We start from the raw sequence: 55,822 nt of genomic DNA, 5'->3' as shown, positions 1-55,822 counted from the left end.
CGAGGAATTGCTGTTCGGCCGCCTGGCCAAGGGCGGCATCGTCCGCATCCGGGTGGGCGAGGACAACAAGCTGGCCTTCGAGTTCCTGGCCGCCGCCCCCAAGGCGGACAAGATCCCCGAACTGGTGGAATAACCGCGACACCCGTCGCCGCAACCGGGGCGCTCCCAAGGGAGCGCCCTTTTGCTTGCCTTGGATGAGGGGCAATTTCTTGACAATTGGCCTCGGGTTGGCGATAATTAACCTGTAACAGAGAAGGAGGCGCACCGGGATTGGAAGGTTGTCACGACAATATCCGATGTACTCGCCGCCTCCATCGAGGCAGAGACAACACCGGGCAGGAGGATGTTGACAGCATGACACCACCGGGTCGAGTTTGAGGTGCCGATATAGTGGCATCAGGTACTATGACAATACAGACTGCTCTCTTATCGGCCGCTGCGCCGAATATATAGGACCTGTAGGTCCCAAAACCACAAGCCCCGCGCGGAGCACGATGTCTCCGGCGGGGCTTCGGTTTGTCTGGACGGATATTCCGACAGCGCCGTAACGCCATCCCGAGCGAAGCCGAACCCCGTCCCAGGGCGTCCCAATGACGGACCGGCTACAGCATCCGCACGGCCATCATCTTGGCTTCGGTGGCGGCCTGGGCGTCGCCGGCGATGGTGGCGTCGGCGATGGCGCCCTCCTTGAGCAGGACCAGGCGCCGGGCCAGACGCTCGGGCTCGGGCAGTTCGGCCTTGTGACACATCTCGCCCAGGGTCTCGACGATGCGGCGCTTGTGGTCGCCGGCCACCCGGTGGATGGGATCGCCCGGCTCGGCGTATTCCGCCGCCGCCTTGACGAAGGGACAGCCGCGGAAGACCTCCGGGCCGTCGCCGCCGATCACCGCCTCGCCCCGGAACCACTCGCCCAGGACCTCGAACATATTCAGCACCTGGGATCGCGGCGTGCCGCCCATGGCCAGCATGCGGCCGAACAGCCAGTCGCGGAACCGCCGGTCGCGCAGCTCCAGCGCGGCGACGATCAGCTCCTCCTTGGACTTGAAGTGATGATAGAGGGTCATCTTGGTCAGACCCGCCGCGTCCAGGATGGCGGCGATGCCGGTGGCGTGGAAGCCGTCCCGCAGGAACAGGCGGAGTGCCGCCTCGACCAGATCATCACGGCGTGAGGGAGGAGCCATGGGTGTTCCCTTGTTAGACCAACCGGTTGGGCAAGCATGATGACAGCCCGACCACCCGCTCCACAACACTCCTTTGCGTACGCCGCCATTGCGTAACCGCTCCGTCATCCTTATGTGTTGCCTCCATGAACGACACCACCGCCAAAACCAACCTGATCGGCCTGTCACGCGACCAGCTGATCGCCGAAATGGCCACCATCGGCGAGAAGCCATTCCGCGCCAAGCAGCTGTGGCACTGGATGTACAATCGCGGCGAAACCGATTTCGCCAAGATGACCTCCATCTCCAAGGCCATGCACGGCGCCCTGGCCGAGCGCTATGTGGTGCGTCGCCCCGTGGTGACCAAGGAGCTGACCTCCAGCGACACCACCCGCAAGTGGCTGCTGAAGTTCGACGACGGCAACGAGGCGGAAACCGTCTACATCCCCGACGCCGACGAGGAACGCGGCGCGGTGTGCATCTCCACTCAGGTGGGCTGCACCCTGACCTGCCGCTTCTGCCATACCGGCACCCAGTTGCTGGTGCGCAACCTGGGGGCGGCCGAGATCGTCGGCCAGTTCATGGTGGCCCGTGATTCCTATGGTGAGTGGCCCACCCCCGACGACGGCGGCCGCCTGCTGTCCAACATCGTGGTGATGGGCATGGGCGAGCCCCTCTACAATTTCGAGAACGTCGCCACCGCCCTGGAAATCGCCATGGACGGCGAGGGAATCGGCATTTCCAAGCGCCGCATCACCCTGTCCACCTCGGGCGTGGTGCCCATGATGAAGGAATGCGGCGAGCGGCTGGGGGTCAACCTGGCCATCTCGCTGCACGCGGTGACCGACGAGATCCGCGACCGCATCATGCCCATCAACAAGAAGTATCCCCTGGCCGAGCTGATGCGGGCCTGCCGCGAGTATCCCGGCGCGTCCAACGCCAGACGCATCACCTTCGAGTACATCATGCTGAAGGGCGTCAACGATTCCCCGGCCGACGCCCGCGCGCTGCTGAAGCTGGTCAAGGGCCTGCCGGCCAAGTTCAACCTGATCCCGTTCAATCCCTGGCCGGGCTCGGAATTCGAGACGCCGGACATCCGGACCACCAAGGCGTTCTCGGACATCTTGCAAGATGCCGGCTATTCCGCCCCCATCCGCATGCCCCGGGGCCGCGACATCCTGGCCGCCTGCGGCCAGTTGCGCTCGGAAAGCCAGCGGGAGCGGGCGTCGCTGGCCAAGGCCCGCGCCGCCCAGGGCATCGAGGACGAGCATCACAAGGCCGAAGCCTGAGCGTCCCCGCCCCGCCGCGAGGCGGGACGGAAACGCCCGGTTCGTCGCTAGGCCTGCTCGCCCTTCACCGCCTTGACGTCGGTGGTGAAGTGGATGACCCCCCGCTCGGTATCGGTGAACAGGGTGACGTTGGCGGTACCGGTCTGCCAGTCGTCGGTGGTCACCAGCCGCACCTCGATATGACGGCCCAGCAGCTTGTCCGAGCTCTGCAGCACGACCAGATGGTGGGTGTTCTTCGGCATCACCGTCATGTCGGTCACCGAGCCGTTCACCGGCAGCTTCACGTCCAGCGGCGGATTGGTCGCCTGGAAGACGCCGGCCAGGCCGGCGGCCTTGGCATGGGCCACGTCGACGACCAGATTGAGGTTCAAGGCGTAACCGCCGGCCGGAGCGCTGGCGCCTTCATAGGTGACGATAAAAGTTCCAACGGGCATGTCTTCCCCCTGTTGCATTGGTGGGTGACGATAGGCAATCAGACTCTCATTGATTGCAAACATGACCATACACCACCATCCCATGATCAGTAATTTATATTTTGTTACGGACTGTAAGATGCAGCACGCCGGAATGCGCATCATGCATCACGTGCTGCACGCCTATCCAAGACCATTGGCAGAGAAATATCTTGTGCCCGCAGGACTATCGCCATATCCCGCATTAAGATGCAGCAACGCATGAAGTGTTTCGTTTACGTTGTTTATACAAAAGAATCACATCCTAAAGATTGCGATTCTTACGTAAGCCGGGGCCGCCAAGGCCGCGCAGCACCATGGCATTCAGGGCCGATGAACTTCCCGTTCGATTCGGGCCAGCGCGCCAAGCAGGATGGCATTCTCGTCGTCGCTCAGACGCCCATGCCCGGGAAGGTAGTCGGCCATGCGACGCTGCGAATAGCGTCCATACAGCTCGCCATCCCGGCTGACGACCTGCTCACGGACCAGTTGGGCGGCGGTCGCGTGGCAATCTCCGCACTTCCGCTTGAAAAGGTCTGGGGTCTGGGTCTGGGCCAGCAGCATTGAATAGATGGCGGCGATATCCTCCGAGGAGTACCCGCCGTTATGGGTGGTAAGCAGCACCTTCACATCCCGGCCATCGCTGCGGCCGCGCAGCATTCCGTCGGTCACCGTCAGGAATTTGCGGGCGAACGAACCGGCATGGTCGTGGCAGCCGCCGCATCGCTGATCCCACAATTGATGGATATCCGCCGCCTTCGCCGCCCCCGTGAGGGCGAGAGATGCCCAGAGCAGCAAAAAGCGCATGACGGCGTTCATTGCCGCCCCATCCCGCCGCCCCCCGGAGGCAGGCGAACCGAAGCATGGGCATCGAACATCCACGCGGCAACGGCCACCAGATCCTTATCCGTCAATTGGGGGAAGGTGTCGCCGATGGCCGGCATCAGGCCAAACCGCTGGATGGCGTTGGGGTCCGCCGACTTATCCGCCGACGGTGCCTTCACATAATCGACCACCCGGGCCAGAAAGGCGTCCCGGTCATTGCCGCTGAGTTGGCGAATGCGGGCGGACATCATATCGATCGGCGGCGCCACCATCTCGTCGCGTCGCGCGGGGTCGCGGCGGGCGAAATGGCAGCTTGCGCACGCGCCGTCGAATATCGCCTTACCCTCGCCGGCCTCGGCTCCCCAGGGAAACAGGATCACCACGGCGGCCACCCATGCCACTCGGTGTAAAATCATGGCTCACCTCCCACTTCAAGACCACAGCTTGCCCCTTCTTGCCGTGCGGCCGCCATGACATTGATCAGTCCCTTCCGGGGCATCCGGCCCGTTGCGGGATCGGGGGTATGCTTCACGAAACGAATCTCCGACTCTCCTTGCCTCGGGCGCCCCAATGCCTATACTGCGCCGCCAAATCCCTCCCCATCACGGAAAGGCGTTTGCCATGAAGGGCGAAGTCAAGAAGGTCGTTCTGGCCTATTCCGGCGGTCTCGATACCTCCATCATCCTGCGCTGGCTGCAGGACCAGTATCAGTGCGAGGTGGTGACCTTCACCGCCGATCTCGGCCAGGGCGAGGAGCTGGAGCCGGCCCGCGCCAAGGCCCGCCTGATGGGCATCAAGGAAGAGAACATCTTCATCGACGACCTGCGCGAGGAATTCGTCCGCGACTTCGTCTTCCCGATGTTCCGCGCCAACGCGCTGTATGAAGGCGTCTACCTGCTGGGCACCTCCATCGCCCGGCCGCTGATCTCCAAGCGTCAGATCGAGATCGCCAACATGGTGGGCGCCGACGCCGTGTCGCACGGGGCCACCGGCAAGGGCAACGATCAGGTGCGCTTCGAGATGGGCTATTACGCCCTGAAGCCCGACATCAAGGTCATCGCGCCGTGGCGCCTGTGGGACCTGACCAGCCGTACCAAGCTGCTGGACTTCGCCGAAAAGCACCAGATTCCCATCGCCAAGGACAAGCGCGGCGAGGCGCCCTATTCCACCGACGCCAACCTGCTGCACATCTCCTACGAGGGCAAGGCGCTGGAGGACCCGTGGGTCGAGCCCTTCGAGGACATGTACACCCGCTCGGTCGCCCCGGAAAACGCCCCCGACAAGCCCACCTATATCGAGATCGAGTTCGAGAAGGGTGACGCGGTGGCCATCGACGGCGTGCGCATGAGCCCCGCCACCCTGCTGACCAAGCTGAACGAACTGGGCGGCGCCAACGGCATCGGCCGCCTGGACCTGGTCGAGAATCGCTTTGTCGGCATGAAGAGCCGCGGCGTCTACGAGACTCCCGGCGGCTCGGTGCTGATCGTGGCCCACCGCGCCATGGAGAGCCTGACGCTGGATCGCGGCGAGTCCCACTTGAAGGACGAGCTGATGCCCCGCTACGCCGAACTGATCTACAACGGCTTCTGGTTCGCGCCCGAGCGCATCGCCATCCAGACCATGATCGACAAGGTCAGCGAGAACGTCACCGGCACCGTACGGCTCAAGCTCTATAAGGGCGTCGCCTCGGTGGTCGGCCGCAAGTCGCCCAAGTCGCTCTACCGCATGGACTACGTCACCTTCGAGGAAGACTCGGTCTACGATCAGCGCGACGCCCAGGGCTTCATCAAGCTCAACGCCCTGCGCATGCGCCTGGCGAAGATGGCTCGCGGATAAGTATTTACCCTCGGGTCGATTGAAGTGAGCAGGACCCCGCCCTCGCGGGGTCCTTTTTCTTTGAAGCGCGACCCAATCTAATTGCGTTTCGCTCCAAGAAATTCCATCTATCCGCTTTACGCACTCCGGCGCCTTTTATACCATCGTTTAGGATAAGCATCCCGATGGTCATGACAGTGCCACCAGCCGTCAGCAGCAATAATCACGCCGTCGCCACGACCTCGAAATGGTGGCCGCTGGTTCTATGGGGCGTGTCCATGATCGTGGTCATCGCCTGGACGGCCTCCATCGTCCTGCATGACCGCGACGCCTTCATGGCGCAGGCAGAATTCCGCACCCAGTCCATGGCCGACCTGGCCGCCGAGCAGGTGCTGCGCACCATCGAGGGGGCCGATACCGCGCTGCAGGCGGCACGCACCCAGTACCGCAACATCGGCGACTGGGACGCCATATCCAACGATCGCAGGGTCTGGCAGACCCTTTACGATTACGCCGAGGCGCTGTCGGCGGTCCCTATCCTGTATATGGTCGATCAGAAGGGCATCGTCCGCCTGCACGGCATCAGCTTTCCGTTCCGGCCGCTCTCCATCGCCGAACGCGACTATTTCAAGTTCCATCGGGATAATGCCAGCGACGAGCCCCAGATCAGCGCCCCCCTTATCGGCGCCGTCAGCGGCAATCAGGTGATCATCATCAGCCGCCGCCTGTCCACCCCCGACGGCGGCTTCGCCGGAGTGGTCGGCGCCACCCTCAAGGCCGACGCCTTCCAGCGCTTCTTCCTGACCCTGGGCCTGGGCGACGGAGCGGTGGTCAACCTTCAGCGCGGCGACGGCGTCATCCTGGCCCGCCAGCCCCACCGCGACGGCGCGGTCGGTTCCAGGGTGGACAATGCCAAGGCCTTTCCCGCCATCGCCGAGGGCCTGCCCAAGGCCACCGCCATCACCACCTCGCCCCTGGACGGAATCGCCCGCGTCACCGCCTTCCGGCGGCTGGACCGCTTCGGGCTGGTGCTGATCGCCGCCATTCCGGTGGAAACGGTCCTGGGCGACTGGCGCCGCCAGACCATCCGCATGGCCGCCATGGTCGGGGTGGGCATCCTTTCGCTGTCCGGCCTGTTCGTCATGCTGCTGCGCCGCTACCACACAGAGGTGGCCGCCCGCGCCGAGCTGAAGAGCAGCGAGGCCACCCTCAGCCGCGCCCAGAGCGTCGCCCATATCGGCTCGTGGCAGGTGGAGATTCCCACCGACGCGGTCCGTTGGTCCGAGGAGACCTACCGCATCTTCGGCCTCGCCCCCTCTTTCCCCGTCACCTCGTCCGCGGTGATGAACATGATCCATCCCGACGACCGCATCCGGGTCCGCGACGCGCTGTCCGCCCTGTTGAAGGGGGAGGATTTCGAGGTCGAGCATCGCATCATCGCCGGCAGCGGCGAGATCAAGTGGGTGACCGCCCGCGCCCAGGTCACCGACTCGACCACCGGGGAAGCGCAGGAGATTCTGGGAACCGTCCAGGACATCACCGAGAAGAAGCTGGCCGAGACCGCCATCCGCGAGCATCAGGCCCTGCTGCTCGAGGTCCAGAGCGTCGCCAATCTCGGCTATTACGACTACGATATGCGGGTGGACCGCTGGCGCTCCTCGCCCATCCTCGACGAAATCTTCGGCATCGGCCCCGACTACCCGCGCAGCGGCCAGGGCTGGCTTGATCTGATCGCCCCCGCCATGAGGGCGGAAATGGCCGCCTATCTGGCCGAAATCCAGTCCGGCGCCCATGATTTCGACAAGTCCTACGCCATCGTCCGCCACGGCGACGGCGCCCAGCGCTGGGTCGCCGGCCTGGGCAAGATCGAGCACGACGCCGGCGGCCGCCCCATCCGCATGGTCGGCACCATCAGGGATATCACCGACCAGCGCCGCGCCGAGCAGGCCCTGCTCGACAAGGCGGAGGAGTTGGAACGCTCCAACACCGAACTGGAACAGTTCGCCTATGTGGCCAGCCACGATCTGCGCGAGCCATTGCGCATGGTCTCGTCCTACGTGGACCTGCTGGCCCGGCGCTACAACGACAGGCTGGACGACGACGCCCGCGAGTTCATCGCCTTCGCCAAGGACGGGGCGGCGCGCATGGACCGCCTGATCCTCGACCTGCTGGAATATTCCCGCATCGGCCGCATCACCCGGCCCATGCTGCCGGTGGCCCTCGGCCCCGTGGTGGAGCGGGCGTTGGCGGCCCTCTCGCTGAAGATCGAGGAAAGCGGCGCCGAGATGTCCACGCCGCCCTCCATCCTGCCCACCGTGCTGGGCGACGGCGAGGAACTGATGCGGCTGTTCCAGAATCTGATCGGCAACGCCATCAAATACCGCGATCCCGAGCGCAAGCCGGTGATCACCATCGAGGCCGAGAACGCCGGCAAGGAATGGATCATCACCGTCGCCGACAACGGCATCGGCATCGACCCCAAGTACTACGAGCGCGTCTTCCTGATCTTCCAGCGCCTGCACCGGCGCGGCGAGTTCGAAGGCACCGGCATCGGCCTCGCCATCTGCAAGAAGATCGTCGAGCACCACGGCGGCCGTATCTGGGTCCAGTCCACCCCCGGCGAAGGCTCGCGCTTCTCCATCACCCTGCCGCCCATCGGGCAGGTGTAGGAGGACGAGTTGGAGGTGAATAGGCGAAGGGATTCGTCCCTTCACGCATCCCTATTCCTGGTCGAGTCCATCCGGCAGAAGGCGACGGGGATGGCGGCCCTCAGCAAGTTCTGAGAGAGCGTATACTGTCCCAGCAATCAAACAGTGTTTAGCAACAGGAACATATATCACCTTAACGCTAGACGTTTCAAAAGCGCCTGTCAGCGACCGCGATGTCATCATAACCCTAGCAATTGAGTGCTTTTTGGCAAAAGATATAAGATGCCGAGCCCCAGAATGGTCACGCTCAATTCTGTCACTCCATTTCACCTCAGCCGCCAGAAATACATCGCCGCTTCCATGAACGGCAACGAGATCAACCTCCCTTTTATCCCATTTCGCAAAAAAGAATTTATCTATCACGGAGGAGTGAACCACCTGCGCCACCAGGGCCGTCTCGGCCATGGCCCCCATGATCTCATCGTCCGGCCCCACTGGCCCGTACATGGCTGTGCGCAGGCAAGGATTGGTGATATAGGCTTTGAATCCCGTATCCCGCTTGGGTCGCCGGCCGAATTCGTCCACCCGGTAAAGCCGATGGATCAGGAAGGCCGCCTCCAGAAAGGTAAAAAATTTGTACAGTGTGTTCTTGGGGATATTGGTTTCCTTGGAAAGCTCCCCAATGCTCAGTTCCTGGCCGGTGTTGTAGACCAGGGCAGCAAAGAAACGGGACAGTTCGTTAGGATTGTCGATACCGTACAGACTGGGCAGATCGCGCTGCAGTGCCTTTTCAAGAATGTCCGAAGCAATGAAGCGTGGCAGGTCGGCACGAATATCCGGGTCGAGAATGGCTTCGGGAAAACCGCCAAAATTGAGATAGTCGATAAAATGCCGGTTGAGGAGATTGATCTCGGCATTGGCGTCAGCTCCGATGAAGTCCAGGAACTCGGCGAATAGCAGGGGCGGCAACAGAAAATCGGTGAAACGCCCCGCCCCCGATTCTCGGCTCTTCATCCGCAACGCGGCAGCGGCAGAGCCCGACACCACGAAGCGGATATTGGGGTAGTCATCGACCATCACCTTGAGATAGGCCTCCCACTCCTCCACGTACTGGATTTCGTCGAACACCACGTAGAAGTCGGCAAACCGGTCATAGCCCCGGTCTTCCATGAAGGACTCGAGAATCCGGCTGAGGTAGATACCCCGGTAGATGGGGTTCTCCAGCGAGACGAACAGAATACGCTCCGGCGCCACATCCTTTTCATGGATCAGCCGCCGGATACATTGCCGCAGCATTACCGTCTTACCCACCCGGCGTGGCCCCATCAGGACCACGGCCCGGCGCACGCCCCGGTTGGTCATCAGTTCGAAGAACGGCTCGAGGTACGACCGCTGCCGCATCTTCTCCAGCAGTTGATCGAGAATGCCCAGATCGCTCCACCACGGATTCTCAAACGTCAGGCGACGTAGAATCTCGGCTTCCGGCACTCGCAGCATCACTCGCCTCACAAGATCATGATTGCGATCTTAATCTAAGAGTATCGCTACCGATAATCAAGATCAAGATAATGATCTTATTCTTCGCCTCACTCTTGCCACAAGCTGCCTTTAGACCCGGGCGGGTGAACATGCTAAGACCGGCCTCATGGACCTGCATCATCCGGAACTGACCTACGCCGCCATCGTCGCCCTGGCCGCCGTGCTGTGCGGCGGGCTGATGACGCGCCTGAAGCAACCGGCCATCGTCGGCTACATCCTGGCCGGCGTGGTGCTGGGTCCCAGCGGCTTCGGGCTGGTCAGCAACCGCGACGCCGTGGCGACGCTCGCCGAGTTCGGCGTGCTGATGCTGCTGTTCGTCATCGGCATGAAGCTGGACATCTCGCGCTTCCTCGGGGTGTGGAAGACGGCGGTGTTCACCACCCTTCTGCAGATCGCCGGCAGCGTGGGTACCGCCTTGCTGCTGCGCCACGTGCTGGGCTGGAGCCTGGGCCTGTCCATGGTGCTGGGCTGCGCCGTGGCCATCTCGTCCACCGCCGTGGTGATCAAGGTGCTGGAAAGCTCCAACGAGCTGGACACCCCGGTGGGACGCACCACTCTCGGCATCCTGATCGCCCAGGACATGGCGGTGGTGCCCATGATGCTGGTGCTGGAATCCTTCGAGACCAAGGCGCTGCTGCCCGCCGACATGGCCCGCGTGGTCCTGTCCATGCTGTTCCTGGCCCTGCTGTTCTGGTGGATGTCCAAGCGCCGCGTCGATCTGCCGCTGACCGCGCGGCTGACCAAGGATTCCGATCTCGCCACCCTGTCGGCCCTGGCCTGGTGCTTCGGCACCGCGGCGGTCTCGGGCGTGCTGGACCTGTCGCCGGCCTACGGTGCCTTCCTGGGCGGCGTGGTGCTGGGCAATTCCGCCCAGCGCGACGTGCTGCTGAAGCGCGCCCAGCCCATCGGCAGCGTGCTGCTGATGGTGTTCTTCCTGTCCATCGGGCTGCTGCTCGATTTCAAGTTCATCTGGAAGAATCTGGGCACCGTGCTGACCCTGCTGGCCATGGTCACCCTGTTCAAGACCGCGCTCAACGTCACGGCATTGCGTCTGGCGCGCCAGGACTGGCCCAGCGCCTTCCTGGCCGGCGTCGCCCTGGCCCAGATCGGCGAGTTCTCGTTCCTGCTGGCCGAGACCGGCAAGGCGGTCAAGCTGATCAGCGCCCAGGAGACCAAGCTGGTGGTGGCCGTCACCGTGCTGTCCCTGGTGCTGTCGCCGTTCTGGCTGTTCACCATGCGCCGCATGCACCGGGTGGCGGCGGTGCACGTCCACTCGTTCCGCGATCTGGTCTCGCGGCTCTATGGCGACGAGGCCCGCGCCGTGGCCCGCACCGCCCGACGGGCCAAGATGCTGGCCCGCCGGGGAAGCTGGAGGGACGACCTCAACGCCGGCCCCGGCGCCGGCCTCTGAGACTTCAGACGCCCGGCATGGGCAGAAAATTGGGCAGCGCCTTGACGCGGGCGATCCAGCTGCGGATGTTGCCGTAAGGCTCGAGGGAAACGCCGCCCTCCGGGGCCAGCGCCACGTAGGGAAACACCGCGCAATCGGCGATGGTGGGCCGACCGGCGGCCAGCCATGCGCTGGCGGCGAGATGGGCGTCGATCAACGGCAGGATGCGCAAGGACCGCCTGATGGTCTCGGCCTTGTCGAGGCCGTAGCCGAATTTGTCCACCAGCCGCGCCGCGCACGGGCCGTTCTGGACCTCGTTGGCGGCGGTGGACAGCCACTGCACCACCTCGGCGAGGCCGGCGGGATCGCCGGGCAGCCAGGCCGCGCCGCCGTGACGGGAGGCGAGATAGACCAGGATGGCGTGCGAATCGCGCAGCACCACGTCGCCGTCCACCAGGACGGGGATTTCCCCCCAGGGATTGAGATCGCTCAGCGGAGGACGCTTGTGCTCTCCCCCCAGGAAATCCACCGGCACGACGTCGAGGGGAATCCGGGCCAGGGCCGCGAACAGCCTGACCTTGTAGCAATTCCCCGACAATTCCAGGTCATACAGTTTCATGGGTTCGATCCTTCCGTTGGTGGGTTCAGGTTGCCGGGACATGGTGGCGGGCCTGCACCGCCGGAAAAAGAGACCTGATGGCAAGTGACTCCTGCGCCAGCCGGTGCAATGGCCCGCCCTCAGGATACCATCGCCATCAGCGGCACCCGCTGGCGGCAATTGGGAAAGGCCTGCTCGACGACGACCCGCACATAGCTTTCGGCATCCGGCCAGACGTGCCGGAACGCCGCGCGATCCTCGATGATTTCGGCGTGACCGTTGACCCTGGCCCGTGCCCCCGTCCGGAAATCCACGAACAGCATCCCGATGCTCGGGTTGGTCAGGATGTTGCCGAGGGAGTTGAAGAGGTTGTTCCCGGCATAATCGGGAAACACCAGGGTTCTTTCGTCCAGGACGATGAGGGCGGGGTCGGGCTCTCCCGGCGGCCGGTGCTGGCGGCCGCGAAAGCTGCAATCGCACTCGCCGCGATGGTTGGCGGTGGCGATGAAGAAGAACGGCTGGGCCTCGATGAACGCCGCCTGGGCCGGCGACAGGCGGTCCCGGATGATCCGGCTCATGGCCCGTCCGGCGGCCTCGGCGCCGAACCGTCGCTGGGCCTCCACCTCTCCGTCATGCAGAACATCGCCGTCACCGATCATCATCCACCTCGCGCCTGACTTGTCCGCCCATGATCATTCCTCCGCTGATGGCAATAAATAGACCTAAGTGCAATTTACTACTGCGTATGGAGGCGCAATCCTCTCCCCATGGATAAGTTTCGCGCCATGAGCACCTTCGTCGACATCGTCGAGACCGGCAGCCTGACGGCGGCGGCCGAGCATGCCGGCACGTCGCTGACCTCGGTGGTGCGGAGCTTGTCGAAACTGGAAGCCCAGTTGGGCATCCGCCTGCTCAACCGCACCACCCGGCGCATGGCGCTCACCGACGAGGGACGCGACTATTTCATCCGCTGCCGGCACATCCTGGCGGAACTGGAGGAAGCGGAGGCGGCCCTGTCGGCGCGGCAGCGCGAACCGACGGGAACGCTACGACTCACCGCGCCGGTGATGTTCGGACGGCTGCATGTCGCCCCGGTGGTTGCCGCCTTCCTGGCCAGCCATCCCTCCATGCGCATCGAGTTGCTGCTGCTGGACCGGGTGGTCGACCTCCTGGAGGAAGGAATGGACGCGGCGATCCGCATCGGGCCTCTGGCGGATTCCTCCCTGGTGGCGGCCACCCTCGGCCGCACCCGGCGGGTCGTCTGCGCCAGCCCGGACTATCTCGCCCATGCCGGCCGCCCGCATCGCCCGGCGGATCTGGCGGGGCACCGCTGTATCCGGTTCCATGGCCTGCCGCCATCGGCGGAGTGGGAGTTCTCCGACGCCGGCAAGACGGTCCGCGTCGCCATCGACGGCGTCGTGGCGACCAATCAGGTGGATGCCGCCATCGCCGCCTGCGTCCAGGGTCTCGGATGCGGCATGTTCCTCGGTTATCAGGTGGGCGACGCGCTGACCGAGGGCCGCCTGGAGCGCGTCCTGGCCGGGTTCGAATGCCCGCCCGTGCCGGTCAGCCTGCTGTATCCCGGCACGCGCCTGCTCCCGCCCCGCGTCCGTGCCTTCCTCGACTGGGCGGTTCCCCGCCTGCGCGAACGGATCGCCGGGGGTTTATGACGCCCGTCGCGCATGACACCGTTTCCCGGCGAGCGGCGCCGTGCCATGGTGCGCGTCCCGACCACGACAGGAGACGCCCATGCCGGATCTGACCCTGGAATCCGAGATCGGCGGCATGGTCTGCGGCATCGACGAGGTGGGCCGTGGCCCCCTGGCCGGGCCGGTGGTGACCGCCGCAGTGATCCTCGATCCCGCCCGCCTGCCCCGGGCGTTGCTGGACAAGCTGGACGATTCCAAGAAGCTGTCCAAGCGCCTGCGGGAAGAACTGGCCGAACTGGTGCCCGCCACGGCAATCATCGGCTTCGGCGAGGCCTCGGTGGAGGAGATCGACCGCCTCAACATCCTGCAGGCCACCTTCCTGGCCATGCGCCGCGCCTACGACGCCCTGGGGCGGGAATGCGCCCACGCCTTGGTGGACGGCAACCGCCCGCCGAAACTGCCCTGCCCGGTACGTTGCGTGGTGGGCGGCGACGGCATCTCGCTGTCCATCGCCGCCGCCTCGGTGGTGGCCAAGGTCAGGCGCGACGCGCTGATGGCGGAACTGGCCCGTTCCCACCCGGAATTCGGCTGGGAAAGGAACGCCGGTTACGGCACCGCAGAGCATCTGGCGGCCCTGAAACGCCTGGGTCCCACCCCCCATCACCGCCGCTCCTTCGCCCCCGTGGCCCAACATGTGCTGTTCTAACCTGTGGATAACCCACTACCTATGGCAATGAATCATTAGATTCCAACAGGTTCTTGACGGACTCTCATGTTTGACTCAAATTGAGTCGTCCAACTCATTTGAATCGGTCCGCCATGACCCTGCCCCTTAACACCATTCTCGCCGGCGATTGCATCGCCATGATGAACTCCCTGCCCGCCGGTTCGGTGGATCTGGTCTTCGCCGATCCGCCCTACAACCTGCAACTGGGCGGCGAGTTGCTGCGCCCCAACAATTCCAAGGTGGAAGGCGTCGACGAGGATTGGGACCGCTTCTCCGACTTCGCCGCCTATGACGCCTTCACGCGCGAATGGCTGAAGGCGGCGCGCCGGGTGCTGAAGGACGACGGCGGCCTGTGGGTGATCGGCAGCTACCACAACATCTTCCGGGTGGGCTCCATCCTGCAGGACCTGGGGTTCTGGATGCTGAACGACATCGTCTGGCGCAAGTCCAACCCCATGCCCAACTTCAAGGGCACCCGCTTCACCAATGCCCACGAGACCATGATCTGGTGCGCCAAGTCGTCGGATTCGCGCTACACCTTCAACTACGATTCCATGAAGGCGCTGAACGACGATCTGCAGATGCGCAGCGACTGGACCCTGCCGCTGTGCACCGGGGCCGAGCGCCTGCGCAAGGCCGGGCGCAAGACCCACCCGACCCAGAAGCCGGAATCCCTGCTCTACCGCGTCATCATGGCCTCGACCAAGCCGGGCGACGTGGTTCTGGACCCCTTCTTCGGCACCGGCACCACCGGCGCCGTGGCCAAGAAGCTGGGCCGCCAGTTCATCGGCTGCGAGCGTGATCCCGACTACATCGCCGCCGCCAAGGAACGCATCGCCAAGGTGATCCCGGTGGCCGATCCGACCCTGCTGATGACGCCGTCCAAGCGCGCCGAGCCGCGCGTGCCGTTCGGCACCGTGCTGGAGCGCGGCCTGCTGACCGCCGGCGACCTGCTGTTCGGCGGCACGCGGCGCGACAAGGTGGCCAAGGTGCGGGCCGACGGCACCCTGATCACCGACGACCATCGCGGTTCCATCCACAAGGTGGGTGCCCTGGTCCAGGGCGCCCCGGCCTGCAACGGCTGGACCTACTGGCACTTCCAGGCGGCGGGCGAGGACTACCTGCCCATCGACGTGCTGCGCCAGAAGATCCGGGCGGAACTGCATTGAAGATACGTTCGGCCGCCTTGGCGGCGGTACTCCTGTTGCCCTGGGCCGCCCAGGCCGGTGTCTGCATCACCCAGGGCGAGACCCTGTCATGCACCGATGCCGGCGAGACGGTGATCCTCAAGGGCGGCGAGGGCGTGGCCTATTCCAGGCTGGCCGGGCGACCCATGGCCATCACCCGGGATAGCCAGGGCAACATGATGGGCCTGATCGGCGAGCAGAAGCTGATCATCCAGAAGATGGACGGCCTGTCGGTGGCCCGCTTCGGCAACCGCAAGCTGATCTGCGCCGAAGCCGGGCCGGGCATCACCATCTGCAAATAAGCCGGCGGCGTTCCGGGCCTTACTTCGGGCAGGGATGACGCTGCGGATCGGCCTCGTCGCAGACCGCCACGCCACGCAGGAAATCGGACCATTCCTTCAGCATCTCGGGCGAAACCGGCGCGGCGGAATTGCGCTCGAAGGGCTCGCCGCGCCAGATGCGCTGGACCACGTAAAGCGCCTGGACACCTCGGATGGCCTTGACCGCCACCAGCCCGCCCAGGCCGCTCTGGCGGCCCTTGGTGCAGGTCACCGTCAGGGTCGAGACGGGATAGCCGTTGGACATCCCTTCCGTTACCGGACTGGGACCGGAGGCCTCGCAGCTGGTGCGGCTGGCCTCGACGATCCGCTGGATGTGCTCGCGCGCGTCGGCGCGGGCATCGCCCATCACCTGGATGGACAGCATCTCGTTCCATCTCTCGGCATTCTGGCCGGGCGGGAACAATTGGGTGGTCAGCGCATTCTGTCCACGGGCGGTGCCCGCTTCCTGCCAGCCGGCCGGCGGCTTCAGCAGCAGCCGTTCGGTCAGTTCACTGCTTTTGGAGGCCTGGGGCTCCTGGGCCGGGCGGCCCTGCTGGCGCATCTGGGCGGATGCGGGAAGGGCGGCCACGGCCAGCGACAGGGCGGCAAGCAGGACGAACGGGCGCATCATTTCTCCATCCGGTTCAATAAGCCTTGGCCAGGGCATGCCGCACCACCTTGCGCATCAGGGTAGGCAGCGCCTGTTCCTCCAGCCGGTCCAGCGGACACCATACACCACGGACCGCCGCCTGGGCAGAGGTGCGTCCGGCCGCCACCACCAGTTCCAGGTGGAAATGGGTGAAGGTGTGGGGCACCACGCCGGGCAGCAGCCGCCAGGATTTGGGCACCAGCGGCGACGAAGGCGCGGCTTCGTCCAGACTCCACCCCGCCTCGCGCCATTCGGTGGAGGGAATTTCCATCATGCCGCCCAGCAGGCCCTTGGGCGGGCGGCGGCGCAGCAGCACCGAACCATCGGGGGCGGTCAGCCAGAAGGCCATGCCCCGCCGGGTCGGGCGCTCGGCCTTCGCCACCTTGGCCGGCAGGGTCTCGGCGATGCCCCCTGCCTGGGCACGGCAGGCGGGCCGCCAGGGACACAGGCCGCAGGCCGGGCTCTTGGGCGAACAGATGGTGGCGCCCAAATCCATCACCGCCTGGGCGTAATCGCCGGCCCGGCTGTCCGGAGTGAGGGTCGCCGCCAGTTCCTTGAGACGCGGCTTGGCGGCGGGCAGCGGCTCGGAGACGGCGAACAGCCGGGCCATCACCCGCTCCACATTGCCGTCCACCACCACCGCCCGGCGGCCGAAGGCGATGGCGGCTATGGCGGCGGCGGTGTACTCGCCGATTCCCGGTAATTGCCGCAAGCCGGCCTCGTCGTCGGGAAAGCGCCCGCCCCGCCACTCGGCCACCACCTTGGCGCAGGCGTGCAGATTGCGCGCCCTGGCGTAATAGCCCAACCCGGCCCAGGCGGCCATCACGTCGTCCACCGGCGCGGCGGCCAGATCCTCGACCCGGGGCCAGCGGCTGGTGAAGGCCAGGAAATAGGGAATCACCGCCGCCACCGTGGTCTGCTGCAGCATCACCTCGGACAGCCAGACGTGATAGGGATCGGCCGCCGCGCCGGGAGCGAAGCGCCACGGCAGGACGCGGCGGTCGCGGTCGTACCAGGCGAGCAGGATCGGGGCGAGGTCTTCGGAGCGCATGCCCCGACCATAGTGCAAATCCCGCCCCTGGGGTATGCTCGGCGAATGGCCGACCGCAAGACCAAGCCCGAGACCAAACCTTCCGACGAGCGCCGCACCTTCGGGCTGGTCTCCATCGCCGTGCCCAGCGACCGGGTGACGCGGCCGGTCTTCGGCCGCCACGGCTTTGCCGGTGGCGCCCTGGTGGTGGACTGGCCGGCCATCGTCGGCTCGGCGGTGGCCAGCCACACCCTGCCGCTCAGCATCAAGTTCCCCCCCAAGGAACGCACCGAGGGCACCTTGGTGGTCAAGGTGGATTCCGGGGCCTTCGCCCTGGAGATGCAGCACCTGGAGCCGCTGATCCTCGAACGCATCAACGGCTATTTCGGCTGGAAGGCGGTGGCGCGCCTGAAACTGCGCCAGGGGCCGCTGCCCGAATCCACCACCAAGGCCAAACCCGCCCCAGCCGCCCCGCCGCAGCCGGACGCCCCGCTGCCGGCCGGCGACCGGCTGGCCCAGGTGGAAGACCCGGAACTGCGCGAGGTGCTCGAACGCCTGGGCCGCCGGCTGGCCGGACGATAGGGCTAACCAAATCCTAAGGGCTTCCCCTATACTGTCGGTGGAACACCGAGCGCCGCGAAGGGTGCCCCGATGAATGCGTTTCAGGATCTCGCCGAGATGACCCGCGATTACGGGCTGATCCGCTATTTCGCGGTAACCGTCTCCGTGGTCGCGGCACTGATGCTGATCCTGTTCCTGTGGGGCCGCGTCCCCGACGAGTCCGAGGCACCGGCCGAAGCGCCGCCGCCCGTCCAGGCCGCTCCGCAACCGGCGGCGCCGTCTTCTTATTAGTAGCCCCTCAATTTATCAGTGGCCCCTCAATCGCCGGGCGGACCGCCTCCGCGGTCCTTGGCTCCCGCGGCATAAGCCGCGCGGCCCCTTGGGCCTATATGCCAACGCCCCCGCAATCGCCGGGCGGAGCGGACCCACATAGGCCCCGCCCCCGAAATGAGTCCCTACTCCTTGTGCGCGGGCGGTTCACCTCCTAATATCCCGCCCGGATTTCCGTTTCCCGGAGGGACCTCAAGGTGAAGCCGCTCATTCGTCTGCTCGGTGCCGTCGCCGCACTGTTCCTGGTGACCCAGACCGCCGTCGCCGCCGACCTCAGCTATCCCATCGACCAGGTCCTGGGTAAGCCCGACGCCCCCATCACGGTGATCGAGTATGCCTCGACCACCTGCCCGCACTGCGCCACCTTCCACAAGACCACCCTGCCCAAGTTCAAGTCCGAGTGGATCGAGACCGGCAAGGCCAAGCTGATCTATCGCGACTTCCCCACGGGGCCGCGCGGCCTGTCGGTGGGCGCCTCGATGATCGCCCATTGCGCCGGCCCCGACCGCTATTTCGGCCTGCTGGCCCTGATCATGGAGCAGCAGGAGAAGTGGATGAACTCGCAGAACCCGCTGGTCGAGCTGAAGAAGCTGGCCAAGCTGGCGGGCATGGGCGAGGACAAGGTGGACGACTGCCTGAAGCGCCAGGACCTGGCCAACGCCATCAACGAGCGCGCCAAGGAAGGCAACGAGAAGCTGGGGGTGGAAAGCACCCCCACCCTGATCGTCGCCGGCAAGCTGATCCCCGGCGCCATTCCCTACGACGAGTTGGACAAGGCGCTGAAGGCCGCGTCCAAATAACCCATGTCATGATTGACGTGGGTTAGGCGCAAGGCGCCGCGCGGCTTATGCCGCGGAAGCCAAGGGGCGCCTCGGGCGCCCCGCCCGGCGCCTGAGGGGCGGTAACAAATCAAGTCGCCGCATCGTTCCGTCATTCACCCAGAGGGGTTTCACGGGTGATCCAGTTCACCAAGCTGCGTCTGTCGGGCTTCAAGTCCTTCGTCGATCCGGCGGAGCTCCTGATCGAGCCCGGCATGACCGGCGTGGTCGGCCCCAACGGCTGCGGCAAGTCCAATCTCATCGAAGCGCTGCGCTGGGTCATGGGCGAGACCTCGGCCCGGCAGATGCGCGGCGGCGAGATGGACGACGTCATCTTCGGCGGCACGTCGGGCCGCCCGGCCCGCAACGTGGCCGAGGTGATGCTGGGCCTCGACAACACGGCGCGGACCGCGCCGCCCCAGTTCGACCGCGACGAGATCGAGGTGATGCGCCGCATCGAGCGGGGCAGCGGTTCCAACTACCGCATCAACGGCGCCGACATCCGGGCCCGCGACGTGCAGTTGCTGTTCGCCGACGCGGCCACCGGGGCGCGTTCGTCGGGACTGGTCAGCCAGGGCCGGGTCGGCACCCTGATCAACGCCAAGCCCGCCGACCGCCGCTCGCTGCTGGAAGAGGCGGCGGGCATTTCCGGCCTCTACTCCCGCCGGCACGAGGCCGAGCTGCGTCTGAAGAACGCCGAACTGAACCTGTCGCGCCTCGACGACGTGCTCGCCACCCTGGACGAGCAGTTGAAGTCGCTGCAGAAGCAGGCGCGCCAGGCCAACCGCTATCGCACCCTGTCCGAGCAGATCCGCCGCATCGAGGCCCAGGTGCTGTATCTCGGCTGGCTGGAGGCCCTGGTCGCCGTGGATGCCGCCCGCTCGGCCTTCCGCGAATCCGAGATGAAGGTGGAGGAGGCCACAGGCCATGCCGCCGCCGCCTCGGCCTTCCAGGCGGAGACCGCCGCCGGCCTGCCCGATCTGCGCCGCGCCGACGCCGAGGCCGCCGCCCTGCTGCAAAAGGCCATGGCCGAGCGCGAGCAGTTGGAGGCCGAGGAAGGCCGCCTCGCCGAGCTGCGCCGCGATCTGGAGCGCCGGCTGGAGCAGGCCGGCGCCGATCTGCAGCGCGAGCACGCCCGCGCCGCCGACGCCTCCGGGGCCCTGGCCCGGCTGGAGGAGGAGCGCGCCCTGCTGGCCGAGGCCGGCGAGGGCGAGGCCGAAGCCAAGCTGCGCGCCGAGGAGGCGGTGGATCTGGCCGCCGAGGCGGTGGTGGCCGTCGAACAGGAATTGTCCGCCCTGATGGAAGAGGTGGCCGCCGCCGACGCCGAGCGCGCCAGCGCCCTGCGCCGTCTGTCGGAAAGCGAGACCCGCCTCGCCCGCCTGGCCGAGCGCCTCGCCCAGGCCGAGCGCCAGAAGGCCGAGCTGGAGGGCGAGAGCATCGACCGCTCCGACCTCACCGCCCTGGAGATGGAGCTGGAGGAGACGCTGGAATTCCTGGAGGAATCCAGGGAGCAGGCCGAAGCCGCCGACCGACGCCGGGTGGAAGCCCTGGCGGCGCGCGAATCCGCCCGCGACGCCTTCCAGGCCGCCAACGCCGCCAAGTCCCGCCTGCAGGCCGAGGCCGACGGATTGCGCCAGGTGCTGGCCCAGGGCAAGGCTGGCGACCACCGCCCGGTGCTTGACGACGTCTCGGCGCGAACCGGCTTCGAGCCCGCCCTGGCCGCCGCCCTGGGCGAAGACCTCTCCGCCCCCCTCGACCCGGCGGCACCGCTGCATTGGGAGGATCTGGGACCGCTCGACCATCCCCCGTCCCTGCCCGAAGGGGCCGAGCCCCTGTCCCGCTTCGTGGCCGCTCCCGCCCAGTTGGCGCGGCGCCTCACCCAGGTGGGGGTGATCAAGGATGCCGCCAGCGGCGAAAGGCTGCGTCCGTCGCTGGCGGTGGGACAGCGTCTGGTCACCCCCGAGGGCGACCTGTGGCGCTGGGACGGCTATGTGGCCCGCGCCGGTGCGCCCTCGCCCATGGCGCTGCGCCTCGCCCAGCGCAACCGCCTGCGCGAGCTTGAAGCCGCCCTGGATGATGCCGCCATCGGGGTGGAGGAGGCCGAGGAAAAGGTGGAGACCGCCACCCGCGAGGTGGACGGGGCCGCCGAGGCCGAACGCCGCGCCAAGGACGCAGTGAAGCAGGCCGAGGCCGAGGCCGCCAAGGCCCGCGAGTCCCACGCCAGACTGTCGCAACGCTTCGCCGCCTTCGAGACCCGCATGGCCGCCGCCACCCAGGCCTGGAGCGATGCCAGCGCCGACAACGCCCAGGCCGAGGCCGAACTGGCCGAGGCGCGGGATGCCGTCGCCGCCTTTCCCGAATCCAGCGACGGCCGCGACAAGGTCAACCTGCTGCGCGCCACCCTGGCCGAGCGCCGCTCCATCCTGGTGGAGGCCCGCTCCGCCCTGGACGGCGTGGCGCGGGAAGGCGCCGAGCGCCGCCGCCGCCTGGACGCCCTGGACGGCGACGCCAGGTCGTGGCGCAGCCGCGCCGAAGCCGCTAAGGCCCATGTGGAGGAACTGGCCGAGCGCCGCGAGGAGATCGCTCTCGAGATCGAGCGGCTCGCCAGCCTGCCCGACACCATCGCCAAGCGCCGGACCGAACTGTTCGAGCGCCTGGAAGCGGCCGAGGCGGCGCGCAAGGCCGCCGCCGATGCCCTGATCGCCGCCGAGCAGCGTCTGGGCGAGGCCGATCGCCGCATGCGGGAAGCCGAGGCCCTGCTGGCCAACGCCCGCGAGGAGCGTATCCGCCGCGAGGCCGCCGTCTCCGCCGCCGATCAGGCTTGCCGCGCCGTGGCGGTGCGCATCGGCGAACGCCTGGACATGACGCCGGAGCAACTGCGCGAGGTGGCCGGTCTGGTGGAGGAGGAGCGCCCCGACCCCGAGGAACTCCAGCGCAAGCTGGATCGTCTGAGCCGCGAGCGCGACAACATGGGCCCCGTCAACCTGCGCGCCGAGCAGGAGGTGGAGGAACTGGAGACCCGCATCGGCGGCATGGTGGCGGAAAAGGACGACCTGCTGGCCGCCATCGCCAAGCTGCGCCACGCCATCGGCGACCTCAACCGCGAGGGACGCGAACGCCTGCTGGCCAGCTTCCAGGAGGTGGACCACCATTTCCGCGATCTGTTCGTCAAACTGTTCGGCGGCGGCCGCGCCCATCTGGCGCTGACCGAATCCGCCGATCCCCTGGAAGCCGGCCTGGAGATCATGGCCAGCCCGCCGGGCAAAAGGCTGCAGCAGCTTTCGCTGCTGTCGGGTGGCGAGCAGGCGCTGACCGCGCTGGCCCTGCTGTTCGCGGTGTTCATGACCAATCCGGCTCCCATCTGCGTGCTGGACGAGGTGGACGCGCCGCTGGACGACGCCAACGTCGACCGTTTCTGCTCCCTGGTGGAAGGCATCGCCGGGGTGACCAGGACCCGTTTCCTGATCGTCACCCATCACCGCATGACCATGGCCCGCATGGACCGCCTGTACGGCGTGACCATGGCCGAGCGCGGCGTCTCGCAACTGGTTTCCGTCGACCTCGCCCAGGCCGAGGCGCTCAGGGACAAGGTGGTGTAAGGCTGGCGGCGTACCCCGGTACGGCCTATAATCGGGCGGGTGACCACCGGGTGACGCGCATGCGAACCATCGACGACATCATCGGCCAGCTTCGGGCCATGCAACCTGACCTCAGGCAACGCTATCATCTCAGGGAGATGGGAGTGTTCGGTTCCTACGTCCGGGGCGAACAGCACGAGGACAGCGACCTGGATGTCCTGGTGGAGTTTGACGAGGGCACCACCCTGCTGGATTACGTCGGGCTCCAGATGGAACTCTCCGATGCCCTGGGGCTGCGGGTGGAACTGGCCAACAAGAAGACCCTGAAGCCTCGCATCGGCAGGACCATCCTGGCCGAGGTTCGCACGCTGTGACCCGGGAGTTCGACGATTTCTTCGTCGATATGCTCGACCATGCCCGAACGGCGGCGTCGTTCATCGAGGGCATGGACTGGGACCGGTTCAAGGCCGACCTTCGAACCCAGTTCGCCACCGCCCGCGCCCTGGAAATTATCGGCGAGGCGGCGAGGCGCATCCCCGTGAGCCTACATGAGCGTTATCCACTCGTCCCCTGGCGCCGAATCATCGGAATGCGCAATGTGCTGGCCCACAATTACGACGGTGCGGACCCCCGCATCATCTACGACACCATCACCCTCTTCCTGCCCGATCTGATCCGTCTGCTGTCCGCCGTCCTCGCGGAAGACGCGGACTCGCCGACGCCATCGCCCTGACGCCACCCCCTCGGGTGGGAAGAATCTTGCCGCATCGCAGCATCCGGCGAAGTGCGACACGCCAAACCCCCTGATTTCACAATGCAAATCGACCGATGCCCCCTGCCGGTTTGAGTCCTTGACACGGGTGGGGCCAGACCTTATGGTGCCCGCGCTTTTGGCACCAAAGGGCCAGAAGGGGGAAATCGAGGACCGACCCTATGGCTGACCGCGAGACTCCCCCGTCTTTCGATGACCTCGACGCCCGTCTGCGCGTTGCGCGCGCTCGGGAGGAAGAGGATTCAGGTCGCGGACCGGAACAGCGTGGAACGCCTTCCGGGATGGGACTGGGAATGCGCGTCGGTGTCGAATTGGTGACGAGCGTGCTGGTGGGGACCGGCATCGGTTGGGCGTTGGACGCCTGGCTGAAGACCGCCCCCTGGCTGATGGTGGTTTTCCTGCTCCTTGGCGGAGCGGCCGGCGTCATGAACGTGTACCGCCTTATGCGCGGCATGGACGAGACGGTGGGCCTGGGCCAGGCGCAGCGGAGAGCCGAGGGTGCCGGGGAAGACCCGGCGAAGGACCATTAAGAGAGGCAATGCGGTGGCTAATCCGATCGAGCAGTTCAAGATCCAGCCGTTGGTTCCGCTCAAGGTAGGGAGCGTGGACATTTCGTTCACCAATTCCTCTGCCATGATGGTGCTGTCCATCTGCCTGATCACCCTGTTCCTGACTCTGTCGGTCCGGTCCCGCGCCCTGGTGCCCGGCCGCTGGCAGTCCATGGCCGAGGTGTTCTACGAATTCATCGCCGGAATGCTGCGCGACAACGTGGGTCAGGAAGGCCGGAAGTATTTCCCCTTCATCTTCTCGCTGTTCATGTTTGTGCTGTTCGGCAACCTGCTGGGCATGATGCCGATCCCGGTGATCGGCTTCACCTACACCAGCCACGTGATCGTCACCTTCGCCATGGCGCTGGTGGTGTTCGTGGGCGTGACCATCATCGGCTTCGCCCGCCACGGCACCCATTACCTGCGCATGTTCTTCCCGCACGGCGCGCCCATCGCGACGGCGGTCATCCTGATCCCCATCGAGCTGATCTCGTACTTCTCGCGCCCCTTCAGCCTCGCCGTCCGTCTCTTCGCCAACATGACCGTGGGTCACATCATCCTCAAGGTCATGGGCGGTTTCGTGGTGTCGCTGGGCGCGTTCTACCTGATCCCGGGCGTTGTTCCCTTCGCCTTCCTGTCGGCCATCACGGTACTGGAATTCGGTATCGCGCTGCTGCAGGCCTATGTGTTCACCATCCTCTCCTGCATCTATCTGCACGACGCCATCCACATGCACTAAGGGATGGCCGGGCGGATCGTCCGGGTGAGTGTTTCAAGTTTCATTCTGTTCCGTTTTGTCCTGAAGGAGTTGAGTAAATGGAAGCGAGCGCTGCTAAGTTCATCGGTGCCGGTCTGGCTGCCATCGGCATGATCGGTTCGGGTATCGGCGTGGGCAACATCTGGGCCAACCTGATCGCCACCGTGGGCCGCAACCCCTCCGCCAAGGCCAATGTCGAGCTGTACGGCTGGATCGGCTTCGCGGTGACCGAGGCGATTGCGCTGTTCGCCCTGGTCGTCGCTCTGATGGTCCTCTTCGCCTAACAGCGAAGAGTCTCTCCTTACGGAACGGTAGGGTCCGCGGCAGGACGCCGAAAAGGCGTCCCGCCGCGGTTCACCGGCCGCTCCGCATAGTTTTTTCGGGCCTTCCCCGTTTGGGAGCTTTGGGATGCCTCAATTCGATCCCACCTTCTTCGCGCCGCAGCTGTTCTGGCTGGCGCTCACCTTCGTCACCCTGTACTTCGTGATGTCGACGGTGGCCCTGCCCAAGATCGGTGCCGTTCTCGACGAGCGTCAGCGCAAGATCGACGACAACCTCGACAAGGCCGCTCAGCTGAAGGCCGAAGCCGAGGCCGCCGTGGCCGCCTATGAAAAGGCCCTGGCCGAATCCCGCGCCCATGCCCAGTCGGTGATCAAGGAAGCCTCGGACCGCCTCGCGGCGGATGCCGAGGTTCGCAACCGCGAACTCGCCGCCCGTCTGGCCGACCAGATCAAGTCCGGCGAGGCCCGCATCGCCGAAGCCAAGAACAAGGCCCTGGCCAACGTCCGTGACGTCGCTCTCGACGTCGCCGGCGCGACCATCGCCCGTCTGGTGGGCAGCCCCGCCGACAATACCCGGCTCGAGGCCGCCGTCGCTAGCGCCCTCAAGGAGCACGGCAAATGATTTCCGTCGCCTACGCGGCCGATGCCGCCCACGCCGCCGCCCACGGTGCGTTCTACACCGAGCCTCACTTCTGGGTGGACGTCGCCTTTATCCTGGTGGTGGCCCTGGCCTTCAAGCCGGTGTCGCGCGCCATCGCCGCCGCGCTCGACGCCCGCTCGGCCAAGATCAAGTCCCGCCTGGACGAGGCCCACAAGCTGCGCGAGGAGGCCCAGGAAATGCTGGCCACCTATCAGCGCAAGCAGCGTGACGCCATGAAGGAAGCCGAGGAGATCATCGCCCACGCCAAGGCCGAGGCCGAACGCCTCGCCAAGCAGGCGGCCAAGGATCTCGAGGTTTCCATGAAGCGCCGCGAGCAGATGGCCATGGACCGTATCGCCCAGGCCGAAGCCCAGGCGGTGAAGGAAGTTCAGAATCTGGCCGTGGACGTCGCCATCGGCGCCGCCCAGAAGGTCATCGGCGAAAGCCTGTCGGCCGCCCAGACCGGGTCCCTGGTCGACAACGCCATCAAGGACCTGCCGGGCAAGCTGCACTAAGCTGTCCGATCGGACCAAGGCAAACCCCCGCCGGTCGACCGGCGGGGGTTTTGTTTTTGGCCGTCATGCCAGATCGAACAGCACGATCTCGGCACCGTTCTCCGAGGCCAGGACCACGGCCGCCTCGTTCTCGATGGCCGCCCCGTCGCCGGCCGACAGGACCTGACCGTTGACCGTCAGGGCGCCGGCCACCACCTGAACCCAGGCCCCCCGGCCGGTCGCCAGGGGATGGCTCAGGCTCTGTCCGGGACTGAGGATGCCGGCAAGGATCGCCGCATCCTGATGGATGACCAGCGAACCGTCATGGCCGTCGCGCGAGGCGATCAGACGCAACCGGTCGCGCTTGGAATCGTCGTCGAACACCGCCTGTCTGTAGCCGGGGGTCAGGCGCGGCGCTTCCGGCAGAATCCAGATTTGCAGCAGGTGCAGGGTCTGGTCGGCCAGCGGGTTCATCTCGGAATGGCGGATGCCGGTACCGGCGGTCATCACCTGAATCTCACCCCGGCGGGTAAGGCCCTGGCCGCCGGTGCTGTCCTTGTGTTCCACCGCCCCGGCGATCACATAGGTCAGGATTTCCATGTCGCGGTGGGGATGGGTGCCGAAACCGGTCTCGGGCGCGATCCAGTCCTCGTTGATCACCCGCAACGCCCGGAAGCCCATATGGTCGGGGTCGAAATAATCGGCGAAGGAAAAGCTGTGGCGACTGCTCAGCCAGCCGTGCTCGGCGTGACCACGGGCGGCGGCGGGGCGAAGATGGAGGGTCATGGCGGGTCTCCTGGTGGAATGCATCACATGCCAGAGAGATAAGGCGGCCGGGGAGAATCAACAATCACCGCATATGTAACGATACTGTTGCCATTTATGCAACTATCCGGCCATCCTCCATCGTTGACTCCCCTTCCGCTCCCTGGCTATAAATTGAACTGAACGGTTCAGTTTCGGATTTGCCATGAAAAAGCCCATCGCCATTGCCGCCGCCCTGATCGTCGTCGCCGCCGGAGGCTGGAGCGCGCTCCGCTGGTCCCAGGAATGGCGATGGATGGAATCCACCGACGACGCCTATGTGGACGGCGACATCACCGCCATCTCCCCCAAGGTGGCCGGGCACGTGGTGGACCTGGTGGCGCGCGACAACCGCCCGGTGTCCAAGGGCGACATCCTGCTGCGCATCGACGACCGCGATTACCGCGCCCGCGTCGACGAGGCCTCCGGGCAGGTCAAGGCCCGTCTGGCCCAACTGGTGCAGATCGACGACAAGGTGACGGTGCAAGAAGCGGTGATCACCCAGTCGGGCGCCTCCATCACCGCCGCGCGGGCCGAGGTGATCCGCGCCAAGGCCGATTACGAACGCTCGCGCCGTCTGGTGCGCGAGGATTACGTCAGCCGCCAGCGTTTCGACATCTCCCAGGCCGACGCCACCCGCGCCGAGGCCGGGCTGACCGGCTCCGGCGCCCAGTTGCAGGCATCGCGCCGGCAACTGGCGGTCCTGGCCTCCGAGCGCAGCGTCGCCATGGCCCAGTTGGAGCAGGCGCGCGCCACCCTGATCGTCGCCGAAACCGAGTTGGAGGCCACCATCGTCCGCTCTCCCGTCGACGGCGTGGTCGGCAACCGGGCGGTCCGCGACGGACAGTATGTGCGGCCCGGCCAGACGCTGCTGGCGGTGGTCCCCCTGCACGATGTGTGGATCGACGCCAATTTCAAGGAAACCCAGATCGGTCGCATGAAGCCGGGCAACCGGGTGGAGATCAAGGTCGACGCCTTTCCCGGCGCGGTGATCGGCGGCACGGTGGACAGCTTCGCCCCGGCCTCGGGCGCCAAGTTCAGCCTGCTGCCGCCCGAGAACGCCACCGGCAACTTCACCAAGGTGGTGCAGCGCATCCCGGTGCGCATCCGGGTCGACCCTGACTCGCCCCTGGCCGGGCAATTGCGCCCCGGATTGTCGGTGGTGGCGAAGGTGGATACGCGGGACCAAGGGAAATGACCACGCCGCCCCCCAGTCCCCCCGGCCGCCCCGAGGACCGGGTGGTCACGCCCCGCGACTGGATCGGCTTTCTGGCCATGGTGGTGGGGATGTTCATGGCGATCCTGGACATCCAGATCGTCGCCAGCTCCATTGCCCAGATTCAGGCGGGCATCTCGGCCTCGGCCGAGGAGATCAGTTGGGTCCAGACCTCCTACCTGATCGCCGAGGTGGTGATGATCCCGCTGTCGGGCTGGATGGCCCGGGTGGTGTCCACCCGCTACCTGTTCTTCGCCTCCTGCGTCACCTTCACCCTGGCCAGCGCCGCCTGCGCCGTATCGTGGTCCATCGAGTCCATGATCGCCTTCCGCGCCATCCAGGGCTTCCTGGGCGGCGCCATGATCCCCACGGTGTTCGCCACCACCTACATGATCTTTCCGCCGCGCATGCAGGCCAGCCTGTCGGTGGTGATCGGGCTGGTGGCCACCATGGCGCCGACCATCGGCCCGACGCTCGGCGGCTGGCTGACCGAGACCTGGAGCTGGCACTGGCTGTTCCTGATCAACGTGGTCCCCGGCATTCTGGTCGCCAGTCTGGTCTTCACCTGCGGGCGCCGGGACAAGCCCCAGCTGCACATGCTCAAGGGCTTCGACATGGCGGGCATCGCCCTGGTGGCGCTGTTCCTCGGCGCCCTGCAATACGTGCTGGAGGAAGGCCCCGGCGACGACTGGTTCGAGGACCGCCGCATCGTGGCGGTCTCGCTGATCTCGGCCGTGGCCGGCTTGACCTTCGTCTGGCGCGAGCTGACCGCCAAGCATCCGGTGGTGGACCTGCGGGCCTTCTCCGACAGCAATTTCACGGTGGGCTGCCTGTATTCCTTCATCATCGGCATCGGTCTTTACGGCTCGGTCTACGTCATCCCCCTTTATCTCGGGCGGGTGCGCGGCTATTCGGCCCTGGAAATCGGCCTGACCATGATGGTCACCGGCGCGTTCCAGGCCCTGTCGGCGCCCCTGGCCGGCAATCTGGCCCGTCACGTGGACCTGCGCTACATGCTGGGCGCCGGGCTCGCCCTGTTCGGCGGCGGGCTGTGGCTGAACAGCCACCTGACCTCGGAATGGGGTTATTGGGAGATGTTCCTGCCCCAGGCGGTGCGCGGCCTGTCGCTGATGTTCTGCTTCGTGCCCATCAACGCCGTGGCGTTGGGCCACCTGCCCCAGGACAAGGTGCAGAACGCCTCCGGCCTCTACAACCTGATGCGCAATCTGGGCGGCGCCATCGGTCTGGCCGCCATCAACACCGCGCTGACCCACCGGCTCGATCTCCATCTCCTGCGCCTGTCGGAGACCCTGACGGTGGCACGGGGAGCGGCGGTGGGCATGCTGGACGGCCTGTCGGCCCACCTCGCCCCCATGCTGGGCAGCGGCGCCGACCGCGCCGCCCTCAAGCTGCTGTCGCAACTGGCGAGGCGCGAGGCCATGACCATGGCGTTCGGCGACGTGCTGCTGCTGATGGGAGCGGTGTTCGCCCTGGGACTGCTGCTGCTGCCCCTGCTGCAACCGGTCCGCCACCCCAGCGCGGGCGGAGGCGGGCACTAAAATCGCTCTGATTGCGCCCCTGATGATGGAAGCGGTGGAATCAGATGTCGCTTCCATGCATGATTGGGCCCAAGGGAGTAGCCAGGACCGCCATAGAAGCGGCCGGCCGTGAACGTCACATGGGGGAAGCGGTGCCCACCTCACGTCATACGGAATCCGCGCACGTCTTCGCCGTGCGTCTGATGCAGCATCTTGTCGTGCCCACGTTCGTGCTCAACGCCGAACGCCGGGTGATCATCTGGAACAAGGCCTGCGAGCGCCTGACCGGCGTGCCCGCCCACGAGGTGATCGGCACCTCCGACCACTGGCGGGCCTTCTATGATCAGGAGCGCCACTGCCTGGCCGATCTGCTGGTCCTGGGTCGCACCGATGCCATGGACGAACTCTACGTCACCCATACCGAGCCCAGCGACTGCACCAACGGCCTCAGGGCCGAGAACTGGTGCGTCATGCCCCAGGTCAAGAAGCGCCTGTATCTGGCGGTGGATGCCGGCCCCATCTACGACGAGGAAGGCAACCTGCTGGCGGTGGTGGAGACGCTGCGCGACCAGACCGAGCAGAAACTGGCCCAGATGGCGCTGCAAAGCCTGGCGGTCAAGGACGGGCTGACCGGACTGGCCAACCGCCGGTCCTTTGACGAGAAGCTGGAGGCCGAATGGCTGCACAACCAGCGGGAGGGCACGCCCATGTCCATCCTGCTGGTCGATGTGGACCACTTCAAGCTCTACAACGACAGCTACGGCCACCAGAAGGGGGATTCCTGCCTGAAAGCGGTGGCCGCCGCCCTGGACGAGCAGGTCTTCCGCCCCTCGGATCTGGCGGCCCGCTATGGCGGCGAGGAATTCGCGGTGATCATGCCCAACACCGACCTGGAAGGGGCGCTGCACGTGGCCGAACGCATCCGTGACGCCGTGCATGCCCTGAACATGCCCCATGGGGCCAGCCAGACCGCCGATCGCGTCACCCTGTCCATCGGCGCCGCCTCCCTGGTACCGTCGGACGACTGCACGGCCGACGATCTGGTCGCCGCCGCCGACGCGGCGCTCTATCGCGCCAAGCGCCAGGGCCGCGACCGGGTGGTCAGCACCGATCGGGTCGAGGAACTGGAAGAGGCGTGATCAGCCGCCTCGGGCGGCCTGGATGAAGGCGCGGATTTTCTCGGCATCCTTGACGCCGGGAGCGCTTTCCACCCCCGACGAGACATCCACGCAGGGAGCGCCGCTGATGCGGACCGCCTCGGCGACGTTGGCGGGGGTCAGGCCGCCGGCCAGCATCCAGGGCAGTCCCCATTTGCGGCCGGTGAGGATCGACCAGTCGAAGCTGACCGCGTTGCCGCCGGGCAGCACGGCGCCCTTGGGCGGCTTGGCGTCGAACAGCAGGCGGTCGGCCACCGCCAGATAGGGCTCGGCGGCATCCAGGTCGGCGGCGTCCGACACCGACAGCACCTTCATCACCGGCAAGCCGTATTCCAGGCGGATGGCCTCGACCCGCTCGGGCGTCTCGTGCCCGTGCAGTTGCAGCAGGTCGAGCCGCACCCGGGTCAGCACGGCGTCAAGGGTGGCATCGTCGGGATCGACGAACAGACCGACCTTGGTCACGTCGCCGGGGGCGAACTCCACCAGCTCGGCGGCGCGGTCCGGCGTGACATTGCGGGGCGAGGCGGGAAAGAACACCAGCCCGACATAGTCGGCCCCGGCCTCGATGGCGGCGTCCATGGCCTCTTCGTCGGTGATGCCGCAGATCTTGACCTCGACCGGCATGATCTAGAGTCCCAGTTCGGCCTTGATCCGCCCGGCGGCCTCGGCCGGGTCGGCGGCGGCGGTGATGGGACGGCCGATCACCAGCACGTCGGCCCCCTTGGCGCGGGCCTCGGCGGGGGTCAGGAAGCGCTTCTGATCGCCGGCCTCGCTCCAGGCGGGGCGGATGCCGGGGATGACCAGCTTGAAGTCGGGACCGCAGAGCGCCCGCACCGCCTCCACTTCCAGCGGCGAGCAGACGATGCCGGCGGCACCGCTTTCCTGGGCCAGGGCGGCGAGACGCTTGACCTGATCCAGCACCGGGCGCTCGAAGCCCACCTGCTCTGCCCCGGCTTGGTCCAGGCTGGTCAGCACGGTCACCGCCACCACGGCCGGCGGGGCGATCCCCAGCCTGGCGGCCTCGTCATTGGCGGCATCCACCGAGGCGCGGATCATGGCGGCGCCGCCCGAGGCGTGGATGGTGGTGATGGCGGCGCCCAGGCGCACCACGCCCTTCATGGCGGCGGCCACGGTATTGGGAATGTCGTGCAGCTTCAGATCGACGAACAGCGGCATGCCGAGGCCGGATACCGCCTCCATGCCGGCCGGGCCGTTGGCGGTGAAGTATTCCAGGCCCAGCTTGAACCCGCCGACCTGCCCCTTCAGGCGTTCGGCAAGGGCGATGGCGCGGGCGGCCTCGGTGGTGTCGATGGCGACATAGACGGGATTGGTCACGGACAATCTACCTCAAGCTTGAGACCGGGTCTTCCGGGCGGCGTCCAACTGGCGCCGCAACGAACCGGCGCGCAGGCGGGCCCTCAGCCCCGACGCCCAACCCAGCAGGAAACCGGCGGCCAGCCCCAGGGCCAGCGGCATCAGCACCGCCAGATAGGCGGGCAGGTCGATTCCAAAGGGCAGCGGCCACAGGTCGAAACGAATCTCCGCCCGGTTGGCGACGGCGAACACCGTCACCAATACGGCCATGGGCAGGCCGATTATCCAGGCGAGAAACCTCACGAGCCGCCGCCGACGTTGAGCTTCTCGCGCAGTTGCTTGCCGGTCTTGAAGAAGGGAACCGCCTTGCCCTCCACCGACACGGTCTCGCCGGTGCGGGGGTTGCGGCCGACGCGCGGGTCGCGCTTCTTCACCGAAAAGGCGCCGAAGCCGCGCAGTTCCACCCGGTCACCCCGGGCCAGAGCCGAGGCGATCTCGTCGAAAATGGTGGTGACGATCCGCTCCACATCCCGCTGATAGAGATGGGGATTGGCCTCGGCCAGGCGGGCGATCAGCTCCGACTTGGTCATGGATTTCAAGTCCTTGGTTGTGTTCCAGGTTGCCGGCCAGCATGCCCAACCCCCCCGCCCGCGTCAAGCCAGACTCTGACGGACAAGTCTCTGAGGAGGAACGATTTTTAGCTTTTCGGGTCGTCTTCGGCCGGCAGAACCACTTCCCAGGTGCCGTCCACCAGCCGGCAGGCCACCACCTCGCGGGAATAGGCGCTGCCGGTCTCGCCCGTCCGCATGGCCGATTGCACCAGCCGGCGGCAAGCCCGCCCGCCGCCATCGGTCCAGCCGACGCCCTGGGGCACCACGGCGCCCTCCAGGCCACGCGCCGCCCAGCGGGCCTCCTGCCCGGTCTCGGCCGCCTCGATGGTGGCCGCCGACCACAGGCGGTTGGGGTGGGGATCGAAATAGCCGCCGATCATGTAGCCCGCCGCCGCGCCGGCCACGGCGCCCACCGGGGTGAAGGTGCTGGCCAGATGGGGGGCACCGATGGCCGCCGCCCGCCCGATGCCGCCGCCGACCACGGCGCCGGCTCCGGTCCCCCACAAGGCCCCTTCGGTGGGGTTCTCGGCGCAGGCCGACAAAGCGGCGAGGGCGCAAAGAGCGAAGGAAAACTGGCGCATGGCTATAATCCTTCGCTGCGGAACGGGCGCGACAGCAGGGCGCGGATGGCCTCGTCCAGGCTCTGGCCGCGATTGATCACCGCGTCCACCGCCGCCGAGATGGGCATCTCGACGCCGATGCGCCCGGCCATGTCGACCACGGCGCCGGCGCTGTAGACCCCCTCGGTAACCGAGTGGCGCTCGCCCAGGATGTCGGCCAGGGCACGGCCCTCGCCCAGCGCGAAGCCCAGCGAGTAATTGCGCGACTGGGTGGACGAGGCGGTGAGAATCAGATCACCCAGGCCCGACAGCCCCATCAGGGTCTCGGGCCGACCGCCCTTGGCCATGGCGAGGCGGGTCAGTTCGGCCAGCCCACGGGTAATCAGGGCGGCGCGGGCATTGTCGCCCAGGCCGCGCCCCTCGACGATGCCGCAGGCGATGGCCAGCACGTTCTTGACCGCGCCGCCGATCTGGGCGCCGACCAGGTCGTCGGAAAGATAGGGGCGGAAGGTGGCGGTGCCCAGGGCCTCGACCAGCCGGCGCCCCAGCTCCGGCTCGGCACAGGCCAGGGTGATGGCGGTGGGCAGGCCCTTGGCCACCTCCATGGCGAAGGTGGGACCCGACAGCACGGCGATGGGCGCCCGGGGCAGTTCGGCGGCGACGGCGTCCTGCATCAGGGCGCAGGTGGCGAGTTCGATACCCTTGGCACAGATGACGGCCGGCACGCCGGCACGCCAGTGGGGCGCCAGGGCGCGGCAGGCGGCACGCAGATGCTGGGCCGGCGACACCAGCAGCACGGCGTCGGCATCGGCCGCCTCGGCCAGATCGCCGGTGGCGCGCAGGGCGGGGTCGAGATCGACGCCCGGCAGGAAATCGGGATTGGCATGGCGGGTGTTGACGGCCTCCACCACCTGGGGCTCGCGGGCCCACAGCACCACGTCGCGACCGGCCCGGCGGGCGGTCAGCGCCAATGCCGTGCCCCAGGCCCCTCCGCCGATCACACCGATTCTTTTCATGGAAACCCCGCGATTGCCGTTACCCGGTTTACCCCGATGCCGGATCGCGGGCAAGGGATCACAGCGTCTTGTGGGTTCCGTCGCACAGCGGCCTGTTGCCCGTGGCCTTGCAGCCGCAGAAATAGACGGTACCCGCCTTGTCCGGCGTATAGGCCACCGGAGTGAAGCCGGTCCCCTTGTGGCTGCCGTCGCAGAAAGGCTGTGCCTTGGAACGGCCGCAGGCGCACCAGTAATAGGTCTTGCCCGCTTCGACCTCGACGGGATAGGGCGCCTTTTGGGCGATGACGGCCTCGGTCATGGGATGATCTCCTCGTTGCGGCACTTCCACACATGGGAATCCCGCAGCGAGGAAACAATCGGAAGAGGCTCAGGCGGCCTGGCCCCTGATCTTGGCGATGAAGCCGTTGATCTGGGATTCCAGGTCGTCGGCGCGCTTGGCCAGGCTGGCGGCGGCGGCCGAAATGTCGCGGGCTTCCTGGTCGGTGGTCTCGGCGGTGTCCTTCACATAGGCCACCGCTTCCGACACCGAGGCGGTGCCGGTGGCGGCCTCCTGGACGTTGCGCGAGATTTCCATGGTCACGGCGTTCTGCTCCTCCACCGCGCCGGCCACGGCGGTCGAGGTCTCCTGGATCGAGCCGACGATCTGGGCGATTTCGCGGATGGCGGCGGCGGCCCCCTCGGAGGCCAGTTGGATCTGGCTGACGTGGGACGAGATTTCCTCGGTGGCGCGCGCCGTCTGGTTGGCCAGGGTCTTGACCTCGTTGGCGACGACGGCAAAACCCTTTCCCGCCTCGCCGGCGCGGGCCGCCTCGATGGTGGCGTTGAGCGCCAGCAGGTTGGTCTGGGACGCGATATCCTGGATCAGCGACAGCACCGAGCCGATCTGGGCGGCGGCATGCCCCAAATCCTGCACCGTGGCGTCGGTGCGCCGGGCAGTGACCATGGCCTCGGACGAAATGGCGGTGGCCCGGGTGGTCTGCATGTTGATCTCGCCGAACGACGCGGCCAGTTCCTCGGCGGCACCGGCCACCGACTGGACGTTGACCGAGGCCTGCTCGGCCGCCGCCGCCGAGGTCATGGCCTGCTCGACAGTCTGGGTAGCGTTGCTCATCAGCCGGTCCGAGCTTTGGCGCAGTTGGGTCGAGGCGGACGACACCTCCTGCACCAGGACGCGCACGTTCTGCTCGGCGAAGGCCAGCGCCTCGGCGTCGCGCTGCTTCATCAGGTCCAGCGAGGCATTGATGATTCCGGCATAGCGGGCGAAATCGCCGCGAAGGCCGGTGGGAATGATCTTGCGGAAGTACTGGCGCTGGTTGGCGTGCTCCATGGCCGCCTGGGATTCGCGGCAATAGGCCTCGGTCAGGTCCAGCAGCCGGTTGATGGAGCGCAGCATCTGGCCGACATTGCCCTGGCCCTTGATGTCCATGATGCGCACCCCGAGATTGCCCTGGGCGGCGGCGGCACAGACCTTGGCCGCCTTTTCGACGCTGATGTTGGCGCGCTTGAGCAGGCCCATGGAATGCCAGGCCGGCCCGGCGAGAACCAGGGCGAAACCCGCGGCGACCCAGTTCCGCAGCAGCAGGGCGACCAGCATGAAGGCGAGGGCCAGCCCGAAGGTGATCTGGGCCGCCCGCAGGGCCTTAGAGACCGAGGACAAATTCTGCATAGGGCTTTCCTTCGCGCTTCAACTGGTCGACCAGGGCGGCGAACGCCGCCTCCATGCCCTGCTTGCGGTCGGGGCTGGCGGCCTCGATCTTCAGCAGGCTCTGGTACAGGGGCTGAATCTTGGCCAGCGCCTCGCGGCTCGGCACGCGGCGGTTGGAGTGATAGCCGACGATCTGGCCGTCGGGACCGAAATCCGGAGTGATGTGGGCGAGGACCCAGTAATGCTCGCCGGTCTTGGCCAGATTGACCACGTAGGCGAACAGTTCCTTGCCCGAGGCGATGGTGTCCCACAGCAGCTTGAAGACGCAGCGCGGCATGTCGGGATGGCGGATCATGCTGTGCGGCTGGCCGATCAGCTCGGCTTCGGTGAAGCCCGAGACCGATACGAACACATCGTTCACATAGGTGAGACGGCCCTTGGTATCGGTCTTGCTGACGATGATCTCATCCTCGGCGAAGGTCCGTTCCCGCCCCGAAGGTTGAATGGTCTTGCCGCTCATTCGCCCACACCACCCTAACGAATTAAGGAAAACACCCCACCGACATGAACCTTGTATCAATGGGATTATAATGATTCAACATGCTTGGTGTAACTTCGTATGCCTTTCGTTTAAATTTGGTATACATGCCGAGAAAATCCGCGGTTATGACAGGGCCGTGAATTTCATGCCGCGCCCTCATCCCCGCATTGACCGCAACCCGGCTTCGGCAGATGAATCCGCACCGGGGATGACCGGCCGGAGCGATCGGGATGCCACGCCACACCGTTGACCCTTACCGTCTCGATCACCTGACCGTCGCCCTCCAGCCGGTGGTGGGGATTCATTCGGGGGTCTGCCACGGCTACGAGGCGCTGCTGCGCGGCACCGAGGCGGCGGGCTACGCCTCCATCCAGAGCTTCTTCGATTCCTGCCATGCCGACGGCTGCCTGGCCGAGGTGGAACTGGCCCTGCGCGAAAAGGCGGTGACCGCCTTCGCCAGTCTGCCCCACCATCCCCGCGCCAAGCTGTTCCTCAACATCGACAACCGGGTCCTGGCGGTGGAGGGCGACCCGGCACGGCGGACGCGGGCCATCCTCGACCGCCACGGCCTGCCCGAAGCCTCGGTGGTGTTCGAGATTTCCGAGCGGCACCCGCTGGATGCCGGCCTGGACGCCGTCTCCACCTTCCGCCACTTCAAGCGCCAGGGATTCCGGCTGGCCATCGACGATTTCGGCACCGGCTTTTCCGGACTGCAGCTGCTCTACTACTCGGAGCCCGATTACCTGAAGATCGACCGTTTCTTCGTGGCCGACATCGCCACCGACGCCAAGAAGAAGGTGTTCCTGGCCCATATCGTCACCATCGCCCACCTGCTGGGCGCCGTGGTGGTGGCCGAGGGCGTCGAGACCGAGCGGGAATTCCGCGTCTGCAAGGAAATCGGCTGCGACATGGTCCAGGGCTGGCTGGTGCAGCGGCCGACCACCGACTGGACCGGGCTGCAGGCCCACTATCCCGAGATCGAGCGCCTGGCCCGCCTGGACCGCCGCGCCGCCGGCGGCGACCAGCGCATCATCGCCGATCAGATCGCCCGCCCGGAGCCGTTGAACCTCCACACCCCCATGGAAAAGGTGTTCGAACGCTTCCGCACCGACAAGTCGGCCACCTTCTTTCCGGTGGTGGACGGCTCGGGGGTCCCGCTGGGCATCGTGCGGGACCAGGAGTTGAAGGACTACACCTACTCCCCCTTCGGCAAGGAACTGATCGCCAACAAGAGCTATGGCCGCTCGCTCAAGGATTTCGCCGTGCGCTGCCCGGTGGCCGATATCGGCGCCAAGGCCGAGCAGATCCTCGAGGCCTATTCGGCGGTGGAACGGGCCGAGGGCATCCTGATCGTCGACGATTTACGCTATGTGGGCTTCCTGTCGGCGGATTCGCTGTTGCGCGTCATCAACGAGAAGAACCTGGCCACGGCGCGCGACCAGAATCCGCTGACCCGGCTGCCCGGCAACGCCGTCATCCTGTCCTGGGTGTGCGAGGCGCTGGAGGATCGGGCCGGCAGCTATCTGCTGGCCTATTTCGATTTCGACAATTTCAAGCCGTTCAACGACAAGTACGGCTTTCGCCTGGGCGACCGCGCCATCCTGCTGTTCGGCGACCTGCTGGCCAAGGCCATGGCGGCGGCGGGCGGCTTCGCCGGGCATATCGGCGGCGACGACTTCTTCGCCGGCTTCAAGGGCGCGGCGGCGGAGAACGCCGAGGATATCTGCCGCCAGCTGATCGCCGATTTCGCCCGCGACGTGGAAAGCTTCTACGACGACGAGACCCGGCGGCGGGGCCACATCGTCGGCCAGGACCGGCTGGGCAATACGGTGAGTTTCCCGCTGATGACGGTGAGCTGCGTCGCCGTCCACCTGACGCCGGATTGCGGGACCTGCTCGTCGGACGACATTTCCCGGCTGCTGGCCGATCACAAGAAGGCCGCCAAGCAGGCGGCCGACCATCTGGCCGTCGTGCATCCCTGCCCGGCATAAACCCCCTCCCCCACAAAATCTCTCCTCAGGGGCGGCGCTTTCTGCTTTATTGGCGCCTTTCCGCCCCCAGGGTCCTGAAAAGCAGATGCAAAGCCTGAACACCTATCGCGCCGGCCCCGATGAGCGCGGCCATTTCGGCATCTTCGGCGGCCGCTATGTGGCCGAGACCCTGATGCCCCTCATTCTCGAGGTCGAGAAGGCCTATGCGGCCGCCAAGGTCGACCCGGCGTTCCAGGCGGAATTCCGCTCGCTGCTGGCCCAATATGTGGGCCGCCCCAATCCGCTGTACTTCGCAAAGCGCCTGACCGAGGCGTTCGGCGGCGCCAAGGTGTTCCTCAAGCGGGAAGACCTCAACCATACCGGCGCCCACAAGATCAACAACTGCATCGGCCAGATCCTGCTGGCCCGGCGCATGGGCAAGCAGCGCATCATCGCCGAGACCGGAGCCGGTCAGCACGGCGTGGCCACCGCCACCGTCTGCGCCCTGTTCGGCATGCAATGCGTCATCTACATGGGTGCCACCGATATCGAGCGGCAGATGCCCAACGTCTACCGCATGAAGCTGCTGGGTGCCGAGGTGCGTCCGGTGACCAGCGGCGCGGCGACGCTGAAGGACGCCATGAACGACGCGCTCCGCGACTGGGTGTCCAACGTGAACGACACCTATTACCTGATCGGCACCGTGGCTGGCCCGCACCCCTATCCCACCATGGTCCGCGACTTCCAGTCGGTGATCGGCGAGGAGGTCAGGGAGCAGATCATGACCCAGGAAGGCCGCCTGCCCGACTCGCTGGTAGCCTGCATCGGCGGCGGCTCCAACGCCATGGGGCTGTTCCACCCCTTCCTCGACGACAAGTCCGTGCGCATCATCGGCGTCGAGGCGGCTGGCCACGGCCTGGACAAGCTGCACGCCGCCAGCCTGACCGGCGGCAAGCCCGGCGTACTACACGGCAACCGCACCTATCTGCTGCAGGATGCCGACGGCCAGATCGCCGAGGCCCATTCCATCTCGGCCGGCCTGGATTATCCCGGCATCGGGCCGGAGCATTCCTGGCTGCACGAGACCGGCCGCGTCGAATACGTCTCGGTGACCGATGACGAGGCGGTGGCCGCCTTCCAGCAATGCACCCGCCTGGAAGGCATCATCCCGGCGCTGGAATCCAGCCACGCCATCGCCTATGCCTCCAAGATCGCCCCCTCGCTCCCCAAGGATCACCTGATGGTGGTCAACCTGTCGGGACGCGGCGACAAGGATGTCAGCACCATCGCCAAGGCGCTCGGCGACGTGCATCTGGGGGGGCTTGTGTAATGTCTCGGATCACCGCTCGTTTCGCCAGGCTCAAGGCCGAGAACCGCGCCGCCCTGGTGACCTTCATCACCGCCGGCGATCCCGACCGCGCCACCAGTCAGGCCCTGCTGGACGGCATGCCGGCGGCCGGCGCCGACATCATCGAGCTGGGCATGCCCTTCACCGATCCCATGGCCGACGGCCCGGTGATCGAACTGGCGGCGGGCCGCGCGCTCCGGGCCGGCGGCTCGCTCAAGCAGACCCTGGAGATGGTGGCGGCGTTCCGCAGGACCGATGCCGAGACGCCGGTCATCCTGATGGGCTACTACAATCCCGTCTACGCCTGGGGACCGGAAAAATTCGCGCGCGACGCCGCCCAGGCCGGGGTGGACGGGCTGATCATCGTCGACCTGCCGCCCGAGGAGGCCGACGAGCTGGTGCCCTTCCTGCGCGTCGCCGGCATCGACTTCATCGTGCTGACCACGCCCACCAGCGACGACGCCCGCCTGCCGGTGGTCCTGGCCAATGCGTCGGGCTTCGTCTACTACGTGTCCATCGCCGGCATCACCGGCACCGCATCGGCCGCCCAGGCGGCCATCGACGAGGCGGTCGCCCGCATCCGTCGCCACACCGGCCTTCCGGTCTGCGTCGGCTTCGGCATCAAGACCCCCGCCCAGGCGGCCGAAATCGCCCGCGTCGCCGACGGCGCGGTGGTGGGTTCGGCCATCGTTTCGGTTCTGGCCGACAATATCGGCAAGTCCGGCGCCGTTTCCGCCCCGCTGGCCCTGGTCAAGGACCTGGCGGCCGGGGTGCGCGGCGCCCGGAAGTAGGAGCATTTTCCATGAATTGGCTGACCAATCTCAACGAGACCCGCCGTTCGCTCAAGGAGCGCCTGGTCGGACTGGTGGCGCCCAAGGAGGTGCCGGACAACCTCTGGCTCAAGTGCCCGGGCTGCGGCCACATGATCTTCCACCGCGACCTGGAAAAGTCGCTGAACGTCTGCCAGCATTGCGGCCATCACCTGCGCCTGTCGGTCAAGAAGCGCTTGGGCATGCTGTTCGATGACGGCCAGTTCCAGCGCATCGAGCTGCCCAAGGTCGCCGACGACCCGCTGAAGTTCAAGGATCAGAAGCGCTACTCGGACCGCCTCAAGGATGCCCGGTCCAAGACCGGCGAAGTGGATGCCATCGTGGTGGCCCACGGCCGCATGGGCGGCATGAACGTGGTGGCGGCCTGCTTCAACTTCGACTTCCAGGGCGGCTCCATGGGCATCGCCGTGGGCGAGGGCATCGTGGCGGCGGCCGAACTGGCGGTGCTGCAGGACGCGCCGCTGATCGTCATTCCCGCCTCGGGCGGCGCCCGCATGCAGGAAGGCATCCTGTCGCTGATGCAGATGGCGCGCACCACCGTGGCGGTGGACAAGGTCAAGGAAAAGCGGCTGCCCTATATCGTGCTGCTGACCGACCCCACCACCGGCGGCGTCTCGGCCAGCTTCGCCATGCTGGGCGACATCGCCATCGCCGAGCCCGGCGCGGTGATCGGCTTCGCCGGCGCCCGCGTCATAGAGAGCACCATCCGCGAGAAGCTGCCCGAAGGCTTCCAGAAGGCGGAATACCTGCTGGAACACGGCATGGTCGACATGGTGGTGCCGCGCCGCGACCTGCGCGCCACCATGATCCGCATCCTGTCGTTGCTGAAGAATCGCGGCGCGGCCGGCGATCTGGTGTCGCTGCCCATCGATACTCCCGATAGCGTCGACCAGGATTGACCGAGCCTCTCGTAGGACTGGAAATTCTCTGAACGGAGCCGTACACTAACCCGATGGTAATACCGAGGCCCATGGCCTCGGTATTGTATTTTGCGGGTTAGGATACGAGGTCCCTGTCTTGTCCCGAGTTGGAAAGGGTATCGGGTCGCTGGCGATGCCGCCCCTGCTGCTGATGGCGGCGGCGGCGCTTTGCGGCGTGGCGGTACGCATCATCCCGCCGGGGCGGGTGTTCGACGATGCCGGCGACTATCTGCCGGTCCACTCCATTCTCGAGCTGGTGAGCATCTCGGTTTCGCTGATGGTGTTCTCGCTCGGCTGGGCGGTGCGCCGCGCCGACCGCAATCACCGCAACCTGATCATCGGGCTGGCCGCCCTGGCGGCGGCGGCCATTGATGTCTTTCACACGCTGTCCTATGCCGGCATGCTGGCCCTGATCACCCCCAGCGGCCCGGAAAAGGCCATCAATCTGTGGCTTCTCGGGCGATTGGCCATGGCGATCGGCCTGATCTTGGCGGTAACCACCACCGAACGCCGATGGAGCGACCGGGGCCGGCGGCTCTGCCTGCTCGTGGTCGGGCTGCTGACGGCGGTTCTGATCTCCGCCGGGCTGGCCCATCCCGAATGGTTTCCCCGCACCTTCATTCCCGGCGACGGCCTGACCACCTTCAAGATCAGCGCCGAATACGTCCTGTCCACCGCCTATGTGGCGGTCTCCAGCCTTCTGTACCTGCGGTTCCGCCAATCCGGGGACGGCAACGACCTGAAGATGGCCGCCGCCGCCTGGATACTCGGCCTGACCGGCGTCCTGCTCACCCTTTACGGCGATGTGGGCGATCTGATCAACCTGACCGGGCACGTGGGCAAGGCGCTGGCCTATCTGCTGATCTACAGCGCGTTGTTCGTCTCGGGTGTCCAGGCGCCCTACGCCGCCCTGGCCAAGGAGCAGGCCCTGCTGCGCACCTTGATGGATTCCATTCCCGACCTGATCTTCTTCAAGGACCCGTACTCGCGCTATCTTGGCTACAACCGGGCTTTCGCCGCCTATTGCGGCCGCCCCGAGAGCGAAATGACCGGCAAGACCGACGACGAGTTCGCTCCCCCCGACATCGCCGCGTTCTATCGGGCCAAGGATCGCCAGGCCATGGCCGCCGGGCACCCCAGCAGCAACGAGGAATGGATCGACTACCCCGACGGACGGCGGGTGCTGCTGGAAACCGTCAAGGCGCCGATCCACGATGATCGCGGCACCCTGCTGGGCATGGTCGGCATCAGCCGCGACATCACCGGCCGCAAAGCCGCCGAGGAAAAGCTGCGCCGCGCCCATTACGATCTGGAGATGGTGACCGCCGTCGCCGCCCACGACCTGCAGGAGCCGGCCCGGACCATCGCCAGCTTCCTGCAACTGCTGCAACTGCGTTATGGCGGACAACTGGGCGAGGACGCCGACCAGTACATCACCTATGCCGTCGAAGGCGCCCACCGCATGCGCGCCCAGTTGACCGGATTGCTGGAATACACCCTGATCGACCGCAGCGAGCCGTTCTTCCCGCCGGTGGACACCGAGGCCGTCCTGGCGGAAGCGCTGGACACCCTGAAGCCCCGCATGGACGAGGCCGGGGCGGTGGTCAGCCACGGCGCCCTGCCGGTGATCAACGCCGATCCGGGGCAGTTGCGGCTTTTGTTCCAGCACCTGATCGGCAACGCCGCCAAGTTCCGGCACCCGGACCGCAAGCCGGAAATCCGGGTGACCGCCACCCGCCGGGACGATGGCTGGGAATTCGCCTTCGCCGATAACGGCATCGGCATCGAAGAGGCCTATTGGGACAAGATCTTCGTGGTGTTCCAGCGCCTCCATACCCTGAACCACTACGACGGCACCGGGATTGGCCTTGCCATCTGCCGCAAGATCGTGGAACGTCACGGCGGCCGCATCCGGGTGGTGTCCGTCCCCGACCAGGGCAGCACCTTCAGTTTCACCCTTCCGGATCGCGCCTGACCCTCTCGCCTGACGACGCGCGGCGCCCAATCATGATCGACAGCATTCTCGACCGTCTGACCCGGCTGCATCCCAAGGTCATCGACCTGTCCCTGGACCGCGTCCTGCGGCTGCTCGACGCGCTGGGCAGTCCCCAGGAAAAACTGCCGCCGGTGATCCACGTGGCGGGAACCAACGGCAAGGGCTCGACGGTGGCGACACTGCGCGCCCTGTTCGAGGCGGCGGAAATGCGGGCCCACGTCTACACCTCGCCCCATCTGGTACGCTTCGCCGAGCGCATCCGCGTCGCCGGAAGCCTGCCCACCGATCCCGAACTGCTGGCCCTGCTGGAAGAGGTGGAGGCGGCCAATGCCGGGCGCCCCATCACCTTCTTCGAGATCACCACGGCGGCCGCCTTCCTGGCCTTCGCCAAGACTCCGGCGGAGGTCTGCATCCTGGAGACCGGGCTGGGCGGGCGGCTGGACGCCACCAACGTGGTGGAGCGCCCGGCCCTGACCGTCATCACTCCCATCGCCATGGATCACGAGAGCTTCCTGGGCGGCCGCATCGAGGCCATCGCCGCCGAGAAGGCCGGCATCATGAAGCGCGGCATCGCCTGCGTGGTCGCCAAGCAGGGGCGCAAGGCGGCCAAGGTGCTGGAGGCGCGCTCCAGCGAACTGGGCGTGCCGCTGATCAGGGAGGGCGAGCACTTCTTCGCCCGCACCGCCTCCGATGGCGGGCTGGTCTATCGCGGTCCGTCGGTGGAGTGGAGCCTGCCCGCCCCCGCCCTGGCCGGCGCCTTCCAGTACCGCAACACCGCCCTGGCCCTGGCCTGCATCGAGCGCCTGTCGCGCACCGAGCCGGTCCCGACCTTCCCCGATTTCCCGCCGAGCGCGCTTGGCCCCGGCATCCGTTCGGTGACGTGGCCGGCCCGCCTGCAGCACCTGACCAATGGCCCGCTGGTGGACATGCTGCCCGAGGGCTGGGAATTGTGGCTGGACGGCGGGCACAACCCCCATGCCGCCGAGGCCCTGGCCCAGCACACCCGCTCGTGGCGCGACAAGCCGCTGATGGCGGTGTTCGGCATTCTGTCGACCAAGGACGTGGACGGCTATCTCGAGCCGCTGGCGGCACGCTTCCACACCCTGCGCGCCGTCGCCATTCCCGGCGAGGCGGCGGCGCTGCCGGCCGAAGACGGCGCGGCGGCCGCCACCCGGCATTTCTGCCTGGACGCCAAGCCCTCGCCCTCGGTGGAAGCGGCCGTGGCCGACCTGATCGCTGCCGGTACCGGTCCGGCCCGCATCCTGATCTGCGGCAGTCTCTATCTGGCGGGAACAGTGCTGTCCGACAATTCCTGAGAGAGGCCGAAGCGCTTTTCCAGCACCTCGCGGGTGGCCGACCAGACCTGATCCAGGGGCTGGAGCTGCTGGCGCACCTCCTCGGCATGGCCGGCGCGGGCGGCGGCCTCGATGGCGGCGGCAAGCTCGGCCAGCGGTCCGCAGCCGGCCGCCCCGGCCATGCTCTTGAGGTCGTGGGCCGCCATGTGCAGGCGCAGCATGTCCCCGGTTTCCTCCGCCAGGATGCGGCACGCCGCCTCGGCCTGGGCGAGGAAGGTGGCGATCAGGTTCGCCATGCCCTCGGGCCCCAGATGGGCGCTCAGTTCGGCGAAGGGGGAGTTCATGGCGGCCACCGGCGCCGCCCCCTCTCCCACCGGCCGCCCGGCCAGCACATCGGCGATCACCCCGAACAGAATGTCGGGGTCCACCGGCTTGGCCACATGGGCGTTCATGCCCGCCTCGCGGCAGCGCTCGGCATCGCCGCGCATGGCGTTGGCGGTCAGCGCGATGATCGGCACCCGACCGGCCTCACCGGGTAGCGAGCGAATCCGCGTCGCCGCCTCCAGCCCGTCCATCACCGGCATCTGCATATCCATCAGCACCACGTCGAAGCCGCCGGCCCGCGCCATCTCCAGCGCCTCGGCGCCGTTGACGGCGACGGCCACCCGGTGGGAAGCCTTGGTCAAAAAGCCCAGCGCCACCTTCTGGTTGATGGGATTGTCCTCGGCCAGCAATACCGACAGCGGCGGCAGCACCGCGCCGCCGCGCGCGTCCACCGCGCCGGGAGCCGGGGCGGTGGTGGCCGGCAGGTCCAGGCGCAGCCAGAAGCGGCTGCCCACGCCGGGGCGGCTTTCCACGCCGATCTCGCCGCCTTGGGCCTCCACCAGTCGGCGGCAGATGGCCAGCCCCAGGCCGGTGCCGCCGAAACGCCGGGTGATGGAGGAATCCGCCTGGGCGAAGGCATGGAACAGCCGCTTGATCTCGGCCTCCTCCAGGCCGATGCCGGTGTCGGTCACCGAGAACTCCAACCGCCCCGATCCGTCGCCGGCCAGCCCGGCCCGGATCAGCACATGGCCGGCATCGGTGAATTTCAGCGCGTTCCCGGTCAGATTGAGCAGAATCTGGCGCAGACGGCCGCAATCGCCCTCCACCCATTCGGGAACGCCCGACGCGACGGCGTGGGACAGTTCCACTCCCTTCTCGCCGGCACGGGCCGACAGCAGGGTCTGGATGCCGGCGACCACCCGGGCGGGGCTGAACGGAGCCCGCTCGAACTCCATCCGCCCGGCCTCCACCTTGGACAGGTCGAGGATGTTGTCCAGGATGCCCAGCAGCACCTCGGCGGAATGGTGAACCATCTCCAGACGTTCGCGGTCCTCCGCCTCCAGCGGCCGGTCGAGCAGCAGCCGCACCATGCCGAGGATGCCGTTCATGGGGGTGCGGATTTCATGGCTCATCACCGCCAGGAACTCGCTCTTGGCCCGTGTGCCGGCCTCGGCCGCCTCCTTGGCTTCCAGCAGGGTGATGCGCGCCCGGCGCTCGCCCTCGACCAGCAGGAACTGCCCCCGCCCCATGCGCTCGAGCTGGATGCGGGCCATGGCGCCGACCAGATAGGCCACCACGGTCACCAGGGCGATGATGGTCATGTCGGCCGGGCTTTCCGGCACCTCGCGCCACTCGGCCCAGAACGCCAGACTGAGCAGGGGGGCCACGGCGCACAGCAAGGCCACCCGCCGGAACGGCCCCGGCATGAACATGAACAGCGACATGGCGATCAGGGGAAAGAACATGCCGCCGTGGCGGTCGAGCAGCGGGTGGGCGAAGACCAGGGCGTTGAGGCAGAAGAAGGCGTAAAGGTACAGATGGGTGAGGGCGATGATCATGCGCGCCGTCGCCGCCTGGGCCAGACTGGTCAGCCCGATGGCCAGCAGGGTGGCGACGGCCAGGCGCACGGTCAGGAAGAACATCAGCCGGTCGCCGCCGAGCGTCATCAGATCGAGGGGAACGAAGGCCAGACAGGTGAGGCTGGTGGCCAGCACGCAGAGATAGGCCGCGTCCAGCAGGCGTTGCCGCGACGCTTCGACGAAGGTGTCCTCGAGTTCACGCGAACGGAACTCGCCGCACCAATTGATGGCGGCGTCCCTGATCCCCATGGGGCGCAGGGTAAGAAGCGGATAGGACTCCAGTCAATACACTGAATGCCCTAGGTCCCCGGAGTGGGGGCGGCCGAAGCCGCCCCTCTCGTCAATGCCGCGTTCCGTCTACTTCTTCCACCGCGCCGCCGCCTCGGCGACGCGCTTGCCCAGATGGGCGGCGGTCTTCTTGTCGGCGTCGGTGACGCCCTCCGGTCCCTGGTCGGCATTGGCCTGGGCCATGACGCCCAGGAAGCTGCCCAGCCGGTTGAGGTCCTCGACGCTGCCGTTGGAATTGTTGTTGCCGGGCAGCAGGTCCAGACCCACCCACACCATGCCGTGCTGGGCGGCGAAGACGGACAGCTGGATCAAGGTGCCCAGCTTGTCGCCGCTCTGGCTGGCCGAAACGGTGAAGCCCGCCGCCACCTTGTCCTGCCAACCTCGGCCGTACCAGATCTTGGAGCTCCACTCCATGAACTCTTTGAACTTGGCCGAGGCCGAGCCCATGTAGGTGGGCGAGCCGAAGATGATGGCGTCGGCGCCGTTCAGCAGGTCGGCCTTGGCCTCGGCCTGATCGGCCGGGACAAGATGCACCTGGGCGCCGGCCACCTGGGCCGCCCCGGCGGCGACGGCCTCGGCGACCGCCTGGGTGTGGCCGTAGCCGGAATGAAACACGATGGCGATGGAAGTCATGCTGCTCTCCTTGATGTAATGGTATCTGTTACTGTTACGTTTTATCCTAAAAAAATAGCGCCTACCCCTCGCCCCTCAGGGCACCCACCACCTCGGACAGCGTGGTGGTGGACAGCACCGCGTCGCGGGCGGCGTCGGCCCGCTCGATCACCCGGACCAGCACCGACTGGATATTGCGCCCCACCGGACAGGCCGGATTGGGCGGCTGGTTGTGCAGCGCCGGCTCCTCGTCCTCGTCCACCGCCCGGTGGATGTCGAGCAACGAGATGCGGCCGGCCGGCCGGGCCAGCACCGACCCGCCGCTGCTGCCTCGCGTCGAGCTGACCAGCCCGGCCTTGGCCAGGGCGGACAGCAGACGGCGCACCACCACCGGATTGGTGTTCACCGAACCGGCGATCCATTCCGACGTGCACGGCTGCCCCTCCATGGTGGCGAGCAGCGACGTGATGTGAACGGCGACGGCGAAGCGGCAGTTTCTGGCCATGGGGAATATGTAACAGAGACCGTTCCCATTCGCAAGCCGAAATGCCGCCCCCGCTTTCCCGCGTTGCTCGCTTCGGGCTGGGCAGCCTATTCTGTGGCAAGGAGAGGGACGCATGAACACGGGCAAACCGCTCAATATCGGCGAGGCCTTCGGTCGCGCCATGCAGGCCTGGGAAGACGGCAACGTGGCCGAGGCCCGCCGGCTGGCGCGCACCATCATCGAGGCACGGCCGGATTTCGGCGGCGCCCATTACCTGTTGGGCCTGGTCGCCCTGGGGCAGGGGCAGGCCAAGCGGGCGGTGGACCATCTGACCCAGGCGGTGGCCTCCGACCCCAACCAGCCGGTGCCGCGTCTGGCGCTGGGCCGCGCGCTGGAGGCCCAGGACAATTTCAACAGCGCCATCCTGCACTACCGCGCCATCCTGAGCCGCGAACCCAATCATGCCGAGGCCAATTCCCGGCTGGCCGATCTGCTGGGCCGGCTGGGGCGCAACAGGGACGAGGCCCTGGACCATGCCCGCCGGGCGGTGGCCGCCGACCCCCGCCATGCCGAGGCCCTGTGCACGCTGGGCACCCTGCTGCATCAGGCGGGCGAGAGCGTCGAGGCCGCCGGCATGCTGGAGCGCGCCCTGGAGCTGCGCCCCGACTGGGCGGTGGCACTGAATAATTACGGACTGATCCTGCGCTCGCTGGGCCAGAACGAGCGGGCGGTGGCGGTGCTGTCCGGCGCGGTGGATTTGCGCCGCGACCATGCCGGCACCAGGGCCAATCTGGCCGCCGCCCTGCGCGGCCTGGGGCGTCTGGACGACGCCCGCGTCCACGCCGAGCGCGCCACCAAGCTCAATTCCCGCGATCCCTCCGGCTGGCTGGAGCTGGGGCTGATCCGCCGCGGCCTGGACATGCCCGAGGCCGCCGCCGCCGCCTTCGAGCGCGCGCTGACCGCCGCCCCCGATTCGGTGCACGCCCATTACTGTCTGGCCGAGACCCGTCTGGCCCTGGGGCAAAAGGAGAGGGCCGCCAAGCATTTCCGCCGCTGCCTGGAACTGGACCCCGAGGACCGCCACGGCGCCGCCCTCGGACTGGCCCAAACCGGCGCCGTCGATGCGCCGAGCCGCGCCCCCGACGCCTATGTGCGGCAGTTGTTCGACGATTACGCCGACAAGTTCGATTCCGCCCTGGTGGACAAGCTGGCCTACCGCGCCCCGGCCTTGCTGGCCCAGGCCCTGGATGCCGTCCTGGAGCGCAAGCAGGGTCTGGACGTGCTGGATGCCGGCTGTGGCACCGGGCTGGCCGGGCCGGTGCTGCGCCCCCTGGCCGCCCGCCTCGACGGTGTCGACCTGTCGGGCGCCATGATCGACAGGGCCCGCAGCCGCCGTCTCTATGACCATCTGGAGGTGGGTGAACTGGTCGCCAGCCTCGAGGCCCGCCCCGCCACCTATGATCTGGTGGTGGCCGCCGACGTGCTGGTCTATTTCGGCGACCTGAACGGCATCATGGCCGCCGCCGCCCAGGCCCTGAAGCCTGGCGGGGTATTCGCCTTCACGGTGGAGCGGGCCGAGGATTGCGCGTCCTACGCCCTGGGCGCCAAGAACCGCTATGCCCACGCCCCCGATTATGTGGAAGCGGTCGCCGCCGGCCATGGCTTCGCCGTCGCCGCCTCCGAACGGGCCTCCACCCGGCAGGAGGCGGGGGAAGACGTTCCCGGCCTCGTGGTGGTCCTGCGCAAGATTTAAGACGCCGGGCGCGGGTCTCCGCCCGCTTGGCTCCCGCCGCATAAGCGGCTAAGGTCGCCTCGAACTCATAGCGGACCATCCTAGCGACCATGTGCGGCTTCGCCGGCTTCCTCGACCTGACCCAGCCCACCCCCGACCGGGACAAGGTGGTGCGCGCCATGGCCGCCACCCTGGTCCATCGCGGCCCCGACGACGACGGCGCCTGGGTGGATGACGCGGCGGGCGTGGCGCTGGGCTTTCGCCGTCTGGCCATTGTCGACCTCACGCCCCAGGGGCATCAGCCCATGGAATCCCACGATGGGCGCTGGGTGATCAGCTTCAACGGCGAAATCTACAACCACGCCGCCTTGCGGGCGCGGCTGGGGGACGGCATCGTCTGGCGCGGCCATTCCGATACCGAGGTGCTGCTGCAGGCGGTGTCCGCCTGGGGGGTGGAAGCGGCGCTGGCCGCCTTCGACGGCATGTTCGCCTTCGCCCTGTGGGACCGCCGGGAGCGCACCCTCACCCTGGCCCGCGACCGGTTCGGCGAGAAGCCGCTTTACTGGGCCAAGGTGGGCGGCCGCCTGCTGTTCGGCTCGGAGCTCAAGGCCCTGGCCGCCCATCCCGCCTGGGAAGGCGGCATCGACCGCGACGTCCTGGCCCTTTACATGCGGCTGGGCTGGATTCCCGCCCCCCATACCATCCATCCCGGCGTCTTCAAGCTGGAACCCGGCCACCTGATGCGGGTGAGCGGCGGGCAGGTCTCCATCCAGGCCTATTGGTCGGCGGCCGACAGCGCCGCCCGCCTGGAGAACAGCTTCGACGGCACCGCCGAACAGGCCGCCGACCGGCTGGAGGAACTGCTGCACCACTCGGTGGCCCTTCGCATGCAGGCCGACGTGCCGGTGGGCGTCTTCCTGTCGGGCGGCATCGATTCCTCCATCACCGCCGCCCTGATGCGGCAATTGTCGGCCGAGCCGGTCCATTCCTTCACCATCGGCTTCGATCAGTCGGGCCTGGACGAAAGCCCCCATGCCCGTGCCGTGGCCGACCAGCTGGGCACCATCCATACCGAGGTGCGGATCGGCGATGCCGAGGCGCTGGCCATGGTGCCGCGTCTGCCCGCCCTTTATGACGAACCCTTCGCCGACGCCGCCGCCCTGCCCACCGCCCTGCTGGCCCAGGTGACGCGCAAGAGCGTCACGGTGGCCCTGTCGGGCGACGGCGCCGACGAGTTGTTCGGTGGCTACGGCATCTATCGCTCCATCCCGAAGGACTGGCGGGCACTGCAACGCCTGCCCGGCGGCCTGAAGGCGGCCGGTGCGCTGGGCGCCCGCCTGCTGGCCGGACCGGCCGAGGGACTGGCCGCGCTGGCCGGCGGCTTGCGCAGGCGCCGCAGCCATCCCGGCCACCGCCTGGGCCGCGAGGCGGAACGCCTGGAGGCCGGCTCCCTGGCCCAATTGCTGGGGCTGCACTATTCCCGCTGGCGCGGCATGCCGGCCCTGGTGCCGGGGGCCGGACGCGCCGACAGCCTGTTCACCGCCCCGACGCCGCCGGTCAAGGACGACGCTCTGGCCACCATGCTGCTGGATGCCTGCGGTTACCTGCCCGACGACCTGTGCGTCAAGACCGACCGCGCCACCATGGGCGCCTCGCTGGAGGCCCGCCTGCCCTTCCTGGCGCTACCCATCGCCGAATTCGCCTGGAGCCTGCCCACGCGCCTGAAGATCGAGGGCGAGACCGGCAAGGCGGTGCTGCGCCGCGTCTTGTACCGCCACGTTCCACGTGCCCTGGTGGACCGCCCCAAGATGGGCTTCGAGGTGCCGCTGCGCCGCTGGCTGAACGGCCAGTTGCGGGACTGGGCCGACGATCTGCTGTCCGAGGACCGGCTGCGCCGCCAGGGCTGGCTGGATGCCGCCCTGGTGGCCCAATGCTGGCGCGAGCACCGCTCGGGCTCCAAGAACTGGCAGAACGAGATGTGGCACGCCCTGATGTTCCAGGCATGGCTGGAAACGGTCAGTCCCTGAGCGCGTTCCGCTGCCGGGCTTCCCGGATCACGCCGCGATCGGTGGCCAGGATGGAATCGATGACCCCTTCCTTGCGCATGGCCCGCAGCGCCTCGGCCAGCCTGGGCACCAGATGGGCATGGCGGACGTTGACGTAGTGGTAGAGAGGCGTGACCTCCACCGGCTCGTCCAGCGCCCGGAGCGGCCCCAGCTTCAGTTCGTCGATCAGCAGCCACAACGCCTCGCCCAGCACCGCCACCTGGCAATGCCCGGCCTTGACCATGCGCAGGGAGGCCTCGTTGGTGGAAACCACCTCGCGGCTCATGCCCTCGGTGCCCCTCTCGCCGATCTTGAAGCCGCGCACCACGCAGATGTTGTAGGGCCGCAGGCTTTCCCAGCCGCTGACCTTGAACTTCGGCCCGGCGGTAAAGGCGATGGTGTCGAAGGTGAGAACCGGCTCGGGCACCCGCACCAGATTGGGATAGCGGACCTCCAGCCCGGCCATGCGCATGGTGTCACCGTCGGTGTCGCCGCTGTCGGCCGAGACGATGGCCCGCTCGTTGGGACGGATGTCGGCCACCGCCTGCAGTCCGATGCGGCGATAGGCCTCGCGCACCACCTCGAAGCCGCGCACGCTGAGGTGGTCGCCCTGAATCTGCGAGATCATGTGGAGTTCGGCGGCCCCGGCCCGCCCCGTCGCCAGCCACGCCAGCACAACGAGGACACCCAGGGCCGCCCGCATCATGGAGCGTACTCGGCCGGGTCGGCCAGTCCCGCCTCGGCGAACCCCTTGAGGCGCAGGCGGCAGGAATCGCAATGCCCGCAGGCCCGCCCCTGCTCGTCGGGGTCGTAGCAGGTGGAGGTGATGGAATAATCGACACCGAGCGCCAGTCCGCGCCGGATGATCTCGCCCTTGGAGAGGTCGATCAGTGGGGTGTGCAGCCGCAATCTGGTGCCTTCCACCGCCGCCTTGGTGGCGAGGTTGGCCATGGCCTCGAACGCCTTGATGTAGTCCGGGCGGCAATCGGGATAGCCGGAGTAATCCACGGCGTTGACGCCGACGAAGATGTCGGCGGCGCCCATCACCTCGGCGAAGGCCAGGGCGAAGGACAGCATGATGGTGTTGCGGGCCGGCACGTAGGTGACCGGGATGCCCTCGGGAATGGCGTCCTCCAGCCCGCCCTTGGGCACCGCGATGTCCGAGGTCAGCGCCGAGCCGCCGAATACCCTGAGGTCGATGTCGGCGATACGATGGTCACTGATGCCCATGGCCTCGGCCACGCGCTGGGCCGCCCGGATCTCCACCGCGTGGCGCTGGCCGTAGCGGAAGGTCAGCGCCGACGGCACGAAGCCCTCGGCCTTGGCGATGGCCAGCACGGTGGCGGAGTCAAGGCCGCCGCTGAGCAGGACGATGGCGGGTTTGGTCGTCATTCCGGCGAACCTCCTTTTCGCCGGAATTGCGCCGCCATTGAGGCGGCGGCCAAGGGCGCGGAGGCGCCCGCCCGGCGAGGGGCAGTTTATGACTACAGCGAGAAGTGCGACGCGATGAACGCGTCGATCTCGGCCTCGTTCCAGCCCTTGGCCTGCAGGTCGGAGCGCAGCTTGGTGATGTCCACGTTGGGCCAGGTGTGGCAGCTCTCGATGGTGTGCTTGTCGGCGTCGACGATGCGGAAGTCGTAGGGGCGCTTCTCGCTCTGGAACACGTCGTAGTACAGCACCTGATCCACGTGATTGTCGGGCAGGAAGGTCAAGATGCGCGGCTTGACGTCATACAGCTTCTCGGGCCCGGAAATATCGGCGGACGCCGCGATGATCAGCTCGTCGCCCTTCTGGCAGGTCCGCGCGGCGGCGCCGTTCAGCACGCAGCAGCGCGAGCCCGGCTCGCCGAAGATGACGTAGGTGGAGATACGGGCCGCCGAGTTCTTGTTCCAGATGTCGACGAATTCCATGGGATAGATGCCGGCCATCTCGCACTGCTCGGGATCGAGCGTGATCGAGCCGTGGTAATTGAGGTCGGCATTGGTAACGCGAATACCGTGCAGCTTCGCGCGAATGATCTTCATCATGGGACACCGGGACAAACTTGCAGCATAGGGCAGTGACGTAAACGCACTGGGGCCTGTTCCGCAACACCTTATTGACGTCAAGGGGCATGGATTGAACAGGGCGGGCGGCGGATTCGGTGCTTGACGCCCTCATGCGCCCTGTCGTTTGCTGGGGCTCCGAGTTGCTCAGTAGGATAATCCCGCCCATGTCCGCACCCGCCAAGCCCAGCGGCGAACCCATCGCCGGCAAGCATCAGCTGGTCGAATACCTGGAATCGGGCTGCAAGCCGAAGGATGCCTGGCGCATCGGCACCGAGCACGAAAAGTTCGGCTTCTCGCTCGACGACCTGCGGCCGCTGCCCTATGGCGGCGACAAGGGCATCAAGGCCATGCTCGACGGACTGGTCGGGCTGGGCTGGGAGCCGGTGTTCGAGGGCGACAACGTCATCGCCCTGCACGATTACTGCGGCGCCGCCATCAGCCTGGAACCGGGCGGGCAGCTGGAGCTGTCGGGCGGCCTGCTGGAGAACATCCACCAGACCGCCGCCGAGGTCACCCATCACCTGGCCCAGGTCAAGCACGTGGCCCAGCGTCTGGGCATCGGCTTCCTGGGTGTGGGCTTCCAGCCGAAATGGAGCAAGGAAGACACGCCCTGGATGCCCAAGGGCCGCTACGTGATCATGCGCCGCTACATGCCCGAGGTGGGAACCAAGGGCCTGGACATGATGCTGCGCACCTGTACGGTGCAGGTGAACCTGGATTTCGCCTCGGAAGCCGACATGGTGAAGAAGCTGCGCGTCTCGCTGGCGCTGCAGCCTGTCGCCACGGCCCTGTTCGCCGCCTCGCCCTTCGTGGACGGCAAGCCGTCGGGCTTCATCACGGCCCGCGGCGACGTGTGGACCGACACCGACCGCTACCGCACCGGCGGCTTGCCCTTCGCCTTCGACCGGGGGATGGGCTTCGAGCGCTACGTGGACTGGATGCTGGATGTCCCCATGTACTTCGTCTACCGCGACGGCAAATACATCGACGCGGCGGGCCAGAGCTTCCGGGACTTCATGAACGGCAAGCTGCCGGCGTTTCCCGGCGAACTGCCCACCATGGGCGACTGGGCCGACCACCTGACCACCGCCTTCCCCGACGTGCGCATCAAGAAATTCCTGGAGATGCGCGGCGCCGATGCCGGGCCGTGGCGGCGGCTGTGCGCCCTGCCCGCCTTGTGGACCGGCCTGCTCTATGACGACGCGGCGCTGGACGGCGCCTGGGAGTTGGTCAAGGACTGGGGACCGGAGGAGCGCGAGGCGCTGCGCGCCACCGTCCCCGCCCGGGGTCTGGCCGCCACCATCGGCGGCCGCAGCGTGCGCGAGGTGGCGCTGGATGTGCTGAGCCTCGCCTCGGCCGGCCTCAAGGCGCGGGCGCGGCTCAACGATTCGGGACGCGACGAGAGCATCTACCTCGATCCCATCGAGGCGGTGGCGAGAAGCGGCAGGACCGCCGCCGAGGACATGCTGGAGGCCTACGACACCCGCTGGCAGCGTTCGGTCGATCCCATCTTCAAGGAATATGCCTACTAGAGTCAGTCTGAGTTAAGCGGAATCGGAATTGGGATTCCCCTGGGGCCGAGAATGTGATTCAAACTGCTGGCTGGATAGGAGGCCAGCAGGGATGGCAGGACCTCTTTCGCAAGACCTTCGGCAGCGGATAGCCGCAGCCCTGAATTCAGGCGAGACGACACGCTCGGCAGCGAAGCGCTTTGGGGTTTCGGTGGCGACGGCGGTTCGGATCGGCCAGAAGTGGCGATCCGAGGCGCGGTCCTCCTGGTTGATGTCCTTGGCGGTCAGCACGACGATGGGGATGGCGTGCCATTCGGGATGGCGCTGCAACTCGGCGACGAACTCGAAGCCATCCATTTCCGGCATCATCAGGTCGAGCA

57 protein-coding genes and 1 pseudogene (1 of these 58 cut by a window edge) are annotated in these 55,822 nt (G+C 67.0%); 32 read left to right on the top strand and 26 right to left on the bottom strand.

Features of this window, described 5'->3' with window-relative positions; genetic code table 11:
• On the top strand, nt 1-133 hold the 3' portion of the coding sequence (gene clpA / locus CP958_RS15765; RefSeq protein ID WP_096703187.1) for an ATP-dependent Clp protease ATP-binding subunit ClpA. The gene continues 2,162 nt to the left of window position 1, outside the view; the window shows 133 of its 2,295 coding nt (coding positions 2,163-2,295); its start codon lies beyond the left edge, outside the window; the stop codon is at nt 131-133.
• Between the two features lie 469 nt (nt 134-602).
• Here clpA and CP958_RS15760 read toward each other — a convergent pair whose 3' ends face one another.
• Nucleotides 603-1,181 carry a TetR/AcrR family transcriptional regulator gene (locus CP958_RS15760; protein WP_096703186.1) on the bottom strand — a complete coding sequence of 193 codons (579 nt, stop codon included), beginning with the start codon at nt 1,179-1,181 and terminating at the stop codon, nt 603-605.
• Nucleotides 1,182-1,306: 125 nt separating this feature from the next.
• Between CP958_RS15760 and rlmN the strand changes: the two genes are divergently transcribed.
• Nucleotides 1,307-2,449: a 23S rRNA (adenine(2503)-C(2))-methyltransferase RlmN gene (gene rlmN / locus CP958_RS15755; protein WP_096703185.1), complete on the top strand. Its 1,143-nt coding sequence runs from the start codon at nt 1,307-1,309 to the stop codon at nt 2,447-2,449.
• A 47-nt stretch (nt 2,450-2,496) separates the two neighbouring features.
• On the opposite strand, the gene CP958_RS15750 is transcribed toward rlmN, so the two are convergent.
• The 3 genes from CP958_RS15750 to CP958_RS15740 form a co-directional block, all read right to left on the bottom strand.
• Nucleotides 2,497-2,883 (bottom strand): DUF1842 domain-containing protein, encoded by a 387-nt coding sequence (locus CP958_RS15750; protein ID WP_170958995.1) that lies wholly within the window; start codon nt 2,881-2,883, stop codon nt 2,497-2,499.
• Between the two features lie 342 nt (nt 2,884-3,225).
• Entirely contained in the window at nt 3,226-3,720 is a 495-nt protein-coding gene (locus CP958_RS15745) for a hypothetical protein (RefSeq protein ID WP_096703183.1), read from the bottom strand.
• Entirely contained in the window at nt 3,717-4,118 is a 402-nt protein-coding gene (locus tag CP958_RS15740) for a c-type cytochrome (protein WP_170958994.1), read from the bottom strand. Before CP958_RS15740 ends, CP958_RS15745 begins: the two co-directional genes overlap by 4 nt.
• A 229-nt stretch (nt 4,119-4,347) precedes the next feature.
• Between CP958_RS15740 and CP958_RS15735 the strand changes: the two genes are divergently transcribed.
• The gene (locus CP958_RS15735) at nt 4,348-5,562 is read left to right on the top strand and encodes an argininosuccinate synthase (protein WP_096703181.1); all 1,215 of its coding nucleotides are present in this window, start codon (nt 4,348-4,350) and stop codon (nt 5,560-5,562) included.
• A gap of 164 nt (nt 5,563-5,726) precedes the next feature.
• A complete protein-coding gene (locus CP958_RS15730; RefSeq protein ID WP_242442932.1) occupies nt 5,727-8,210 on the top strand; it encodes an ATP-binding protein in 2,484 nt (827 codons plus the stop codon).
• Nucleotides 8,211-8,261: 51 nt separating this feature from the next.
• Here the strand turns inward: CP958_RS15730 and CP958_RS15725 are convergent, their stop codons facing one another.
• Nucleotides 8,262-9,686 (bottom strand): ATP-binding protein, encoded by a 1,425-nt coding sequence (locus CP958_RS15725; protein WP_096703180.1) that lies wholly within the window; start codon nt 9,684-9,686, stop codon nt 8,262-8,264.
• 148 nt (nt 9,687-9,834) lie between these two features.
• Here CP958_RS15725 and magA point away from each other — a divergent pair, with 148 nt between their 5' ends.
• The gene (gene magA, locus CP958_RS15720; protein ID WP_096703179.1) at nt 9,835-11,139 is read left to right on the top strand and encodes an iron transporter MagA; all 1,305 of its coding nucleotides are present in this window, start codon (nt 9,835-9,837) and stop codon (nt 11,137-11,139) included.
• 4 nt (nt 11,140-11,143) lie between these two features.
• Here magA and CP958_RS15715 read toward each other — a convergent pair whose 3' ends face one another.
• Together CP958_RS15715 and CP958_RS15710 are read right to left on the bottom strand one after the other, a co-directional pair.
• The gene (locus tag CP958_RS15715) at nt 11,144-11,737 is read right to left on the bottom strand and encodes a glutathione S-transferase (protein ID WP_096703604.1); all 594 of its coding nucleotides are present in this window, start codon (nt 11,735-11,737) and stop codon (nt 11,144-11,146) included.
• 119 nt (nt 11,738-11,856) lie between these two features.
• Nucleotides 11,857-12,378: a pyridoxamine 5'-phosphate oxidase family protein gene (locus CP958_RS15710; RefSeq protein WP_197706411.1), complete on the bottom strand. Its 522-nt coding sequence runs from the start codon at nt 12,376-12,378 to the stop codon at nt 11,857-11,859.
• Nucleotides 12,379-12,501: 123 nt separating this feature from the next.
• Between CP958_RS15710 and CP958_RS15705 the strand changes: the two genes are divergently transcribed.
• From CP958_RS15705 to CP958_RS15690, 4 genes are all read left to right on the top strand, one after another.
• Nucleotides 12,502-13,386: a LysR family transcriptional regulator gene (locus CP958_RS15705; RefSeq protein ID WP_197706410.1), complete on the top strand. Its 885-nt coding sequence runs from the start codon at nt 12,502-12,504 to the stop codon at nt 13,384-13,386.
• Nucleotides 13,387-13,465: 79 nt separating this feature from the next.
• Nucleotides 13,466-14,071, top strand: coding sequence for a ribonuclease HII (locus CP958_RS15700; protein WP_096703177.1), 606 nt, complete (start codon nt 13,466-13,468; stop codon nt 14,069-14,071).
• Between the two features lie 113 nt (nt 14,072-14,184).
• A complete protein-coding gene (locus CP958_RS15695) occupies nt 14,185-15,261 on the top strand; it encodes a site-specific DNA-methyltransferase (protein ID WP_096703176.1) in 1,077 nt (358 codons plus the stop codon).
• Nucleotides 15,258-15,581 carry a hypothetical protein gene (locus tag CP958_RS15690; RefSeq protein ID WP_096703175.1) on the top strand — a complete coding sequence of 108 codons (324 nt, stop codon included), beginning with the start codon at nt 15,258-15,260 and terminating at the stop codon, nt 15,579-15,581. Before CP958_RS15695 ends, CP958_RS15690 begins: the two co-directional genes overlap by 4 nt.
• A 19-nt stretch (nt 15,582-15,600) precedes the next feature.
• On the opposite strand, the gene CP958_RS15685 is transcribed toward CP958_RS15690, so the two are convergent.
• Entirely contained in the window at nt 15,601-16,230 is a 630-nt protein-coding gene (locus CP958_RS15685) for a hypothetical protein (RefSeq protein ID WP_096703174.1), read from the bottom strand.
• Between the two features lie 13 nt (nt 16,231-16,243).
• The gene (gene mutY / locus CP958_RS15680; RefSeq protein WP_096703173.1) at nt 16,244-17,299 is read right to left on the bottom strand and encodes an A/G-specific adenine glycosylase; all 1,056 of its coding nucleotides are present in this window, start codon (nt 17,297-17,299) and stop codon (nt 16,244-16,246) included.
• Between the two features lie 45 nt (nt 17,300-17,344).
• On the opposite strand from mutY, the gene CP958_RS15675 reads away from it, so the two are divergent.
• The 11 genes from CP958_RS15675 to CP958_RS15625 all read left to right on the top strand — a co-directional run bounded on the left by CP958_RS15675 (nt 17,345) and on the right by CP958_RS15625 (nt 26,078).
• Nucleotides 17,345-17,860, top strand: a complete 516-nt coding sequence (locus CP958_RS15675) for a DUF721 domain-containing protein (protein ID WP_096703172.1) — start codon at nt 17,345-17,347, stop codon at nt 17,858-17,860.
• A 69-nt stretch (nt 17,861-17,929) separates the two neighbouring features.
• On the top strand, nt 17,930-18,130 hold the full coding sequence (locus CP958_RS15670; protein WP_096703171.1) for a hypothetical protein: 201 nt from the start codon (nt 17,930-17,932) through the stop codon (nt 18,128-18,130).
• Nucleotides 18,131-18,366: 236 nt separating this feature from the next.
• Entirely contained in the window at nt 18,367-18,969 is a 603-nt protein-coding gene (locus CP958_RS15665; RefSeq protein WP_096703170.1) for a DsbA family protein, read from the top strand.
• Between the two features lie 155 nt (nt 18,970-19,124).
• Nucleotides 19,125-22,586, top strand: a complete 3,462-nt coding sequence (locus CP958_RS15660) for an AAA family ATPase (RefSeq protein ID WP_096703169.1) — start codon at nt 19,125-19,127, stop codon at nt 22,584-22,586.
• 59 nt (nt 22,587-22,645) lie between these two features.
• Nucleotides 22,646-22,939 (top strand): nucleotidyltransferase family protein, encoded by a 294-nt coding sequence (locus CP958_RS15655; RefSeq protein ID WP_096703168.1) that lies wholly within the window; start codon nt 22,646-22,648, stop codon nt 22,937-22,939.
• Complete coding sequence (locus CP958_RS15650) at nt 22,936-23,298, top strand: DUF86 domain-containing protein (protein ID WP_197706409.1); 363 nt, start codon at nt 22,936-22,938, stop codon at nt 23,296-23,298. The genes CP958_RS15655 and CP958_RS15650 overlap by 4 nt, the downstream gene beginning before the upstream one ends.
• A 200-nt stretch (nt 23,299-23,498) precedes the next feature.
• On the top strand, nt 23,499-23,867 hold the full coding sequence (locus tag CP958_RS27480; RefSeq protein WP_096703166.1) for an AtpZ/AtpI family protein: 369 nt from the start codon (nt 23,499-23,501) through the stop codon (nt 23,865-23,867).
• Nucleotides 23,868-23,880: 13 nt separating this feature from the next.
• Nucleotides 23,881-24,624 carry a F0F1 ATP synthase subunit A gene (locus tag CP958_RS15640; protein ID WP_096703164.1) on the top strand — a complete coding sequence of 248 codons (744 nt, stop codon included), beginning with the start codon at nt 23,881-23,883 and terminating at the stop codon, nt 24,622-24,624.
• Nucleotides 24,625-24,701: 77 nt separating this feature from the next.
• Entirely contained in the window at nt 24,702-24,926 is a 225-nt protein-coding gene (locus CP958_RS15635) for a F0F1 ATP synthase subunit C (RefSeq protein ID WP_009870554.1), read from the top strand.
• A 124-nt stretch (nt 24,927-25,050) separates the two neighbouring features.
• Nucleotides 25,051-25,545, top strand: a complete 495-nt coding sequence (locus tag CP958_RS15630; protein WP_096703162.1) for a F0F1 ATP synthase subunit B' — start codon at nt 25,051-25,053, stop codon at nt 25,543-25,545.
• Nucleotides 25,542-26,078 (top strand): F0F1 ATP synthase subunit B, encoded by a 537-nt coding sequence (locus CP958_RS15625; protein WP_096703160.1) that lies wholly within the window; start codon nt 25,542-25,544, stop codon nt 26,076-26,078. Before CP958_RS15630 ends, CP958_RS15625 begins: the two co-directional genes overlap by 4 nt.
• A 63-nt stretch (nt 26,079-26,141) precedes the next feature.
• On the opposite strand, the gene CP958_RS15620 is transcribed toward CP958_RS15625, so the two are convergent.
• Nucleotides 26,142-26,843 (bottom strand): pirin family protein, encoded by a 702-nt coding sequence (locus CP958_RS15620; RefSeq protein WP_096703158.1) that lies wholly within the window; start codon nt 26,841-26,843, stop codon nt 26,142-26,144.
• A 184-nt stretch (nt 26,844-27,027) separates the two neighbouring features.
• Here CP958_RS15620 and CP958_RS15615 point away from each other — a divergent pair, with 184 nt between their 5' ends.
• The 3 genes from CP958_RS15615 (at nt 27,028) to CP958_RS15605 (ending at nt 30,754) form a co-directional block, all read left to right on the top strand.
• The gene (locus tag CP958_RS15615) at nt 27,028-28,059 is read left to right on the top strand and encodes an HlyD family secretion protein (RefSeq protein WP_096703156.1); all 1,032 of its coding nucleotides are present in this window, start codon (nt 27,028-27,030) and stop codon (nt 28,057-28,059) included.
• Nucleotides 28,056-29,636 carry a DHA2 family efflux MFS transporter permease subunit gene (locus tag CP958_RS15610; protein ID WP_096703154.1) on the top strand — a complete coding sequence of 527 codons (1,581 nt, stop codon included), beginning with the start codon at nt 28,056-28,058 and terminating at the stop codon, nt 29,634-29,636. Before CP958_RS15615 ends, CP958_RS15610 begins: the two co-directional genes overlap by 4 nt.
• Nucleotides 29,637-29,767: 131 nt before the next feature.
• Nucleotides 29,768-30,754, top strand: coding sequence for a diguanylate cyclase (locus CP958_RS15605; RefSeq protein WP_242442930.1), 987 nt, complete (start codon nt 29,768-29,770; stop codon nt 30,752-30,754).
• Here the strand turns inward: CP958_RS15605 and CP958_RS15600 are convergent, their stop codons facing one another.
• From CP958_RS15600 to CP958_RS15560, 9 genes are all read right to left on the bottom strand, one after another.
• Nucleotides 30,755-31,396, bottom strand: coding sequence for a phosphoribosylanthranilate isomerase (locus CP958_RS15600; RefSeq protein ID WP_096703150.1), 642 nt, complete (start codon nt 31,394-31,396; stop codon nt 30,755-30,757).
• Between the two features lie 3 nt (nt 31,397-31,399).
• The gene (gene pyrF, locus CP958_RS15595) at nt 31,400-32,107 is read right to left on the bottom strand and encodes an orotidine-5'-phosphate decarboxylase (RefSeq protein ID WP_096703148.1); all 708 of its coding nucleotides are present in this window, start codon (nt 32,105-32,107) and stop codon (nt 31,400-31,402) included.
• 12 nt (nt 32,108-32,119) lie between these two features.
• A complete protein-coding gene (locus CP958_RS15590) occupies nt 32,120-32,389 on the bottom strand; it encodes a LapA family protein (RefSeq protein WP_096703146.1) in 270 nt (89 codons plus the stop codon).
• Entirely contained in the window at nt 32,386-32,676 is a 291-nt protein-coding gene (gene ihfB / locus CP958_RS15585; protein WP_096703601.1) for an integration host factor subunit beta, read from the bottom strand. The genes CP958_RS15590 and ihfB overlap by 4 nt, the downstream gene beginning before the upstream one ends.
• Before the next feature lie 107 nt (nt 32,677-32,783).
• On the bottom strand, nt 32,784-33,278 hold the full coding sequence (locus tag CP958_RS15580) for a glycine zipper 2TM domain-containing protein (RefSeq protein ID WP_096703144.1): 495 nt from the start codon (nt 33,276-33,278) through the stop codon (nt 32,784-32,786).
• 2 nt (nt 33,279-33,280) lie between these two features.
• The gene (locus CP958_RS15575; protein ID WP_096703142.1) at nt 33,281-34,273 is read right to left on the bottom strand and encodes an NAD(P)H-dependent glycerol-3-phosphate dehydrogenase; all 993 of its coding nucleotides are present in this window, start codon (nt 34,271-34,273) and stop codon (nt 33,281-33,283) included.
• A gap of 58 nt (nt 34,274-34,331) precedes the next feature.
• A complete protein-coding gene (locus CP958_RS15570; protein ID WP_096703140.1) occupies nt 34,332-34,571 on the bottom strand; it encodes a CDGSH iron-sulfur domain-containing protein in 240 nt (79 codons plus the stop codon).
• A gap of 69 nt (nt 34,572-34,640) precedes the next feature.
• The gene (locus CP958_RS15565; protein WP_096703138.1) at nt 34,641-35,939 is read right to left on the bottom strand and encodes a methyl-accepting chemotaxis protein; all 1,299 of its coding nucleotides are present in this window, start codon (nt 35,937-35,939) and stop codon (nt 34,641-34,643) included.
• A complete protein-coding gene (locus CP958_RS15560) occupies nt 35,914-36,438 on the bottom strand; it encodes a PAS domain-containing protein (RefSeq protein ID WP_096703136.1) in 525 nt (174 codons plus the stop codon). The genes CP958_RS15565 and CP958_RS15560 overlap by 26 nt, the downstream gene beginning before the upstream one ends.
• A gap of 251 nt (nt 36,439-36,689) precedes the next feature.
• Here CP958_RS15560 and CP958_RS15555 point away from each other — a divergent pair, with 251 nt between their 5' ends.
• From CP958_RS15555 to CP958_RS15530, 6 genes are all read left to right on the top strand, one after another.
• The gene (locus tag CP958_RS15555) at nt 36,690-38,450 is read left to right on the top strand and encodes a GGDEF domain-containing protein (RefSeq protein ID WP_096703134.1); all 1,761 of its coding nucleotides are present in this window, start codon (nt 36,690-36,692) and stop codon (nt 38,448-38,450) included.
• A gap of 85 nt (nt 38,451-38,535) precedes the next feature.
• Nucleotides 38,536-39,759, top strand: a complete 1,224-nt coding sequence (gene trpB, locus CP958_RS15550) for a tryptophan synthase subunit beta (protein ID WP_096703132.1) — start codon at nt 38,536-38,538, stop codon at nt 39,757-39,759.
• Nucleotides 39,759-40,568, top strand: coding sequence for a tryptophan synthase subunit alpha (gene trpA / locus CP958_RS15545; RefSeq protein ID WP_096703130.1), 810 nt, complete (start codon nt 39,759-39,761; stop codon nt 40,566-40,568). The genes trpB and trpA overlap by 1 nt, the downstream gene beginning before the upstream one ends.
• Before the next feature lie 11 nt (nt 40,569-40,579).
• On the top strand, nt 40,580-41,506 hold the full coding sequence (accD, locus tag CP958_RS15540; protein WP_096703129.1) for an acetyl-CoA carboxylase, carboxyltransferase subunit beta: 927 nt from the start codon (nt 40,580-40,582) through the stop codon (nt 41,504-41,506).
• Between the two features lie 118 nt (nt 41,507-41,624).
• Entirely contained in the window at nt 41,625-43,502 is a 1,878-nt protein-coding gene (locus CP958_RS15535) for an MASE3 domain-containing protein (RefSeq protein WP_242442929.1), read from the top strand.
• 32 nt (nt 43,503-43,534) lie between these two features.
• On the top strand, nt 43,535-44,839 hold the full coding sequence (locus CP958_RS15530; protein WP_096703125.1) for a folylpolyglutamate synthase/dihydrofolate synthase family protein: 1,305 nt from the start codon (nt 43,535-43,537) through the stop codon (nt 44,837-44,839).
• Here CP958_RS15530 and CP958_RS15525 read toward each other — a convergent pair.
• The 3 genes from CP958_RS15525 to CP958_RS15515 form a co-directional block, all read right to left on the bottom strand.
• The gene (locus tag CP958_RS15525) at nt 44,803-46,971 is read right to left on the bottom strand and encodes an ATP-binding protein (protein WP_096703123.1); all 2,169 of its coding nucleotides are present in this window, start codon (nt 46,969-46,971) and stop codon (nt 44,803-44,805) included. The genes CP958_RS15530 and CP958_RS15525 overlap by 37 nt on opposite strands.
• 108 nt (nt 46,972-47,079) lie before the next feature.
• Nucleotides 47,080-47,643 carry a flavodoxin family protein gene (locus tag CP958_RS15520; protein WP_096703121.1) on the bottom strand — a complete coding sequence of 188 codons (564 nt, stop codon included), beginning with the start codon at nt 47,641-47,643 and terminating at the stop codon, nt 47,080-47,082.
• A 61-nt stretch (nt 47,644-47,704) separates the two neighbouring features.
• Nucleotides 47,705-48,127: an Rrf2 family transcriptional regulator gene (locus tag CP958_RS15515; RefSeq protein WP_096703119.1), complete on the bottom strand. Its 423-nt coding sequence runs from the start codon at nt 48,125-48,127 to the stop codon at nt 47,705-47,707.
• Nucleotides 48,128-48,239: 112 nt separating this feature from the next.
• Between CP958_RS15515 and CP958_RS15510 the strand changes: the two genes are divergently transcribed.
• Both CP958_RS15510 and asnB read left to right on the top strand, forming a co-directional pair.
• On the top strand, nt 48,240-49,859 hold the full coding sequence (locus CP958_RS15510) for a tetratricopeptide repeat protein (protein ID WP_096703117.1): 1,620 nt from the start codon (nt 48,240-48,242) through the stop codon (nt 49,857-49,859).
• 89 nt (nt 49,860-49,948) lie between these two features.
• Nucleotides 49,949-51,865 (top strand): asparagine synthase (glutamine-hydrolyzing), encoded by a 1,917-nt coding sequence (asnB, locus tag CP958_RS15505; RefSeq protein WP_096703115.1) that lies wholly within the window; start codon nt 49,949-49,951, stop codon nt 51,863-51,865.
• On the opposite strand, the gene CP958_RS15500 is transcribed toward asnB, so the two are convergent.
• The 3 genes from CP958_RS15500 to CP958_RS15490 form a co-directional block, all read right to left on the bottom strand.
• On the bottom strand, nt 51,855-52,589 hold the full coding sequence (locus CP958_RS15500; protein WP_096703113.1) for a hypothetical protein: 735 nt from the start codon (nt 52,587-52,589) through the stop codon (nt 51,855-51,857). The genes asnB and CP958_RS15500 overlap by 11 nt on opposite strands.
• Nucleotides 52,586-53,275, bottom strand: coding sequence for a 7-cyano-7-deazaguanine synthase QueC (queC, locus tag CP958_RS15495; protein ID WP_096703111.1), 690 nt, complete (start codon nt 53,273-53,275; stop codon nt 52,586-52,588). Before queC ends, CP958_RS15500 begins: the two co-directional genes overlap by 4 nt.
• A 92-nt stretch (nt 53,276-53,367) precedes the next feature.
• A complete protein-coding gene (locus tag CP958_RS15490; RefSeq protein ID WP_096703109.1) occupies nt 53,368-53,910 on the bottom strand; it encodes an aspartate 1-decarboxylase in 543 nt (180 codons plus the stop codon).
• A gap of 185 nt (nt 53,911-54,095) precedes the next feature.
• Between CP958_RS15490 and CP958_RS15485 the strand changes: the two genes are divergently transcribed.
• Nucleotides 54,096-55,463 (top strand): glutamate--cysteine ligase, encoded by a 1,368-nt coding sequence (locus tag CP958_RS15485; RefSeq protein WP_096703107.1) that lies wholly within the window; start codon nt 54,096-54,098, stop codon nt 55,461-55,463.
• 12 nt (nt 55,464-55,475) lie between these two features.
• Here the strand turns inward: CP958_RS15485 and CP958_RS26655 are convergent.
• Nucleotides 55,476-55,822, bottom strand: a pseudogene (locus CP958_RS26655) (hypothetical protein); the annotation flags it as partial.

The organism is Magnetospirillum sp. 15-1 (assembly GCF_900184795.1).
Lineage (GTDB): Bacteria > Pseudomonadota > Alphaproteobacteria > Rhodospirillales > Magnetospirillaceae > Phaeospirillum.
Note: the sequence above shows the minus strand (reverse complement) of the source record. Positions and strands in the feature narration are given on the sequence as shown.

Coding starts and splice junctions, on each gene's coding strand:
- CP958_RS15685 (WP_096703174.1), bottom strand. CDS start 16,230: ATGATGCGCCCGTTCGTCCTGCTTGCCGCCCTGTCGCTGGCCGTGGCC.
- magA (WP_096703179.1), top strand. CDS start 9,835: ATGGACCTGCATCATCCGGAACTGACCTACGCCGCCATCGTCGCCCTG.
- CP958_RS15735 (WP_096703181.1), top strand. CDS start 4,348: ATGAAGGGCGAAGTCAAGAAGGTCGTTCTGGCCTATTCCGGCGGTCTC.
- CP958_RS15490 (WP_096703109.1), bottom strand. CDS start 53,910: ATGATGAAGATCATTCGCGCGAAGCTGCACGGTATTCGCGTTACCAAT.
- CP958_RS27480 (WP_096703166.1), top strand. CDS start 23,499: ATGGCTGACCGCGAGACTCCCCCGTCTTTCGATGACCTCGACGCCCGT.
- CP958_RS15675 (WP_096703172.1), top strand. CDS start 17,345: ATGGCCGACCGCAAGACCAAGCCCGAGACCAAACCTTCCGACGAGCGC.
- trpB (WP_096703132.1), top strand. CDS start 38,536: ATGCAAAGCCTGAACACCTATCGCGCCGGCCCCGATGAGCGCGGCCAT.
- CP958_RS15515 (WP_096703119.1), bottom strand. CDS start 48,127: ATGGCCAGAAACTGCCGCTTCGCCGTCGCCGTTCACATCACGTCGCTG.
- CP958_RS15575 (WP_096703142.1), bottom strand. CDS start 34,273: ATGAAAAGAATCGGTGTGATCGGCGGAGGGGCCTGGGGCACGGCATTG.
- CP958_RS15570 (WP_096703140.1), bottom strand. CDS start 34,571: ATGACCGAGGCCGTCATCGCCCAAAAGGCGCCCTATCCCGTCGAGGTC.
- CP958_RS15560 (WP_096703136.1), bottom strand. CDS start 36,438: ATGAGCGGCAAGACCATTCAACCTTCGGGGCGGGAACGGACCTTCGCC.
- ihfB (WP_096703601.1), bottom strand. CDS start 32,676: ATGACCAAGTCGGAGCTGATCGCCCGCCTGGCCGAGGCCAATCCCCAT.
- CP958_RS15625 (WP_096703160.1), top strand. CDS start 25,542: ATGATTTCCGTCGCCTACGCGGCCGATGCCGCCCACGCCGCCGCCCAC.
- CP958_RS15610 (WP_096703154.1), top strand. CDS start 28,056: ATGACCACGCCGCCCCCCAGTCCCCCCGGCCGCCCCGAGGACCGGGTG.
- CP958_RS15705 (WP_197706410.1), top strand. CDS start 12,502: ATGAGCACCTTCGTCGACATCGTCGAGACCGGCAGCCTGACGGCGGCG.
- CP958_RS15695 (WP_096703176.1), top strand. CDS start 14,185: ATGACCCTGCCCCTTAACACCATTCTCGCCGGCGATTGCATCGCCATG.
- CP958_RS15500 (WP_096703113.1), bottom strand. CDS start 52,589: ATGATGCGGGCGGCCCTGGGTGTCCTCGTTGTGCTGGCGTGGCTGGCG.
- CP958_RS15580 (WP_096703144.1), bottom strand. CDS start 33,278: ATGCGCCAGTTTTCCTTCGCTCTTTGCGCCCTCGCCGCTTTGTCGGCC.
- CP958_RS15555 (WP_096703134.1), top strand. CDS start 36,690: ATGCCACGCCACACCGTTGACCCTTACCGTCTCGATCACCTGACCGTC.
- CP958_RS15635 (WP_009870554.1), top strand. CDS start 24,702: ATGGAAGCGAGCGCTGCTAAGTTCATCGGTGCCGGTCTGGCTGCCATC.
- CP958_RS15710 (WP_197706411.1), bottom strand. CDS start 12,378: ATGATGATCGGTGACGGCGATGTTCTGCATGACGGAGAGGTGGAGGCC.
- CP958_RS15745 (WP_096703183.1), bottom strand. CDS start 3,720: ATGAACGCCGTCATGCGCTTTTTGCTGCTCTGGGCATCTCTCGCCCTC.
- accD (WP_096703129.1), top strand. CDS start 40,580: ATGAATTGGCTGACCAATCTCAACGAGACCCGCCGTTCGCTCAAGGAG.
- CP958_RS15600 (WP_096703150.1), bottom strand. CDS start 31,396: ATGCCGGTCGAGGTCAAGATCTGCGGCATCACCGACGAAGAGGCCATG.
- queC (WP_096703111.1), bottom strand. CDS start 53,275: ATGACGACCAAACCCGCCATCGTCCTGCTCAGCGGCGGCCTTGACTCC.
- rlmN (WP_096703185.1), top strand. CDS start 1,307: ATGAACGACACCACCGCCAAAACCAACCTGATCGGCCTGTCACGCGAC.
- CP958_RS15485 (WP_096703107.1), top strand. CDS start 54,096: ATGTCCGCACCCGCCAAGCCCAGCGGCGAACCCATCGCCGGCAAGCAT.
- trpA (WP_096703130.1), top strand. CDS start 39,759: ATGTCTCGGATCACCGCTCGTTTCGCCAGGCTCAAGGCCGAGAACCGC.
- CP958_RS15630 (WP_096703162.1), top strand. CDS start 25,051: ATGCCTCAATTCGATCCCACCTTCTTCGCGCCGCAGCTGTTCTGGCTG.
- CP958_RS15530 (WP_096703125.1), top strand. CDS start 43,535: ATGATCGACAGCATTCTCGACCGTCTGACCCGGCTGCATCCCAAGGTC.
- mutY (WP_096703173.1), bottom strand. CDS start 17,299: ATGCGCTCCGAAGACCTCGCCCCGATCCTGCTCGCCTGGTACGACCGC.
- CP958_RS15655 (WP_096703168.1), top strand. CDS start 22,646: ATGCGAACCATCGACGACATCATCGGCCAGCTTCGGGCCATGCAACCT.
- CP958_RS15615 (WP_096703156.1), top strand. CDS start 27,028: ATGAAAAAGCCCATCGCCATTGCCGCCGCCCTGATCGTCGTCGCCGCC.
- CP958_RS15730 (WP_242442932.1), top strand. CDS start 5,727: ATGGTCATGACAGTGCCACCAGCCGTCAGCAGCAATAATCACGCCGTC.
- CP958_RS15520 (WP_096703121.1), bottom strand. CDS start 47,643: ATGACTTCCATCGCCATCGTGTTTCATTCCGGCTACGGCCACACCCAG.
- CP958_RS15750 (WP_170958995.1), bottom strand. CDS start 2,883: ATGCCCGTTGGAACTTTTATCGTCACCTATGAAGGCGCCAGCGCTCCG.
- CP958_RS15715 (WP_096703604.1), bottom strand. CDS start 11,737: ATGAAACTGTATGACCTGGAATTGTCGGGGAATTGCTACAAGGTCAGG.
- CP958_RS15565 (WP_096703138.1), bottom strand. CDS start 35,939: ATGCAGAATTTGTCCTCGGTCTCTAAGGCCCTGCGGGCGGCCCAGATC.
- CP958_RS15700 (WP_096703177.1), top strand. CDS start 13,466: ATGCCGGATCTGACCCTGGAATCCGAGATCGGCGGCATGGTCTGCGGC.
- CP958_RS15510 (WP_096703117.1), top strand. CDS start 48,240: ATGAACACGGGCAAACCGCTCAATATCGGCGAGGCCTTCGGTCGCGCC.
- asnB (WP_096703115.1), top strand. CDS start 49,949: ATGTGCGGCTTCGCCGGCTTCCTCGACCTGACCCAGCCCACCCCCGAC.
- CP958_RS15620 (WP_096703158.1), bottom strand. CDS start 26,843: ATGACCCTCCATCTTCGCCCCGCCGCCGCCCGTGGTCACGCCGAGCAC.
- CP958_RS15725 (WP_096703180.1), bottom strand. CDS start 9,686: ATGCTGCGAGTGCCGGAAGCCGAGATTCTACGTCGCCTGACGTTTGAG.
- CP958_RS15525 (WP_096703123.1), bottom strand. CDS start 46,971: ATGGGGATCAGGGACGCCGCCATCAATTGGTGCGGCGAGTTCCGTTCG.
- CP958_RS15760 (WP_096703186.1), bottom strand. CDS start 1,181: ATGGCTCCTCCCTCACGCCGTGATGATCTGGTCGAGGCGGCACTCCGC.
- CP958_RS15670 (WP_096703171.1), top strand. CDS start 17,930: ATGAATGCGTTTCAGGATCTCGCCGAGATGACCCGCGATTACGGGCTG.